Here is a 57,671-nt window from a genome sequence, read left to right as displayed (position 1 = left end):
TTCCATTTTCAATAGCAGTATTAACAATTTCTGGTAAGATTTCCTTTTTTATTCCAAATGTTTTTAATATATCATCATCCCAATCTAAAGTGTGAATATTCATTAGTTGGGTTCTTGAAGCATTAGAAACATCAGAAACATGTTTGCCTGATAATTTAAAAGCTAACCACGATTCAATTGTCCCAACTTTTAAATTTCCATTATCATATGCTTCTTTTACTTCATCAACATTTTCAATAAGCCATAAAATTTTGGAACCTGAAAAATAGGGATCTTTGACAAGACCTGTTTTTCTTCTAACATCTGTCCAAAAACTAACAGGAAATCTATTTAAAATGTTTGCCGTTCTTCTACATTGCCAAACAATAGCATTATATAAAGGTTTCCCCGTATTTTTATCCCAAGCAACAATAGTTTCTCTTTGATTGGTAATACCTATGCCTATAATATCAGTCCATGAAACATTATTTTTTTCTACAACCTCTATCATTGTTTCTTCAGTTTTTTTATACAACTCTTCAGCGTCTTGTTCAACCCAACCTGGCTGAGGATAATACATATTAATTTCTTTTTGTACAAAATCAATTAACTTAAAACTTTCATCAAATAATAATGTTCTAGTACTACTTGTCCCTTCATCAATTGCTAAATAATATTTCATTTTAATCCCCCCTGAGTCTTTATATATGTAAAAGTGATTAAATATATTATAACATAAAAGAAAAACAATTAATATATTTATATTTGACTTTTTTTATCGTATTTGATATAATACTACTAATTTAGTAGGAATTAATAATTAATATTGTGATATATTTCATTAGGAGGGAGAGAATATGTTTGATAGAGGAATTGGAGGAACTCCAATTATTACATTATCAAAAATAATAGAACCTGGAAGAATATTTTTAAAGTTAGAGAAAAATAATATAACTGGAAGTGTAAAAGATAGGGCAGCATATTTTATGATTAGAAAAGCAGAAATAGAAGGTAAATTAGGAGAAAACAATATTATTGTAGAACCTACAAGTGGAAATACGGGTATAGCATTAGCTGCTATAGGAAAGTATAAGGGTTATAGGGTTATATTAACAATGCCAGAAAGTATGAGTGTTGAGAGAAGAAAAATATTAGAAAAATATGGTGCTGAATTAATATTAACTCCAGCAGATAAAGGGATGAAAGGCTCCATTGAAAAAGCATTAGAAATATTAAATGAAAAAAATGCATATATGCCAAATCAATTCGAAAACCCAGCTAATGTATTAGCTCATGAATTAACAACAGGGCCAGAAATATTAAAACAAATGGATTATAATTTAGATATATTTGTGGCTGGCGTTGGAACAGGTGGAACAATTACTGGTGTAGGTAAAGTTCTAAAAAGGTTTTTCAATAAAAATGTAAGAATTATTGCAGTTGAACCAGAAAATTCTGCAGTTATTTCGGGAAATGCTCCAGGAAAACATAGAATACAAGGTATAGGAGCAGGGTTTATACCTAAAAATTTAGATGTTTCTATTTTAGATGAAGTAGTAACAGTAAAAGATGAAGAAGCATTAGAAATGGTTAATATATTAGCACAAAAAGAAGGCTTATTTGTAGGAATATCTTCAGCAGCTAATGTTGTTGCAGCAAAGAAACTAGCAGAAAAATATCCAGATAAGAAAATAGTTACAGTAGCTCCTGATTTTGGAGATAAATATTTGAGTATATTATAATCCCCATCTTAGAGATGGGGATTATAATATATAACTGTAAATATGTATGATATGATAAAAAATGAAAAAGAATATATATGAAATAAATTAATTTTTGAAATGTTTCCTGATAGCCTAAGCCCAATAATGTTGGCTAAAGATCCTAAAACAAAACCTGTGCCTCCTAAATTTACTCCTATACTGATAATATTCCAATTATCTGAAAAGCTTGAAATAAATATTGTCGCAGGTACATTACTTATTAATTGAGATAAAATAACGCTGGTAGAGAGTAGTGAAAAATCATTTTCTAGATTAATATGAGAAATTATATCTTTTACAATATTAATTTCAGAAATCATTCCAAAGTTAATAAAAAATAGAATAAAAGTAAAAATTAAATTCCAGTCAGCTTTTCTAATAACCTTATAATCAAAAAATATATAGTATAAGGAAAATAATATTAAAGCATATAAAGAAAAATTATTTTTAGTTGCAAATATAAATAAAATTAAGAATAAAAGAGATATATAAAAATTTCTATGTTCATAGTTTTCTTTTTCAAAATATATATCTATCTTTTCGTTTTTAATTAAAATAACTATAAAAACATATATTAATATAAATTGAAAAATAAATAATGGTAATAAATTTAAAATAAATGAACTAAATGTAATATTATATTTTTGCCAAATAAAAACATTTTGAGGATTTCCTATTGGTGTTAACTCAGATCCTACATTAACTGATATAATTTCTAAAAAAATAGTTTTTAAATAATCACCTTTTAAAACTTTTTTTAATTTTGTGGTGAAAGGTATTATAATAAACAGAGTTATATCATTTGTTAAAAACATCGAAAAAAATATCGAAATAAATATTAAAAACATTACTAAATTTCTTTTGTAATTTAATTTATTTACTAATATTTCAGATAGGACAAAAAAATAATTGCTTTCTTCCATAGCTTTTGTAATCATAATAAGACCACTTAAAAAAATAATAGTATTCCATTCAATATGTGAAATAATATTTTGAGGTTTTATGAATATATATAAACCAATAAATAACAAAATTAAAAAGAATAATATTTTTTCATTTTTTATAAATTCTTTTATAATAAAACCTCCTGTATTAATATTATATTCAGTATTTTATATAGTAAATGAAAAAAATATATTAATTAAATATGTCTAAATAATATAAAAGCAGCTACAAATTGTAGCTGCAATTTAAAATTAAATATGTATTGCCCAACCTTCAATACCTCTAAAGGCTTCCATAATACCTTCAGACAATGTGGGGTGTGCATGTATCATTTTTGCAATATCTTCTGGTAATAATTCAGTATTTTTTGCAAGTAATACTTCATGAATTAATTCAGTTGCTTCAGCACCTATAATATGTGCTCCAAGAATTTCATTTGTAAGTTTATCGGTTAATATTTTTACAAAGCCGTCAGATTTTTCTATTGCAACTGATTTTCCAACTCCCCTATATGGGAAAGAGAATTTATTATATTCTATTTTTAATTCTTTTAATTTCTCTTCTGTTAAACCGAAACTAGCAATTTGTGGTTCGGAATAAATAGCAGAAGGAATTTTATTTAAATCTATAAATTTTTCTGTTTCTAATCCTGCGATGTGTTCAACAACAATTTCTCCTTCTTTAGAAGCTACATGGGCTAATTGAGGAGTTTTAACAATATCTCCTATAGCATATATATTGTCAATATTTGTTGCATAATAATCTCCAACTTTTACAAATCCATTTTCTAATTCTATTCCAATCTTATCTAATCCAATATTTTCAGTATTTGGACTTCTTCCTACAGCTACTAATACTTTTTCTACTTTAATAATATCTTTTTCGTTTAATTCTAATTTAATTGAATTTTCTGTTTTTTCAAGTATTTTTGATTTAGTAGATTTATAAATTTTTATATTTCTCTTTTTATATACTTTTTCAAGAAATTCTGTAATTTCCAAATCTTCTGTTGGTAATATTCTATCCATAATTTCTATAATATGAACTTCTACACCAAAAGTATTCATAATATAACCGAATTCTATGCCTATAACTCCACTACCAATAATAGCTATTGACTTGGGTAACTTTTCCATCATTAATGCACCATTAGAACTTAATATTTGATTCTCATCAATGTCAAATCCAGGTATAGATTTTGGTTTAGAACCCGTTGCTAAAATTATATTTTTTGCAGTATATATCTTATCATTAACTTTAATTTCATTTTTACTTACCAATTCACCAAAACCTTCAATTAAATCAATTTTATTTTTCTTTAATAAGAATTGAACTCCTTTAGATAATTTATCAGCTGCTTTTCTAGATTTTTCAAATACTTTTTTGTAATCAAATTCACTTTTATCAACTTTTATGCCCATATTTTCTAATTCTTTTATACTAGAGAAAATTTCTGCCTGATGAATTAATGCTTTTGAAGGAATACAGCCTATATTCAAACAAACTCCACCTACTTTTTCTTTTTCGATAATAGCTGTTTTTAAACCAAGTTGAGATGCTCTAATTGCAGCAACATAACCGCCTGGACCTGAACCTAAAACAATTAAATCATAATTCATATATATCACCTCAAAGTATTGCTAAGATAGGATTTTCAAATGTATCTTTTAAGTCTTTCATAAATGCGGCAGCTAATGCACCATCAATAACCCTATGATCAGAGGATAATGTCATTTTTATTATAGGTTTAATTACTATTTCCCCATTTTCTACAACAGGAGTTTCTTTTATCATACCTACAGCTAAGATAGCTGATCCTGGAGGATTAATGATAGCGGTGAATTCATCTATTCCAAATGATCCTAAATTGCTTATAGTAAATGTAGCATTGGTGTATTCTTCAGGATCTAGTTTATTATTTTTTGCTTTGTCAATTAATATTTTTAATTCATCATCTATTTGTAAAATACCTTTTTTATCTGCATTTCTTACAATAGGTGTTATCAAACCATCTTCTTGTGCAACTGCTAATGCAATATCTACTCTACCAAATTCAATTATAGAATCATTGTTTAATGTAGCGTTAATTCTTCTATGCTTTTTCAAGGTATTAGCAACAATTTTTATAATAAACGCATTTAATGATAGGTTGTATTTCTTTTTTAACATTTTTCTGTTTTCTAATAAATTACTCATATCAACACTGACAGTTAAATAGAAATGAGGTGCTGTATATTTTGATTGAGATAATCTTTCACCAATAATTCTTCTCTTATCAGATAATGGAATAACAACATCTTCATCACTTGTTTCAACTTGTATAGGGGTATAATCTTTTTTAATATCTTTCACAGATTGTACAGGTTCGTAATTTTCTACATCTCTTTTTATTATTCTGCCACCAGGTCCTGTACCTTTTATTTTAGAAATATCTATATTTTTCATTAATGCAATTTTTCTAGCTAATGGTGAAATTTTTATTCTATCTAAATTTCCATTTTCTAATGTTTTAGAGGCAGTAGCATCTTTTAAAGAATTATCATTAATTTCTTCTTTTACAACAACGCTTTCATTAGTGGGTTCTTCTTTAATAGTATCTTCTAATAAATCGGAAATATCTTCGCCAGGTTCTCCGAAGATAGCAATTGGTTCTCCAACAGCAGCTTTTCCGCCTTCAGGAACTAATATTTTTAAAATTGTTCCTTCATCTGTAGCTTCATAATCCATTGTAGTTTTATCAGTTTCTACTTCACAAAGAACGTCTCCTTCCGTGAAAGAATCATTTTCCTTTTTATTCCATTTAATGATAGTACCTTTCTCCATTGTAGGAGATAATGCTATCATATATAATTTTTCAGCCATATTATCGTCCTCCTAAATATACATAACTTTTTTAACAGCTTTTATAATCTTGTCAACAGATGGTTGTGCAGCTAATTCTAACTTATGATTATAAGGCATAGGTACATCCTCTGAAGTAACTAATTCAACAGGTGCATCTAAATAATCAAATGCTTTGTATGAAATTAACCATCCCACATGTGATGCAACACTAACAAATGGCCATGATTCATCTACAATTACACATCTATTTGTTTTCTTTACAGAATTAAGTATTGTTTCTTCGTCTAAAGGTCTAATACTTCTTAAATCGACCACTTCTACATTAATACCTTCTTTTTCTAGAATTTCAGCACTTTCCATTACATATCTTAATGGTTTTGAATAACTAATAATAGTAATATCAGAACCTTCTTTTTTTACATCTGCTTTTCCTATGTCAATAATATATTCTTCTTCAGGGACTTCTCCTTCCCAAGAATACATTAATTCACTTTCTAAAAATATAACAGGATTATCATCTCTAATAGCAGCCTTTAATAAACCTTTTGCATCATATGGTGTTCCTGGGGCAACAACTTTTAATCCAGGTACATGTGCAAAAAATGTTTGTGTTGCTTGAGAGTGTTGAGAACTTAAAAATTCAGCAGGCCCATTAGGTCCTCTAAATACTATAGGAACCTTAAATTGCCCTCCAGACATATATCTCATTTTTGCAGCGTTATTTACAATTTGGTCAAATGCTTGTAGAGCAAAATTAAAAGTCATAAACTCAACTATTGGCCTCAATCCTGCCATAGCTGCACCAATACCAACACCTGCAAAACCATTTTCTGTAATAGGCGTATCAATAACTCTTTTTTCGCCATATTTATCGTATAGCCCTTGACTAACCTTATATGCACCATTATATTGTGCTACTTCTTCACCCATTAATATTACATTTTTATCTCTAGCCATCTCTTCATCCATAGCTTGTCTTAAAGCTTCTCTCATAGTTATAATTGACATATTCTCACTCCCTCTTAAACGTAAAGATCTGTATATAATTCATTAAGATCTGGTTCTGGACTTTCTTCTGCAAATTTAGCAGCATCCTTAGCGATTTTCTTACATCGTTTATCCATTTCTATATAATCATCTTCTGTAATAACGTTATGCTCTATTAGTAATTCTTTAAAGCTTACAATAGGATCTTTTTGTTTGTATAATTCTAATTCTTCTTTTGTTCTATATTTTCCGGGATCACTCATTGAATGCCCTTTAAATCTATATGTTTTTGCTTCAAGCAAATATGGAGTTCCACTCTTTGCCACTTCAATGGCTTCTTTTGTAGCATCATACACTTCTAAAACATCCATACCATTTACTTGTTTGCCTTTCATTGCATATGATTCAGCCATAATAGAAAAATCATCAATTGCAGATACTCTTCTAAAATCAGTACCCATACCATAATGATTATTCTCACATATATATACAACAGGTAAATTCCATATTTTTGCTAAATTTAAACTTTCGTGAAATGAACCTTGGTGAATTGCTCCATCACCAAAATAACATAATACAACACCATCTTCTTCATTATATTTTATTTTTAAACCTATTCCTGTTGCTACAGGTATTTGAGCTCCAACTATACCATTTCCACCAAAGAAATGTTTTTCATAATCAAAAAAGTGCATAGATCCTCCTTTTCCTTTTGAACATCCAGTTATTTTTCCATATAGTTCGGCCATTAATGAATTAGGATCTAATCCAGCGGCTAAAGCATGTCCGTGATCTCTATATGCTGCAGCAACATAATCTTTTGTCATATCTAAATTAGAAATAGAGCCTACTGCAACCGCTTCTTCACCAATATATAAGTGTAAAAAACCACCTATTTTTTTCAATCCATATGCTTGTGCAGCCTTTTCTTCAAATCTTCTTATTAATATCATTTTATATAATAATTCTTTAAGTAGATTAGAATCATAATTTTTAATATTTATCATACTTATTCCTCCCTAAAATTTATTCTTTCTTTAATACCTTTCATGGTATCGTAATATACTACTTCTTCTATAATTGTTTCTAATACAACAAATTCAGAATCATCTTCAAGTTTCCATATCGCGACTAAGTTAGAAGATAAATTTTCTAACACTTCTGATTTAAATAATGCGTCATCAATAATATTCACTTTTCCATATATATTTATTACTTCTGTAAGAGCTTTGTTTTGAATTAACCATTGAATTTTGTCATTAGTTTTTAAATCATTAACCTTAGGAAAATCTTCTAATGTTACAGCATAAGTGCATTCTTTGTTATATGGCATTAAGCATGGTGACATCCATCTCATTTCTGGATATCCTTCCTTGTTAATCCAAGCCAAAACACCTGTTTTAGTTTCAGATAAAAGATCCCCTAGTTTTTTCATAATATCATTTTTATTCATACTAAGCGCCTCCTAAACGTTTAAAGTTAATTTATTAAAATCAAATTTTATTTTATTTTCAAGTTTTTTCTCATCAATTGAAACAATATAACCATTTTCTATTTGATAATTATTATCACCAATTTGAATGGAAAATTTTGGTGTCCTACCATATATCCATTCCCAAGATTTATGTTTTTCAATTAAATCATTATCTTTAAAATAGCAAGTGTTTAATTTTTGAGTTTTTAATTTTAGTCTTTTAGAAAAGATATTAAATATATAATTAATAATAATTTCTTCATTAATGAAATTATTAATTTCTTTTATATTAATAATTTCTGATGGTTTTGAAATAGTTGCATGAGTATTGAATGCAGGATTTATTTTTAATATTTCTTTTATTTTATTAATATTAGAATCAATTAGCAATGTTCCGTGATGTAAAAAGTTATTTTTTTTAATGCAAAATGCACTTCCGGAAAATTTATAATCCTTATGCATTAAATCGTTTTTATAATTTCTATAGCTTTCTATTCCTAAATTATTTAAGGCTTTTAATACAATATCAAAAATATCATCGCTATTTAAATAATTTTTTGGAGCAATAACAGAATAGTTTAAATTACCCAAATCATGGTATACTGCACCACCTCCAGAAATTCTTCTTGCTACATTAAAAATATATTCAGAATCGAAATTAATTTCTCTCCAAGGATTCTGATGTTTTCCAATAACTACAGCATCTTTAGCTTTCCAAAAAAATAAATATATATCCCTTATATCTTTATTTAAAAGATATTCTTCTATTGCTAGATTTATATATATATTTGTGTTTTTGCTTATAATTAAGTTTAATTTCATAATTATTCCTTCTTTGTAATTGTTTTAATTCTATTCATTTAAATTCTACCATTTTTATCGGAATTAAAGATTGCTTATTTGTTACATATTAAAAATAATATTGTTAATTAAATAATCTAAATATAACTATTATTTATCTTGATATTAAAAAAAATAAACATATGATATAATTACATAAGAATTATGGAAAATATATTGGAGGAATATTATGAAACCAATATTATGTTCAGGTGAAATACTAATAGATTTTATATCTAATGAAAAAGGGAAAAATTTAAAGAATACAGAGCTTTTTAGTAAAAAAGCTGGAGGATCGCCATTAAATGTAGCAGTCACAATTAGTAGATTGGGATTAAATGTTTCATTTTTGGGGAGTTTGGGTAAGGATCAATTTTCTGACTATTTATATGAAATATTAAAAAAAGAAAATATTAACACTGATAATATAATTATACAACAAAATTGTAAAACTTCAATAGCATATGTTGCAAGAGATAAATTTGGTAATCCAGATTTTTTATTTTTTAGGGATAATCCAGCTGATGTTAATGTGAAATATGAAGAATATAATATAAATCCAGAAGATTATTCACTATTACATATAGGTTCTATATCTCTAATATATGAACCAGCAAGAAGTTCATATATGAAATTTATGGAATATTTTTTAGAAAAAAATATTCCTGTATCTTATGACCCGAATGTAAGACCATCTATAATACATAATAAGGAAAAATTTATACAAGATTTTTTATATATTTCATCAAAAGTTGATATTGTAAAAATGAGTGATAAGGATTTGGAATATATTTTTTCAAATACTAACATAGAAAAAATAATAGAAAAAATACCATTAAAAAAAGGTGCTATGTTACTTATAACATTAGGAGAAAAGGGTTGTATTGCAAAATATAATGATATAGAAATGATTATTCCTGGATATAATGTTTCGCCTGTAGATGCAACAGGTTGTGGAGATGCATTTACAGGAGCAATTATTTATAATTATATAAAAGGTGAAAGAGATATATTTAAATTAGGAAAATTTGCTAATGCTGTTGCAGCAAAGGTAATAACAAAATTAGGTGGTGTTGATTCTATTCCTTATTATGATGAAGTAGTTGAGTTTATAAGGGATAAAAATTCTTATTTATAATTTTTATTAATTTTATTTCAATAGTTTAAATTCGTATTATTTTTATTATCGTGCATATACTTTGGCCATGAAGTATCTGCTAATATAATACTTATTGCATATAATTTATTAGTAAAACCACCGCCTATATACAAAACCCCATTTTTTATAGCTCCACTTGAATAAAATAATTTATCTCCTGCATAGTAATCTCATAGTTTTTATCCGTTTTCGTTAATGGCATAAATATAATTATCAATACTACTAAAGTATATAACTTCATCATTTCTAATAACATGTGTAGAAAAAATCCAAATATTTTCTCCATTTTTTATAGAATACAAATATCCTAAATCTCTTACGAATATACTTTCTTTGCCTAACAATAATTTTATAATATGCCCTTAAATTTAATAATTTTCCGATAAAAATATAGTCTAAATTAGCTAATTCGCTATATTCTCCAGTTTTCTTATCATTTTCTACGATTCTCAATAGTTTTAATGTCTTCTCTTTGATTATTAATTCTATATTAGTTTATCAACTACAATAATGTTTTCTTTCCGGAAAGGTAAGATTACGCTATTTTGTTATATGCAGGATTGTTTTCAAAACTATATATTCCTATTTTCACAGTATTTGGAAATGAAATAGAAGATAAAAAATCATAAGAAAAATTATTAAATTGCAACCTCTAAATTTAATGTATATATAAAAAAGTTAACCTTATATAATTATATCACCTTAAAAACATATTTTTATATATTTATATTTGTCTTTAATTAAAATTTGTTAATATATAAAGAGTAATTTTATTTTTTATATTATTTTTGATATAATATAGTATCTAATAAAAAGTAAATAAAATATTATCTTATTATAGGGAACATTGGTGAAAGTCCAAGGCTGCCCAGCAACCGTAACCAGGGACGAAATTCACTTAATGCCACTGGGAAACTGGGAAGGCGTGAAAAGTAGGGTGATCTGGAAGCCGGGATACCTATATAAGATATATTTATTCCACGAAAGCTAAGGGCTTTTTGTGGAAAATTTGTTTTAGATTTAAGGAGGTAAAATATGAAAATTTTTAGTTCATGGAGTGGAGGTAAGGATTCTACTTTAGCATTATATTATGGGATAAAAAAATATAAGAAAATTGATTATATTTTTACAATGTTATCAGAAGATTGTATTCATTCTAGAGCACATGGGTTAAATATAAATATTTTGAAAAGACAATCTAAGAGTTTAAATATAAAATTAATAACTAAATGTAGTACATGGGGTGATTATGAAAAAAATTTTTTAGATTTTTTAGAAGAATATGTGAGAGAGGGTATAGGGATTTTTGGAGATATAGATCTTCAGGAGCATTTAGATTGGGTGAATAATGTATGTAGTAAAAAAAATGTTGTTGCATATGAACCATTATGGCAAAGAGAGAGAGAAGATATAGTTTTGGAATTTTTAAATTTAGGATTTAAAGCAAAAATTATTGCTATAAAAAAAGGTATAGGTATAGAAAATTATTTAGGTAAAGATTTATCTTTTGATCTTGTTGAAGAATTTAAAAAAATAGGAATAGATGCTTGTGGTGAAAATGGTGAATTTCATACATTTGTATATGATGGACCTATATTTAATGAAGAAATAAAATTTAGTATTAAATCTACTGTAGAAAAAAATAATACACTAGTTTTAGAATTAATATAAAAATTATAACGGAAGATACTGAGGAGTGGTATTTTGAAAATAATGATTCAAGGTACTTCATCGGATTGTGGAAAAACTACTTTTGTTACTGCATTATGTAGAATATTTAAAGAAGATGGAATAAATGTATCTCCATTTAAAGCTCAAAATATTTCTTTAAATTCATATGTTGATATTAATGGAAATGAATTTGCGTGGTCTCAATATATTCAAGCTATAGCTTCAAAAACAGAACCTAATGTATATATGAATCCTATTCTTTTGAAGCCGCAAGGTAATGGTATGGTTCAATTAATAGTTTTGGGGAAAATATATAAGACAATACATTTTAGCGAATATGAAAATTATAAAAAAGAAATGAAAAAGGTGATAATAGATTCATTTAATTATTTAAGTAATAAATTTGATGCGATTATTATAGAAGGAGCTGGAAGTCCGGCTGAAATAAATATAAAAGATAAAGATATCTCCAATATGTGGGTAGCAAAAAATGTTAATTCAAATGTTTTATTGGTTAGTGATATAGATAGAGGAGGAGCTTTTGCTTCATTGTATGGAACATATTATTTAATGGAAGATGAAAAGGATTACATCAAAGGGTTTATTATAAATAAATTTAGGGGTGAAAAGAAGCTTTTAAATTCTGGTTTATTAAAATTAGAAAAATTAACAGGTATTCCAACTTTAGGAGTTATACCTTGGATAGATATAAAATATGGAGACGAAGATGGAGCTTCGTTGAAAAATAAAAAAATAAAGAAATCAAAAATAAATATTTACGTAATAAAAATTCCCAGCATTTCTAATTTTACGGATTTTGCACCTTTTAATTATGATGAAAATGTGAATTTAGAGTATATTGAGGATATTAATAAAATTGATGAAGCAGATATGATAATAATTCCTGGTAGTAAAAATACTATAAGAGATTTAAGATGGATGAAAGAAAAAGGTTTCTTTGAAAGAATAAAATGTTTTAAAGGTATAGTTTTTGGAATATGTGGAGGATTTCAAATTATGGGAAAGGAGATAATTGATGTATATGGCTTAGAGATTGGTGAATATCAAAAGGAAAAAGGTTTTGGATTTTTTAATTTTACAACTAGAATGTTAGATAAAAAAATAACAAAACAATTTAGAGGTAAATATAAAGGAATTGAAATATATGGTTACGAAATTCATATTGGCGAAAGTAATATAAATACTCCCGTTTTAAATATTGATAATAAATATATAGGAACATATATACATGGAATTTTTAATTCAGGTGAATTTAGAAAATATATATTAAATTTAATATTAAAAAATAAAAATATGAATATAATAAATGATATTAAAGACTATGAAGAATTTCAAGAAAAAGAAATTATCAAATTATCAAATATAGTAAGGGAGAATATTGAATTAAAAAAAATATATAAAATAGCAGGAGGGAATTAAAAATAATAATTTTTTCTATATTGTTAGATTTAATATTTGAAGAACCGCCAGAGAAAATACATCCTGTTGCATTTATGGGGATTATAGGAAAGAGATTATATAAAAAATATAGCAATAATCTAAAGTATTTTATTGTTGGTATGATGTCGTTAATATTAGAAATTGCCTTTTGGGGCATATTAATATACTTTATTCAAAAGGTAAATATAATAATTATAAAAAATATAATTTTAATTTATATTTTGAAAACTACTTTTTCTATAAAAAGTTTATATAGACATGTTGAAAGATGTAAAACTAATGACTTGAATGAACTAAAAAGAAATGTTTCATATATAGTGAGTAGAAATACAAATGATTTAGATAAAAATCATTTGTATTCAGCAGCTATTGAAAGTTTATCAGAAAATATAAATGATAGTATAACAGCACCTCTTTTTTATTATTTGCTATTTGGTATATACGGTTCAATTATATATAGAGTAGTAAATACTTATGATGCGTTATTTGGGTATAGAAATGCAAAATATGAATGGTATGGAAAATTTTGTGCGAGATTAGATGATGTTTTAAATTATATACCAGCTAGAATAACTGCATTAATAATATCTTTTTTTAATTTGAAAGGTGCATTTAATTATATAAAAAAGTATGGTAGGATAAAAGTTAATTCAACATATCCAATGAGTGCTTTTGCTGGTGTATTGGGGTTAGGATTTGAAAAAGAAGGTGTATATAAATTTTCAGGAAAGCTTCCAGAAATAGAAGATTTGAATAGAGCATTAAAATTATATAAAAAAGTAGTCTTTTTAATATTAACGTTTGTAATTTTAGGAGAGATAATATGAATCATGGAGGGATAAAAGATAAAAATATTATTGACTTTTCAATATCTGTATCGCCCCTAATTCCAAATTGGATAGATAAAGTTTTTGAGGATAGTAAAGATAATTTAAATAAATATACATATGTAGAATGGATAGAAGAAGATTTTAAAAAAATTTTTGGAAAAAATTCTGTAATATTATCTGGAGCAACAGAATCTTTTCATATAATAGGTCATGTAATAATGAAAGATTCAATTGTTATAATACCTACACCAAATTATACAGAATATGAAAGGATAGCTAAATTTAATAATAATGAAATTGTCAAAGTAGATTCGCTAAAATTTGGTGGATATACAGAAGAATTTTATGACTATTTATTAAAATATATTATAAAAATTAGGGAAAAAACTAATAAAAAAATAATTTTTATTACAGGTAATCCTAATAATCCAACAGGTCAATTTGTCAGGTTAGCTGAATTTACTAAAAAATTATTAGAGTATGATATTTTAATAATATATGATGAAGCATTTATAGATTTTTCTGAAGATAATCCAGAAATAATAGATGAGACAATACAAATAAGAACATTTACAAAATCCTTCGGAATTCCCGGTATTAGAGTTGGATATGTAATTTCGAGTAAATATACAGAAGAATTTTTAAAATATAGACAACCTTGGAATATAGGGGTATTGGGATATTCCTTTTTAGAAAACCTTTTAAAAAATGATTTTTTAAATGATTTAAAAAAAATGAGGATTTATATAAAAAAAGAAATAAATAAGTTTAAAGAATATATGAGTTATTGTACACAAACTAATTATTTTACTATAAAAACAGATCCAAAAAAATTTTTAGAAAAAAGCAAAAAATATGGAATATATGTTAGAGATACTTCGGATATGGGATTAAATAATCACGTGAGAATTGGAATAAAAAACAATAAAGATAATGAATTTTTATTAAATTTTTTAAGAAAGGAGTTAAAAAAATGAGTTTGATATTATTATATACTGGAAATGGAAAGGGTAAAACCACTGCATCATTAGGATTAGTTGTTAGAGCTGTTGGTCATGGAAAAAGTGTATCAATTATTCAGTTTTTAAAGGGAAATCCGAAATATGGGGAAATAAAGGGTTTATCTTATTTACCAGGAGTTGAAATTATTCAATCTGGTAGTCCTAATCATGTAAAGAAAAATAAAATTACTAATGATGATATTAAATTAGCTAAAAAAGGTCTAGAATTAGCTTTAGAAAAAATAAGTAGCGGTAAATATGATTTAGTAATTTTAGATGAAATAAATGTAGCAATTTACTATGATGTATTAAAGTTACAAGATGTATTAAATATATTAGAAAAAAAGCATGAAAAAACAACGATAATATTAACAGGTAGATATGCCCCAAAAGAGTTTTATGAAATTGCTGATATGGTAAGTGAAGTTAAAGAGATAAAACATCATTTTCAAAAAGGAATAATAGCACAGGAAGGGATAGAATATTAAAAAACTAGCGATTGAATTCAATCGCTAGTTTTAATTAATATCAGTTGATATTATTAACTTGCAGTTTTACTTTGAATTTTTTCTGATTCTTCAAAAATCTTTCTTATTTCATCTATTCTTCTCTTTAAAAGTAAATTTCCGCTTGTCAATTCTTTTTCAACTTTTTTAATAGATTGGCTAATTGTTGAATGATTTTTCCCTACAAATTCAGAAATATCTTTTACTTTCATTTTACCATAATTTTTAAGCATAAAAGATAATATCTGTCGAGCTTCTGATATTTCCTTTTTTCTAGTAGGGCTAAATAATTGTTCTCTTGTTAAATTATATTCTTTAATAACTGCTTCTAAAATCAAGTTTTTCTTTAAAACTCTTAAGGTTTCTTTGGTTTGAGGAATATTTTTCTTATGAGATTTTAAAGAACTATATAATTTTTTGACGGTATCAATATTAACTTTTTCTCCTGTAACCTTACTATGGAAAAAAAGATTTAATATTAATCCTCTAAGTCTTCTAAGATTGTTGTCAATATTTTCAACTAAATAACTCACCACATCATCTGATAAGTATAATGAACTCATTTCAGCCATTTTTTTAGCAATTTTTAATTTGGTTTGTTTATCAGGTTCATCAACATTAACAACTAATCCCATTTCAAATCTACTAATTAATCTTGGATGAAAAGTAGCTAATTCTTCAGGAGTTCTATCAGAACATATAATAATTTGTTTTCCAAGATTAAATAAAGTATTAAATGTATGGAATAATTCTCCTTGAGCCATATCTTTTCCAATCAAAAATTGAACATCATCAATTAATAATATATCTATCTTTTTTCTATATCGCTCTCTAAAATCATCCATTTTTTCTTCACGCAATGATTTCATAAGGTCATTCATAAATTCTTCAGCTGTTACATACATAACCTTTAAATCTGGCGAAGACTCCATTAAATGATTTCCAATTGCATGAAGTAAATGTGTTTTTCCTAAAGCAACATCTCCATATATGAATAAAGGATTGTATTTTCCTGGGTTATTTGCCACCTCTAAAGCAGAATAATATGCGACTCTATTCGCCTCTCCAATAACAAAACTATTAAACGTATATTCAGGATTAAAATCCGATAACTTAAGAGGTCTTTCCTTAATCAATGGTCCCGCTTTTTTCTTTGTAGATTGATCAGCGGGTATAAAAGTAAATTCTGCAGTAACTTTCCTTGAAAGAATATCTGATAAAGTATTAGAAACCAATGAGCCGTATTTTCTAGCAATAAAATCTTTTACAAAGAGATTTCCAATTCCTATAACTACAGTTTTTTCCTGAATATCTAAAACTTGGGCAGAGGTAAACCATTGTTCCCAGGTGTTATGATTTATTTTTGACTTCAGTTGTTCTAATAATTCTTCGTTTGTCACACCAATTACCCCCTGACCAAAAAATAAAAAGAATGTTTAGCATTATATAGAATATCAGATTTAACATTTTTAATCAAGAAAAAATTTTATGAACTTTGTTGAGATTTAAAACTTAGTGAAAATAGTAATTATCTAATTTGAATGCAGTTAAATAAAAGTTTTTAGCATAATCCTATTTTTAACAATTTTAATATTATTTTACTTTCATTAAGAAAGATGTCTATTGAATAAGCATTATTTCTCATTTGTGTAAATATATTAAAAAAATAAAAATTAACAAAATTAAAGAAAATTTTTAACAAATAAATTAATAATTTCTTCTAAAAATTGAGAATCTTCTACTGTAAATGGCTCTAATTTATGACTGTCTATATCTAGCTCTCCGAAGACATTTCCGTTATTATCTATAATCGGGACAACAATTTCTGATTTAGTTTTATCACTACATGAGAGATAGTTTGATGCTTTACTTACATCCTGAACAACAAAAGTATTTTTAGTTGCTGCAGCTTGTCCACAAATACCACTACCAAAAGGAATTTTTACATGTTCAGTAGGTTCTCCTAAATATGGTCCTAGATTTAACATATTTTTATCATTTTCATCGGTTAAATAAAAACCTACCCAATTGTAATAATCTACATTGTTATACAATATTTCTACAATTTTTTTCATAACTTTATTAATATCATTATTATCATATATATATTTTTCTATTTGTGATAATAATTTGGCGAATAAAGCTTTCTTCTCATTTACAGGATTATTATTAATAAAATCTAATATAGCATTATCTACAGTTTCTTTAATATCTTTTTTTGTTAAAAAGTGGTAAAAAGAGTCCACTAGTATAACTGTTCCATAATATGTTTCTATATAATAATGTGAATTTAACCCAAGTAATCCCATTATATACACTACATAATCTCCTCTTTCTAATTTGTATGTTTGTGCGTTACGAGATAAATTCATAACAATTTCTTTTTTAATTTCTAAAAAGTTATTTTCCCAATCTTGTTTAAACATATCAAAATCTTTTCTTGAAATTTCATTTAATCTATTTTTAATTTTTTCCTCATTTAAATTTTCTTTCTTTTCATATTCACTTAATATTTTTGGCCTGTTTTGTTTATACTCTTGCCAACCTTCAAACCAAAAAATTTTATCTTTATTTAAAATTTTTAAAAATTCTGGAGTTAAATCTTGTAAAATGCTTCTCATAATATCCCTCCTCTAAAATAATTTATAATCTATTTTACCATTTATATCTTACAATTTTTTTTAAATTGATTTGATAAATAATGTTAAAAATAGTATAATAGAATTGTTTAAAAAATAACAAATTGTGGGGGGGTAAAATGTCTTTAGCAAAAAAAATACATGACAAAGCATTAGAAAACATTACAGATGATATATTTATTGAGGATTTTGTTATAGGTATTGGAGAAACTGCTGTTAAACTAAGTGATGGAAGAACAGGATTTGTAGCTACTAATAAAGAAGATACTTTAGGTAAATGCGAAGAATTCTATAAATGTATGGGGTTAGATGGGAAACCGGAAAGTAAAGCGGAAGTAGGAATGAAAGTAAAAGATTTATTAGAAGTTGGATTATATTCTGGTGATCCATTATTAAGATCAGTAACTTATGCAGCAGTGAATGCAATATTTAACAAAAATCCAGAAAGATTTATAGATGGTGATACTTTAGAATTAATGGATTTTAATAAAAAGGATATAGTAGGTATTGTTGGAGAAATTACTCCTTTTGTAGAAAAGTTAAGACATAAAGTGTGGGATGTATTGATTTTTGACAGACAAAGGAGACACGATCAAATATTACCAGATTGGGCAATTATAGAAATGTTACCAAAATGTACAGCAGTGATAATTACTGGTACATCATTGGTAAATGGAACAATTGACTACATTTTAAATTATGTAAATACTGATAGAGTAGCTATTTCAGGTCCATCTACAATAATGGTTGAAGATGTATATCCTGTAAAAATATTATCCGGTTCATATATTGAAGATTCTGAAAAACTTTTTGATTTAATAAAAAAAGGTGCAGGAACCAGAACATTATTTAAATCTGGCGCTGCACGCAAGGTTAATTTAGTATTTTAATTAACATATTTTTCTAATTCATATAATTTATAAATAGTGTCGATATGTTCAAATTTATTGAATGTTCTTTTAATTAATATTGATTTAATTCCAAAACTATTTCCACCTATAACATCAACAAAATAATTATCGCCTACAAAAATAACTTCTTCTTTTTTTAGGCGCATTTTATTTAAAGTATATTCAAATATTTTTGGATCTGGTTTATATAATTTAGTAGAGAATGAGGTAATTAATATATCATATGGAAATGGTTTTTTTTCTAAAGAAGGTATTACAAAATCGTCATCAGCATTTGATAAAATGGCTATTTTTAGTCCTTTTTCTTTTAAAATATTTAAATAATTAACATCATCATATGGGTTTAATTCTATAAACGTTTTATACATTTCATCAATATACCAATTTGTTGAATGTTCTAATCCTAAAAACTCTTTTAACTCATTAAACATTAAATTATAATATTCTCTTTCTGGTTTAAATGGTTTTAAATGGTAATCCTTAAAATATTTATTATACGTATTTCTTATTTTTAATTCCAATAATTTTGCAGGATATTTAGTTTCTTTTGAAATAAGTTTTGCTATAGGTAAAAATAAATGGTTTGCATTAATTAAAGTGCCATATAGATCAAATATTACACCTTTTATCATTCTCTCACTCCTTTTACATTTTAGTATCTATTATACCATAATCAATTATCTAAAATTTTACTAAATTATTATATTAATAGAATTAAAAGTATGCTATAATAAAAAAGAAATTTTACTTGGGGAGGGAGTAACAATGGTAGATAGACAAGAGTTTTTAAGTAATTTAATAACAAAGACCGGTTCAAAAATAGTTATGTTGGTAATGGATGGTATTGGAGATACAGTTGTAAATGGGAAAACACCATTACAAGCAGCGAAAACACCTAACTTAGATAAAATAGCAACTGAATCTGATTTAGGACAAACAATACCGGTATTACCTGGAATAACTCCTGGATCTGGGCCAGGACATTTGGGGATATTTGGATATGATCCAATAAAATACCAAATCGGAAGAGGGATTTTAGAAGCTTTAGGAATAGATGTTGAAGTAGGAGAAAAAGATGTTGTAGCGAGAGGAAATTTTGCAACAATTGATGGCGATATTGTTGTTGATAGAAGAGCGGGAAGACCAAAAACTGAAGAATCATCAAGAGTTGTAGATAAATTAAAAGAAAATATTAAAGAAATTGATGGTGTAAAAGTTCAATTTTATGCAGGAAAAGAACATAGATTTGTTGTTAAATTAACAGGTGAAGGTTTAGATGATAGAATTGAAGATGCTGATCCACAAAAAGAAGGATTGCCAATTAAATGGGCACATGCTACACATCCGGAAGCAGAAAAAACAGCAGAAATATTCACAAAATTAATGAAACAAATTAAAGAGGTTTTAAAGGATGAACCAAAAATAAACTTCGCATTAATTAGAGGATTTTCAAAATATCCAAATATTCCTCAATTCCCTGAAGTATATAAAATGAGAGCAGCTGCTATAGCAGTATATCCTATGTACAAAGGTTTGGCAAGATTAGTTGGTATGGATATTTTAGATGTTGATGGTGAAACTCCTGCTGATGAATTTGAAACATTAAAGAAACATTGGGATGAATATGATTTCTTCTATGTTCATATTAAAAAAACAGATTCATATGGTGAAGATGGGAATTTTGATGCAAAAGTTCATGTGATTGAAATGGTAGATGAAGCTTTACCTAAATTACTAGAATTAAATCCTGATGTATTAGTAGTTACAGGAGATCATTCTACACCTGTTGCCATGAGCGGTCATAGTTGGCATCCAGTTCCATTTATGATTAAATCTCCATATACAAGAGCTGGGTTATCAAAAGCATTTGATGAATTTGAAGCTGCAAGAGGTTCAATGGGAACTATTCACGCTGTTGATTTAATGGGGTTATTATTAGGAAATGCAAAAAAATTAGATAAATTTGGAGCATAATGCCGTTTTTTGTAAATTTATTTTTTAGCTCAATATTATTAATATTGATAATAAAAGGAATAAATATAACTACAGCCATGATTCTTATGGCTGTAGTCTTTTTTAGTTTTAATTATTCATTTAAAACCCGTTTTTTTATGATTATTATATTATTATTAGTATTTTTAAGAACAATTTCAATTATCAGTATTCCAGAAAATATAGAAGTAGGAATTTTAGGAAAAATAATAGATAAAAATGATAATTTTTATGTTGTCAAAACAGATAAAGTTTATATAAATGAACAATGGGAAAAATTAAATGAGAAAATATATTTTTCATATAATAAATTTTCTACAGATAAATACGAAATTGGCAATAAGATTTATATTGTTGGAATTAAAAACAATGATAATTTCAATATAGAATATATGGCTAATTCAGCAAAAGAATCTATTTACTCATTTAGGGGAGTTATAAAAGATAGATTATATAATAATTTTCCATATGAAAATAAAAATATAATATTTTCTGTAGTTTTTGGAGGACTTAGAGGTAAAGATGCTGAAATATTTAAAAATTCTGGATTACTACATTTATTTGCGGTATCTGGATTTCATGTATATTTAATTTATTCTATATTATATATTTTATATTCTAAAACATTAATTCCAATAAATTTTAGAAGAGTATTAACAATTATTTTTTTGTTAATATATCTATCAGCTACTGGATTTTCTGATTCTGCAGTTAGAGCATCTTTTGTTTTGATATTAATAGAGTTTAATAAAATTTTTGGATTAAATATAGACTCGAAAAATATATTAGGACTTGTAGGTGTAATAAATTTATTGTATAATCCAATTGTTGTTTTTTCAGTAGGATTTTTAATGAGTTATTCTGCTGCACTTTCAATATTGATTTTAATCGAAAAAACAAAAAATTCTTTTTTAATAGCTATTTCTGCTTTTTTAGCCATTCTTCCATGGAGTATAATATTTTTCAATGGATTTTCTGTCTTAGGGGTTTTCCTAAGTATTGCATTTGTTCCAATTATTTACTCATTAATATTTTTTTCATTCATTTATACAATTATACCTTTGCCTGAAATTATAAATATAATTGTAAATAATTATATAGAGATTATAAAGTATATTTTAAAATATATAAATCATTATATAATGTATATAAATTTAGATGGGGATTTAGTTTTTGTATTTTATGTAATATCAGTTATTGTATTATTTTTATTTCATATAATATTTAAATTGAAATATAAGGAGGAATATTAATGTCAGGAAAATTCATTTTAATTGTTGGACCAATGTACTCAGGTAAAACATCTGAATTAATTTCTTTTGTAGAAATTTACACATTAGGTAGGAAAAAGATAAAAGTATTCAAACCAATAATTGATGATAGATATGCATCTAATTATATAGTTTCGCATACAGGAACAAAAATTGAAGCAATTCCTATTAATGAATCTAAAGAAATGTATAATTTTTTAGATTATGATGAAAAAGCAGTTTTTGTAGATGAAGTGCAATTTTTTGACAAAGAATTAAAAAATGTAATTTTGGACTTAATTAAAAAAGGAATAAATGTGTATTGTTCAGGACTTGATTTAACATATAAAAATAATCCTTTTGAAACTACAATATTATTATCTGCATATGCTGATGAAATTATTAAAAAGAAGGCTGTTTGCCATGAATGTGGTGAATATAGCGGTACAATTTCTTATAAAATTGTAGGAAATGGTTCGGAAATTGATGTTGGTGGATTTGATAAATATATAGCAGTATGTAGAGATTGTTATGAAGAATTAAATAATGAAAAGAAAAAATCATAATAAATATAATAAAATATTATACATAAAATATTATATAAAAATTTTTATATTTTTCACTTGACTAAATACAAAAGTTATGATAAAATAAATTGGAAATATGGAGAGGTGGCCGAGCGGTCTAAGGCGCACGCCTGGAGAGCGTGTGACGGGCAAAACCCGTCCGTGGGTTCAAATCCCACCCTCTCCGCCATAAGAGCAGGATATCCTGCTCTTTTTTTATTATTATACAAATATAAAGTGATAAATTAAAAAATATAACTAATAACTTTGTAATGTATTTGTAAATTTTAATTAATATTTGTTTGATAAACTACATCAAAAGTTAATAATTATTGAACAAACGGAGGCGCAACCGAGATGAGTAATCTACCTATCGCTAGGGTAGGCTTGGGGTAGGTGAAAGGCGAGGTTGCCGAAGGATGTAAGATTTACCCATCTTACATACCTGGTTGTATAGGGAATACCTATGCGACTGTCGCATGAAAACATGCGGAGAGCCGTTTGGAATAATGTCTTATGTATATTATTTCAATTGGCTTTCTAGTGAAAGCCAATTTTATTTTTTTAGGAGGGATAAAATGAAAATAGGTATTGTAGGAGCTACTGGAGAAGTAGGAAGAACAATGATAAGAGTTTTAGAAGAAAAAAATCTAGAAATAAATGAATTAAAACTTTTTGCAAGCAAAAAATCTGAAGGAAAAAAAATGAAATTTAAAGATAAATATTATTTTGTTGAAGAATTAACTGAAGAAAAAATGGAAGAAAAATATGATTATATATTGTTTTCTGCTGGAAGTGAAATATCAAAGAAATATGCTCAAATAGCAAATGAAAGTGGAAATGTTGTAATTGATAATTCATCGGCATTTAGAATGGAAAAAAATATTCCTTTAGTAGTTCCAGAAATTAATGGAAAAATTTTAAAAGGATATAAAGGAATTATTGCTAATCCTAATTGTTCAACCATTCAAATGGTATTGGCTTTAAGAGATATTGAAAAAAAATTAGGAATATCAGAAATATTTGTAAGTACTTATCAAGCTGTATCTGGAGCTGGTAACAAAGGAATAAAAGAGTTATTAGATCAACAAAATGGAATAAATAATATATATCATTTTCCAGAAATAATTAATAATAATGTTATACCTGTAATTGGCCAAGTTTTAAAAAATGGGTTTACAGAAGAAGAAATGAAAATGGTAAATGAAACTAGGAAGATATTTAATGATTATAAAATAAAAGTTTATCCAACAGCTGTAAGGGTACCTGTGTTATATGGTCATTCAGAAAGTATAATTTTTAGAACAAAAAAAGAAGCAGATATTAAAAAAATAAGAGAATTATTATCATCTGTAGAGAATGTTGTATATACAGATAATTTGATAACACCTCTTAATGTTGCTGATACAGATATAACATATGTTTCAAGACTTAGGCAAATGGATGAAAAGACTTTTTTGATATGGGTTGTGGCTGATAATGTTAGGGTAGGAGCTGCAACTAATGCTGTAAGAATATTGCTAAAACATTATGAATTAAGGTGATAAGATGAAAAAATTTCCTTTTGAAAAAGAGATTATTAGATTATTAGATAATACACCATTTTATATATATGATGAAAAAGGAATATTAAAATCATTAAAAAAATTACAAAGTGCATTTTTTTGGTGTGATTTTAAAGAGTATTTTGCTGTGAAAGCAACGCCTACTCCATATATTTTAAAAATTTTAGGAAAAAATAATTGTGGAATGGATTGTAGTTCATTAGTTGAATTATATTTATCTGAAATGGTAAATATTATTGGAGAAAATATTTTATTTACTTCAAATAATACACCTTTAAAAGAGTATAAAAAAGCATATGATTTAGGTGCGATAATAAATTTTGATGATATTGGACATATAAATAAATTTGTCAAAAAAATTGGTATTCCAAAAATCGCGTCTATTAGATATATTCCTAAAGAATCATATGGTACTGATATAATAGGAGATCCATTAAATTCTAAATTTGGAATGCCATTTGATAACATAATTGAAGGCTATAAAAAAATGAAAGAGTTAGGTGTAAAAAGGTTTGGATTTCATTCAATGCTTGTATCGAATACATTAGAAGAAGATTTGATAGAAAAAAATACAGAAATTATTTTTAGAACTGTAAAAAGAATATCAGATATATTGAACATAGAATTTGAATTTATTGATATAGGAGGAGGTTTTGGTATTCCATATAAACCGGAAGATAAAGAATTAGATATAGATAAATTGGGAAATGAAATAAGAGAATTATATGAAAAATATTTTATAGAATTTAAACCGAAAATTTTTACAGAAAATGGAAGATATATTACAGGATCACATGGATACTTAATTACTAAAGTTTTGCATATTAAAGAAAGTTATAAGACATATGTAGGAGTAGATGCTAGTATGGCTAATTTAATGAGACCAGGAATGTACAAAGCATATCATCATATAACCGTTTTAGGAAAAGAGGGAAAAAATAAAAAATATGATGTTGTGGGATCATTATGTGAAAATAATGATAAGTTTGCAATAGATAGAGAATTGCCTGAATTAGAAGAAGGGGATATATTGATTATTCATGATGTTGGGGCACATGGACATTCTATGGGATTTAATTATAACGGTAAATTAAGATCTGCAGAATATATATATGATGGAAAAGATATTAAAATGATAAGAAGAGCACAAACATTAGATGATTATTTTTCAACAATACAAGGAGGGGATATTTATGTTTAAAGGGGTTGGTACTGCGATAATTACTCCATTTAAAGAAGATTATAATGTTGACTACGATGCATTAGAGAAGTTTGTAGATTTTCAATTAAAATTTGTAGATGCGTTAATAGTATTGGGAACTACTGGAGAAGCTCCTACTATTAATGAAAAAGATAGAGAAAAAATAGTTTCTACTGTTGTAGAAATAACAAATAATAAAGTACCAGTAATTGTGGGGACTGGTTCTAATAATCCAGAACATGTTTTACAAAATAACAAATTAGCAGAAAAATCTGGTGCAAATGGATTACTTATAGTTAGTCCCTACTATAATAAATCTACACAAAAAGGTTTAGTGGAATATTTTTCATATATAGCTCAAAGAACAGATCTTCCTATAATATTATATAATGTACCTTCTAGAACTGGAGGTAATATATTACCAGATACATCTATTGAAATTTATGAAAAAAATGAAAATGTTGTTGGTATAAAAGAAGCTAGTGGAAACATTTCTCAAATTGCAGAATTAATAGCCAAAAAACCAAAAAATATGAAAATTTATTCAGGAAACGATGATCAAGCTTTGCCATTAATGGCATTAGGCGGTGATGGTGTTATATCAGTTTTTTCAAATGTTTTACCAAAACAAATGAGAGATTTAACCCATGCCATTTTAAATAATGATTATACAAAAGCTCAAGAAATTAATAATAAATATAATACTTTAATGAGAAATCTGTTTATAGAAGTTAATCCTATTCCTATAAAATATGCAGTATCAAAATTAGGTTATTGTAAAAACATTTTAAGATTACCTTTAGTTCCAATAAGTGAGTTAGGGAAAAAGATTATTGATAATTTATTTGAGGAGTTGATGATAATATGAAATATGGAATTATTGGACGAAATGGAAAAATGGGAAATGAAATATATAATCTATTTAATGAAAAAGGTCATTTATTAGTTTTTTCATATGACAGTACTGGTGAGAATTTATTAGAAACTCCTGATATATTAGTAGACTTTTCATTACCAGAAGTATTTGATAAGACAATTGAATATGTTGAAAAATTCAAATGCCCATTAATAATAGGAACTACGGGGTTAAGTGAAAAAAATATAAAAAAATTACATGAATTGGCTCAAAATGTGCCAATTGTACAAAGTTACAATTTTTCTATAGGAATTCAAGTCCTTTTGAAGCTTGTAAAAATTGCAAATGAATTATTAGATGATGTTGATATAGAAATTTCTGAAACTCATCATAGTTTTAAAATGGATAAACCATCTGGTACAGCAAAAATGATAAAGGATGTAATTGGAAAAGATGTAAATATTTCTTCATTGAGATTAGGAAATATTCCAGGAGATCACACTGTTTATTTTGGTAATTTGGGAGAAATAATAAGTATATCTCATAGAGCATTATCAAGAAGAACATTTGCAGAAGGAGTATTAAAATCAGCAAAATTTGCCTTAAAAGCTGTTGCAGGATATTATACTTTTCAAGATGTGTTTGAAATAATAATAAATGAGGTGAAATAATATGGATTCATATGAAATAATTGAATATATTGCAAAATCAAAAAAAACAACTCCTGTAAAGGTATATGTAAAGGGAGAATTAAAATGTTTACCTTTTGAAGAATATTATGGAGATGAATTTTCAGGAATAATATTTTGTGAATTAGAAGAATTTGAAAAGTACTTAAATGAAAACAAAGAAAAAATATATAAATATAGAATAGAAATTGATAGAAAAAATTCAGCAATACCTTTATTAGACTTAAAAAAAATAAATGCAAGAATAGAACCTGGAGCAATAATTAGAAATTTGGTTGAAATTGGGGATAATGCTGTTATTATGATGGGTGCTGTAATAAATATTGGAGCAAAAATAGGAAAGAAAACAATGATAGATATGAATGTTGTAGTTGGTGGTAGAGCACAAATAGGCGACAATTGCCATATTGGAGCAGGGTCTGTTATAGCTGGGGTTATAGAACCGCCAAGTGCAGATCCGGTAATTATTGAAGATAATGTTTTAATTGGTGCAAACGCTGTGGTTTTAGAAGGAATTAGAATAGGAAGAAATTCTGTTGTAGCAGCAGGATCTATTGTTACAAAAAATGTTGAACCAAATACAGTAGTAGCTGGAATACCAGCGAAAGTTATAAAAAAAGTAGATGAAAAAACAAAAGATAAAACAAAACTTTTAGATGAATTAAGAAATTTGTAGGTGATAAAATGAATATTGTTGTTCAAAAATACGGAGGATCATCTGTATCAGATACTAATAAAATAAAATTTGTTGCGAACAAGGTTAAAAATAAGGTTTATGAAGGTTATAAGGTAGTGGTAATTGTTTCTGCAATGGGGGAAACTACAGATAATTTAATTAAATTAGCTAATGAAATATCTAATAAACCACATCCGAGAGAATTAGATATGCTTCTTACTACTGGAGAACAAATTTCTGTGGCATTATTATCAATGGCATTAATAGATTTAAATGTAAAAACTAAATCTTTAAATGCTTTTCAAGCTGGTATTTTTACAACATCAGATTTTACAAAAGCTAGAATACAAAAATTCAAAGTATCTAGAATTATTAATTTATTAAAAGAAAATGATGTTTTAGTAATAACAGGATTTCAAGGTATAACGGAAGAGGGAGATTATACTACTTTAGGTAGAGGTGGCTCAGATACTTCAGCAGTTGCTATAGCAGCTGCTTTGAATTCTGAATGTGAAATATATAGTGATTTTCCTGGAATATATACTTTTGATCCTAGAAAATACCCAGATGCTAAAAAATTAAAGTTTGTCACATATGATGAAATGCTTGAAATGTCAAGTTTAGGGGCAAGGGTTTTACATAGTAGAGCAATAGAGGTCGCAAAAAAATATAATTTAAAGGTTTATTGTGCATCTACTTTTACTGAAGAGGAGGGAACTTATGTGGTCGCAGATAATATTGAAAATCCTGTTGTAACAGGAATGAGTGTTATGGAAAATCAAACTCAAGTAACAATAACAAATATTCCTTTTAATCATGATATAATTTATAATATATTTGATAAGATAGCTCAAAAAGGTTTTAATGTAGATATGATCTCTATAATAAATATTAATGAAAAATTGAATGTTTCATTTACTATAATTGAAGAAGAGATGGAAAACTTTGATAATTATTTAAAAGAAGCTCTTAACGATTTACAAGTAACTTATGAACATGGATATGCTAAGATATCTGTTGTTGGAATTGGTATGAGAACAGAAAAAGGAGTAGCTTCTAGATTTTTTAAGGCTTTAGAAGATATTCCAATTAGAATGGTAACTACATCAGAAATAAAAATTTCTTGTTTATTAGAAAAGAAATATTTAGATATAGCTACAAGAGCTATAATAAAGGAGTTTGAATTATGATTTTAAAAATGTATGACTATTACAATATTAAGATAGATTATGCAAAAGGAATTTATATTTATTCAAAAAATGGTGAAAAATATATTGATACATTTTCAGGTATAGGAGTATTAGCGTTAGGACATTCTAATGAAGAATTAATACTTGCTTTAAAAAATAAAATAGATAAATATATGCATTTATCTAATTATTTTTTAGATGAAGATGCACAATGGGTAGCGAATAAATTAGTTGAATTAACTGGTGAAAGAGGAACAGTATTTTTTACTAATTCAGGAACAGAGTCTACAGAAGCTGCTTTAAAAGCAGTAAAAAAGTTATCAACAAAAAAGAAAAATAAAATCATATTTTTTAAAAATGGTTTTCACGGAAGAACATTAGGCGCATTATCTATTAATGGGTTTGAAAAATTGAAAGCACCATTTAGACCATTAATACCATATTGTAATGAGCTTGATTTCAATGATGTAAAAGGATTTAAAGATTATATGGAATTTCACGGTGATGAAGTTTTAGCAGTGTTTTTAGAAACAATTCTAGGTTCTGGTGGAATAATTCCAATAACTCAGGAATTTGCTGATGTTTTAAATTATTATAAAAAAGAAAAAAAATATATATTAGTTTGTGATGAAATTCAAGCAGGATTAGGTAGAACGGGAAAATTCTTTTCATATGAAAATTTTAATTTAAAACCCGATATGATAACAATAGGTAAAGCAATAGGTGGTGGACTGCCATTAGGTGCGACTATATTTTTAAATGAAACTGCAAATATTTTAAAATCTGGTGATCATGGTTCTACATTTGCTCCTAATCCAATTGCTTTATCTGGTGCAAGATTTTTATTAGAAAAAATTCCTCATATGTTAGACAATATTAGAAAAAAAAGTAATTATTTTTTCAACAAATTAAATAATATCAATTCATATAAAATTTCTGACATAAGAGGAATTGGATTAATGATTGGGATTGAATTAGCTGATTCTTATTTTGATTTAAGAAAAAAAGCATTTGAAAAAAAATTATTATTAAATGTAATTTCCAACAATTCTATTATTAGATTATTACCAGCTTTGAATATTCAATATAGTGAAATAGATGATATAATATCTATCTTGGAGGAGTTATTATGAAATCACCAATTGAATTAAGACATATTTTACATCAAAATCCTGAAATAGGATTTAATGAATTTGAAACTACTAAAATTTTAGAAGAACAAATAATTAAATTATCTAAATATTATAATGTGAATATAGAAATATTAAAACCATTAGATACTGGATTAACTATAAAATATGATCCTATTAATATAGAAGAGTATGTATTATTTAGAGCAGATATAGATGCATTACCTATTCAAGAAAAAAATGATATAGATTATAAATCGAAAAATTATAATATGCATGCATGTGGTCATGATGTTCATATGTCAATATTATATGGGTTTATGAAATACGTATTTGAAAATAAAATTCGAAAAAATATATTATTTTTATTTCAACCAGCTGAAGAAGGTGGTGGAGGAGCAAAAAAAATATTAGATACAGGTATTTTTGAACAGTTTAATATTACAAGAGCACATGCATTGCATGTTACTGATGAATATGATAAAGGTATAATTGCTACTTCAAAAGGAGTTTTATTTGCATCAGCAATAGAAATAGATATAGAGTTTTTTGGAAAAAATGCGCATATAGCATTTCCGCAAGATGGAAAAAATGCATTAAATGCTATGAGAATATTTTTAGATTCTATAGATAAAATACCACAAAATCCAGTAAAACCATTGATATTTGGTATAGGAAAAACAATTTCGGGTGAAGTAAGAAATGTTATACCTTCATATGCGAAAATAGAAGGCAGTATTAGATCTTTAAATTTAGAATATTCTATGGAATATATTGAGATTTTAAAAAATATTCTTGAATCTATTAAGAAAATGACAGGTGTTGATTACAAAATAACTTTAGGATCAATGTATAAGGAAGTAATTAATGATGAAAAAACATATAATTATTTTATTGAAAAATTAAAAAACGATTATATTATAATAGATTGTGGTTATAAAATGACTGGAGAGGATTTTGGATTTATAGCAGAAAAATATCCATCAGTTATGTTTTGGTTAGGTACAAAAGTTGATAAAAAAGTTGGGCTACATTCTCCAAATTTTTTACCAGATGATGATGTTATTGATATAGGAATAAATATTTTTAGTAAAATATTATAAAAAGGGCGGTTGCCCTTTTTTATTTTAATCATTAAAGATTTTATAATAATCATATTTTTCTCTATATAGAAATAATATCTCACCTATATATTTATAAAAAATTTTAAAATAAATAAAAATAATATGCATGAGAATTCCCATGCATATTAATAAAATCTAAAAACAATAGGATTAATATTTCTATATTTGAATCTGCATTCTCATTATTAGATATCTTATTATAACTATTTTCTGTTGATAAATATAAGAGGCTAATATTAATAAATTATCTAACTTAATAACAGTAATGAATTTTGGATTTTTAATATATAAACTATTGTCATCAAATGTTTCATCATAATATATAAAAGTTTTTTTAATTAATAATATCTTTTAATTTTATAAACACCACTACATATCTGTTTACTTACTTTTTAAATACATTGTTAAATTCATTATATCTGCTGGAGTAATACCTGGAATTCTCATGGCTTGGCCCACAGATTTTGGTTTTACTTTGCTTAATTTCTCAACAGCTTCATAAGCTAAATTAGGTATATTAGAATAATCTATATTTTCAGGAATTCTTTCTTTTTCAAGATTTTTCATTCTTTCAACGTCATCTTTCATCCTTTTTATATATCCACCATATTTTATTGCTATTTCAACTTGTTCTAACAATTCGCTATCTTTAATTGGGTCAGGGTCAAATTCAATTAAATCACTATATAAAATTTGTGGTCTTTTTAATATTTCATATAAACTCATCCCGCTTTTTATAGGAGAACTTCCTTTTTCTACAATTATATCATTTATTTGATTATTGGGCTTCACTTTAATATTTTTTAATCTTTCAATTTGATCGTCAATATTTTTTTCTAACTTAATAACTTTTTCATAGAATTCTTTAGAAATCAATCCATACTTATAACCATATTTTGCTAATCTTAAATGAGCATTATCATGTCTTAATAATAATCTAAACTCTGCTCTTGAAGTTAATAATCTATAGGGTTCATTTGTACCTTTAATTATCAAATCATCTATCAAAACTCCTATATATGATTCTGATCTTGAAGGAATAAATGGATCTTCGCCTCTAATTTTTAACGCAGCATTTATTCCTGCAATTAGACCTTGTCCTGCAGCTTCTTCATATCCGCTAGTTCCATTTATTTGTCCCGCAAAAAATAATCCTTCAATAATTTTTGATTCTAATGAATGCTGTAATTGATCTGGATATGCAAAGTCATATTCTACAGCATATGCGGGTCTAATTATGATAGCGTTTTCAAGTCCTGGAACACTTCTAACCATTTGAATTTGAGCTTCGTATGGCAAGCTTGTACTTAAACCATTAATATAATATTCTTTTGTTTTTCTACCTTCAGGTTCAACAAATAATTGATGCGATTCTTTATTAAATTTTACAACTTTATCTTCAATTGATGGACAATATCTTGGTCCAACACTTTCTATCAATTTCACATCACCATATAATGGTGAAAACATTAAATATTTTTTAATTATATTATGAGTTTCTTCTGTTGTTCTTGTCAACCAACATGGATAGTCTTTTTCTAAAATTTTAGGTTCAGAAAAATAAGAAAATGTCAAAGGTTCATCAGCTGTATCTTGTCTTTCCATTTTAGAAAAATCAATACTATCTTTCAATATCCTAGCAGGAGTCCCGGTTTTAAACCTTCCTAATTTAATCCCATTTTCAATTAATGATTTACTTAAACCATTAGCAGGGAAATCCCCCATTCTTCCTGATTCAAAAACACTTCTACCTACAAATATTTTTCCACGTAAAAAAGTTCCTGTTGTTAGAACAACTGCTTTTGCTTCATATTTTACCCCTAATTCAGTAACAACACCCATTATTTTTCCTTTATCTGTAATTAATTCTTTAACTAAACCATATCTCAATAATAAATTTGGGGTTGAATGTAAAATTTCTTTCATATTTTGAGAATATTCATATTTATCAATTTGAGCTCTCAAAGCTCTAACTGCTGGACCTTTTTTAGTATTTAACATTCTAATGTTAATCATACTTTTATCTGTAACTTTAGCTTGCAATCCACCTAAAGCGTCTATTTCCCTTGTAACTATACCTTTAGCTGGTCCTCCTACAGCTGGATTGCAAGGGGCCCAACCCACATTATCTAGATTAATTGTCAACAATAATGTTTTCATTCCCATTTTTGCTGATGCATACGCTGCCTCTATTCCGGCATGACCGGCTCCAACTACAATGACATCATATTTCAAGTCATCTTCAAAATTTATCACAAATTTCCCTCCATGTGTTTTTTGTATAATATATTTGTATAATATAATCTATCAATATTATATATATCATTATACTACTTTTATTTTTCTTTTGATATTAAAATTTGTGAATTTTAATATCAAAAACTAATTTAATTTTTATATATTTAATTTTTATATATTTAATTTTATTTCAATTTATTTCTCTGGTAATAAAAATTTTTTTGAAGCTAATATTAAAAGCAAAATTCCACCAAAAAGCATTATAAAATTAATTAACAAAAAAGTATAAAAATTCATCAATTCTATACCTGAAACGTATCTTAATGAGTCAACAATATATTTTATTGGAAAGATATAAGATATTAATTTAAATGTTTTAGGTAAAAATTCTATAGGAAAATAAATTCCTGAAAAAAACATCATCAATGAAAAAAATATTGAGGCAGCATTTTGAGCGGTCTCGCTTTTATTAAAAACAAACAAAAATAATAATCCGAAACCCATCATACCTATTGTAGAGGTAAAGGATAATAATAGGTATAATGGCCAATTAATTACTATTGATAACTTAAAAATTATTATACTAGAAATTATCAAAATTAATAATGATAAAAAACTGATAATAATCCTTGTTAAAGTTATTCCAATAACAAATGTATAAGTTTTAATTGGAACAAGTATAAACCTTTTTAAAACATTTAATCTTTTATATCTACCAAAAACTGTAATAACAGAAAACATTCCATTTGATAATAGAGATATAGCAATTACACCAGTTAAAAGATAATCAACATAACTTGTTTTTACTTTGGTAAGCGATACATTTTTTTCGTTTATATTAATATAATTAAATTTTTCTTTATTTTCTAATTTTTTATTTAAAAGTATTTTTCTAATATTTAATTCTAAACCGTTTAATAATGAAGAGATATTCATGTTAGATTCATCAAAAAAAATTTTAACTATATTGTCTTCAATAATTATTCCAACATTATTATTTCCACTTTTAATATCTTTTGATACATCTTCAATATTATCGATTTCAATAACTTTATATATTTTAGATAAATCCTCTATAATGCTTTTATCTTCGGAAAAAATAGCTACTCTCATTAAATCATCTGTATATTGATCATTAAATACAAAACCAAAAATTATTAAAAAAATTAATGGAAAAAACAAGTTAAAAAATATTTCAGCTTTATTCCTCAAAGCTTTTTTTGTGATATATTTTGATAACCAAATTATTTTATTCATATCCTAACACCTTCTTATAATTCAAAGAAAAAAGAAAAACCGACAACATTAACCAAATTAATGGAACTAAATATATCCATATATTGCTAAATGGAGCGATATTAAAACCAACTAAACGTCTCATTCCTTCGACAAGATATGTAACTGGATTTATATAAACATACCATTTAATAATCCATGGTAAGTTAAATATTGGAAAATATAAACCACCTAAAAACATAGAAATTTGAAATAAAATATTAATTATTACCATAGAAGTAGATAGCTTTTTAGATATTGAAACAAAAATTAACCCTATAGAAAATAATACTAGCAATGCAAATATATAATATATAAAAAAACTCATAGTAAGGAATTTATTTGAAATATTCATCAAAATACCTTCAATAATAACAAATATACTAGAAATTAAAACCATTAATATACTACTAATTATTACTGTAAAAAAATATGATGTTCCCTTAATTGGAATTAATAAAAATCTTTTATTTATTCCTTTTTCTCTAGAAAAAAGGATGTTAAAAGGAATATTAAAAAAAGCTACTGACATTATAGATAAAATCAAAATACCCGGAAATATGTAATCCTTATATGAAAATTCTTCTCTTAATGAAGTTACAGATAATTTTTCTATTTTAATATCATCATTAACTTTTTTTATTCTTTTTATCATTTCAATATTAACGTAATCCATAAATATTTTAATTATATCTTTTGAAATATTTGAACTACTTATTCCTTCAACATAATACAAATCTACACTGGGATTAATATCTTTTATTAAAGTTAATGTTTTTGGGATAAACAATACTGCATCTAATTTTTTTGATTTCAATTTTTCTATAGCTTCGTTTAAGCTTTTTATCTCCATTTTATTCATTGGCATATTATCAAAAGTCTTAGATAATATACTCTTTGATAATATATTAATATTTTTTTCATAAACAATACCAACATTAAATTTTTTTATATTTAATTCATTAGGATTTCCAAAAATTGACACTAATATAATAAATAGTATTAATGGAAACAAAAAAGACCAAAAAAAAGTATCAAATTCTCTTATATCACTTTTAAACTGATAATATGAAAGTTTAAGTATTTTCATACCATCATTCCCTTAACGAATGTCCAGTTAAACTTAAGAAGACATCTTCTAAATTAGGTTTTCTAATAGTTATATTATCAATAGGAATATTATTTTTTTTAGAAAAATCAATTATATTAAATAATGTTTTTTCTAAATCATCTGAACTTATCTCAACTCTATTATCAATAATAATCCCATCAAAAATTTTTTTGAAAATATCTGGATTTTCGGTTTGAAAAATTATTATAGATTTTCTTTTTAAAGATTTTATTAATTCCTCAACAGTTCCTTTTGCTATAATTTTTCCCCTATCTATTATATGAATGGAATCTGATAAATATTCAGCTTCTTCCATATAATGAGTAGTTAAAATAATAGTTTTACCTAATTTTTTTAATTCAATTATTAAATCCCATATGATATGCCTAGCCTGAGGATCTAATCCAGTTGTTGGTTCATCTAAGAAAACTATTTCCGGGTCATTTACTAAAGCAACAGCAATTGCAAGTCTTTGTTTTTGACCGCCAGATAATTCTTTTACTTTTGAATTCTTTTTTTCAATTAACGACATTTTTGATACTAATTTATCTACATCATATGATTTTTTATATAATCCACTAAACATTTTTAATGTTTCATACACAGTTAAATTGTCCATAAAAGCACTATTTTGTAATTGAACACCTATTCTTTCTTTGATATAGAAATCTTCTGGAGAATTAAATTTCCCAAAATATATTATTTCTCCTTCATCTTTTTTTCTTAAACCTTCTATTATCTCTAAAGTTGTTGTTTTTCCCGCACCATTTGGTCCAAGAAGTGAAAAAATTTCACCTTTTTTTACAGAAAAAGTTATATCATCAACTGCTTTAATGTTGCCATAGTATTTTCTTAAGTTTTTGACTTCAATAATACTATTCATCATTTTCACTTCTTTTTATTAATATATTAATACCAATTGCTATAAATAATAATCCAATAATATAATTCCAAATATTTATTCCTATAATTTCTTCTACAAAAAATATAATAGATAACCCACTTAGAAATACTATTGGAAATATATTTTCTTTTATTCTTTTTGTTACTATAGACATTTGAGCTATACCAATAGCTGGAGCTAAAATAAATCCGGGCCATAAAAATCTCATTGAATCATATCCTAAAAATACTGATAAATAAAAAATTATACCTAAAGTTATTAATATACCGCCTGGAACTAATACGCCAGGATTATTTTTGTATTTAAAATAATTATATTCAAACTTAAAACCAATAATTAATAATATAACTGGCCAAAAATAATTCCAATTAATTTCTAAAAAATTAGAAAAAATCAGATATATTCCCAATAATATTAAAACTATTCCTCCTATAATCCCCTTTTTCATATAATCACTCCTCAGTCTCAAGTTTTATATTCAATACTCCTGCTTCAATATTCCCTCTTAAATTCCCGTCTATATCTTCTATTAAATTTTTTGATATATTTATACTCTTAATTCCTCCATCATAATTCAAACTATATGTAGTTTTTTTAGGTACAATTAATTTAATTTTTGAAACTCCTCCATCCATGTCTAAATACATGTTTTTATCAAAACTTTTTATTTTTCCATTTATGTTAATTACTCCTGAATCAATAGATAATATTTTTATAACATTTTTAATATTATTTAATTCAATATTTACCACACCACATTCTAGATAAAAGTTATATAAATATTTTTCTGGAATTTTTATAAACATTTTATAATCAGTTCCAAAAATTTTTTCATTTTTGAAAAATATACTATTTCCTTTTTTATCAATATTTAAAATCATAGGTCCATAATAATATCCTGATATTTTATCAGACTCGCTATCAGTAGATATTTCAATATTTAATGTAGATAAATCAAAGTATAAGTCTAAATTATTTGAATCAGGTAAAATTTCAAATTCCATTTTTTCATAATCTTTATACTCTTTAAAGATAAATACATTATTATTATAATCCCAAAAAATTAATGATAAAAGGAAACCAAATAATAGAAATATATTTATAATTTTTAACCATTTAATCTCCTTGGATAAAATAGAAATTCCTATAATTATTAAAAGAAAAGGCCAGAATTTTGAAAAATTAATCCCCATTCTTAATATCAAATCTAGATTGAATCCTTGAAAAACAAATAAAACTCCAATAATAATGAAAAATAATCCAATTATATACCTCATATTATCTCCCCTTTATTATTAAATAAATACCTAGAATTAAAAATAATATACCAAAAATTATACTAAAAGAAAATATATTTGGAAAAAAATTATTTAATAACAAAACACCTCCAAATAATATAAAAGATATTCCTACAAAAAAATTTTTTTCATGATTTACTTCAGTTTTAACATCTTTCGCATAATCTTCAGGTTCTTCTGGAATTATTATCCATGCTATAATGTAAATTATTAAACCAACTCCATCTATTAGCATCAAAGCCAAGCATATTAATCTAACTAAAGTTGAACTAATATCAAAATATTCAGCTAAGCCACCACAAACTCCTCCTAACATTTTATCACTTTTAGATCTGTATAATTCTTTTCTCACAATATACCTCCTCGCTATTTATATCTTCTATTTAATGTTATACTATTTAATATTATACTATTTTTTCTTTGTTTTTATATCTTATTAAAGATAAGTTGTCATTTTTTAAGAGTAAAATGACATTGTTATGATATAATAATTTTATAATTGATTTTTATATAATCTATTTTTTATATAATCATATTATTTAACAGGAGGGATTCTATGAAATTGAATTTTTTAGCATTACAGTTCAACCCATTAAACACAATAGAAGATAATTTGGAATTTATTGAAGGTATAATGGATTTTGTGTATCACAAAAAATTATCATTCTTTTTTATTAATGGAAATCCTTTTAAAAATGGTTCTTTAAATGAAGAAGAATTAGAACAAGTTGAAGACTTTTTATCAGCGATAACAGACTACAACAATTGTACAATTGTTACTGCTCAAACATATCAAAAAAAATATCAATTATTTATTCAAAAACCTTATGAAGCTTTAGAAATAACAAATTCATTTGAATTTGATTTGAATGATGGGAAAAAAGTCTTAATCAATTCAGAAATTCAAAACGAAAAAAATATTTTAAATATTGTTTTAAACCCAAATTTTGAAATTGTTGATAGTTCTTCTTTAAAAGGGAATTATTTATATTTAACTCAACCATTATTAGGGGAAACAAAAATTAATATAGGAGAAAATACATGGATAGGTGGAAATACAGAAGGATATTTATTCTTCTCTTGGTAATATTTATATTTTTTAAAATTGTTATTATAAATGAAAATAGCGTGACTATAATTAATCTTTCTATATATCCTTATAGCGTACTATCGGATAATTTATTTTTTGAAGGATATAAAATATTTGAGATATATAATTTAAATGAGAGTTTTTTGCTTAAAGGTTTTGGTATACCTTTTATATTAAACAAATCAAATTTAAAATACAAAAAATCAGATGCGATAATTATTTATAAAGATGATTTTAGAAAAATAAGTTTTGATAATCACAATATTTATTCTCAACATAAAAGTATTGAAAATCTAAATAAAATAATATTTTTTTTCAACAAATACAATATAAAATTACCAAAAGATATTTACATATATAACTTAAATTATTCTCAGGCATTTTATTTATTACCAAATAATTTTTTTCTAAAAAATGAAGATATAGCAAATGGAATAATTGTGCATGAATTATCTCATTACATGTTCGGCTATATTATTAAACGAAAAAATGAAAAAGATATATGGCCAGAAATATTATGTGAGGCTTTAAGGTTAAAGTATTTATTTGAGTATGATTTAGACTTATATTATAAAGTTATTGAAAGAAAAAAAATAGAAAATAATATTTACTCAAAAATATTAGATTATCCATTACTTTTAAATAACTTTGAGGAATTTTTAAGAAAAGTATTTGAATACAATAATTTATCTGATCATGAATTTAACAAAATATATAATTCTTTAGAGAGGGGTGCTTATAATTGATACTTGATCTAGTATTAATTGCAGCAGGTATGTTTTTATTAATTAAAGGTGCAGATTATTTAATTGAAGGGTCTGTTGGATTTTCCAGAAAAATAGGGGTATCAGAACTTTTTACTGGATTAACTTTAGTAGCTTTTGGAACAAGTGCTCCTGAATTGTTTGTAAGTATTAGCGCAGCTTTAAATGGCTCTTCAGGGATTGCATTAGGAAATGTTGTTGGAAGTAATATTACAAATATATCTTTGATTTTAGGTTTGTCATTAATAGTTAAAAAAACAACTATACCAAGAAGTACATTATTATACGAAACTCCTTTTGTTATATTAATATCTTCAACTTTACTTTTTATGCTTTTAGATGGAAATAATTCTCTAACCAAATATGATGGGTTAATATTATTAACTTATTTAATAATATTTATAGCATATATGTATAATATGGCAAAAAATGATAAGCATATACAAGAACAGTTATTTGAAGAATTAAACGAAACTAAAGTTTCTGATATGTCTTGGAATAAAATATTATTTTTAGTTTTATTGGGAATTGTTATGTTAGCTATTGGAGGAGAGATAACTGTTAGAGGGGCATCTCATTTTGCCAAAATATTAGGATTAACTGAAACATTAATAGGAGTAACTATTATAGCAGTAGGTACATCTTTACCTGAATTAGTTACAAGTATAATTGCAGCTAAAAAAGGAACAAATGATATTTTAATTGGTAATTTAATAGGTTCAAATGCTTTTAATATTTTAGTTGTTTTAGGTATTACTGCAAGTATACATCCGATTGTACCAGATAGAAACATCACTTTTGATGCTATTTATATGGTTGGAGTAGTATTATTAACTGAAATATTTTTAATAAGAAAAAGAGAAGCAGGATTCTGGAAAGGGATAATTTTATTCCTAACTTATGTTATATATGTAATCATTAATATAAGGTTAGGTTAGGAGGGATTTTATGAAAGTATTTTTTCTTGGCCATGCAGTAGTATATATTGAAGGAAGTAAAAAAATACTTATTGATCCTTTTTTATCAGGTAATCCACAATCAACAAAATCTATTGATGATTTTAAAGATTTAGATTATATATTGGTAACACACGGACACAATGATCATTTGGGAGATACTATAGAATTAGCTAAAAAAACAAATGCTATAGTAATTTCTAATTTTGAAATAATAAATTATTTAGCTTCTAAAGGATTAGAGAAGTTACATCCAATGCATATTGGAGGTAGAAAAAAATTTGATTTTGGATCAATAAAAATGACCTCTGCCTTGCATGGTTCCGGTATTATGGAAGGTAATAATATTATATACGGGGGCAATCCTGGAGGATTTATCATTGAAATAGATAATAAGAAAATATATCACTCAGGTGATACGGGATTAACGAAAGATATGGAATTACTGCAATTAGAAAATATTGATTTAGCCTTCTTACCAATTGGAGGAAATTTTGTTATGGACATATATGATGCTGTTATTTCTGCAAAAATGATTAATCCAAAAATTGTAGTACCTTTCCATTATAATACTTGGGATATTATTAATGCAGATGCATATGCATTTAAAACAAAAATAGAAAGCTTAAAAATAAAATGCAATATTTTAAATCCTGGAGATTATATTGAATTTTAAAAATATCATTCTTGTTAACTATTTTTCTTTAATATTTAAAGTCGATTTGTTAAAATCCCCTGAAGAAAAATTGAAGGGGGTATAATATGAAAGCATATTACTTTGCAAATAAAACTTGTAGAACTTGTAAAGGGTTATGGCCAAAAGTAGAAAAATTAATGAAAGAAAATAACGTTGAATTAGAGTATATTGATATTGAAGAAAAACCTGAAATCTCTGGACAAATGCTTGTTTTTTCTGTACCTACTTTAGTTTTCGTTGATGGAGAGAATAGGGAATTAACAAGATTTTATAGAAATTTTGGAATGATGGAAGTACAAGCATTTATAGACAGATATATATCAATTATGAACTCATAGGCTCTTATGAGCCTATTTTTTTTTTGAAAAATATTAGAAACAATTAGTCAAAGAAAAAATGATATATTTGAAATGATTATTTATTTAATATTTGAATGAAAACTTTGAATTTTTTTGAAAGAAGGAATATTATGGAAATTTTTTTAATGTTTATAGGGTTACTAGTAGTGATTTCTATTGTTTTTAGATTTATTGGAGCAATTTTTATACTATTATTTAGATATCCTATTTTATTATTATTTGCAATATTAGGAATTTATTTTTTATTTAGAAATGTTCGGGTTTATACATATAATTCTAGAAAATACTATAATGATAGATATAATGAAAAAAGATATTATAATCACCAAGAAAATTATAATAATTTAAGGCGACAATATGATTATTATAGAAATTTATTTGAACTTCCTGAAAACTATACTAAAGAAGAATTGAAAAAAAAGTTTAGAGAATTAACAAGAAAATATCATCCCGACAAATGTCACGACAATAGGGAAAAGTGTGAAGAACAGTTTAAAAAGATTAATGAAGCATATGAATTTCTTTTAAAATATGCTAAATAAAATTTTTGGAGGTGATTGCCATTAGTATTTGGGGAAAGATGTTTCAACCTTTTAATCCTATAGAAGAAGTTGTTAAACATGCACTTATAGTAGAAGAAGCATCAGATTATTTGCCAGAACTGTTTAAAAAATATTTAAATGGCGAAGATATAAAAGATATTGTTGATAAGGTTGATAAACTCGAAGATGATGCAGATGATATAAAAAGGAATTTCAGACAGTATTTGAAAAAGGGTCACTTGTACAGATTTGAAAGAGCTGATTTGTTGGATTTTATAGATATGCAAGACAAAATAATCGATCTTATTGAAGATGTAGCTAAAAAAATGACATTTAATAGAATAGATTTTGATGAAGAACATAAAAAAATGATTTATTCAGTAGTTGATGAAATAGAAAATATGTTAGATCATTTTAAAAAAACTGTTAAATACATAAATATAATTTTAGAATCAGATTTTGCAAAAAATACTATAAAAAATCAGGAAGATGACATAGCCGAAATGAAATGGTTTGAGAAAGATGTTGATAATAAATTATTTGAATTTGGTAAGTGGTTATATTCTCAAAAAGATATCCTTCATCCTATAGATTTTATTTTTATTAGAGAATTAGTTTTATTGCTTTCACGTATTGCTGATGTAACTCAAAATGTTTGCGATAGAATACATATTCTTATAAATGAGTGAGGAGGTATATTGTGAGTGCAATTTTGATTTTTGCATTATTAATAGGATTCAGTATGGCATTAGCAATTGGAGCTAATGATGTGGCTAACTCAATGGCTACAGCAGTGGGAGCAAAAGCTATTACTCCAAAACAAGCAGTTATTATAGCAGGAGTGTTAGAGTTTGTAGGTGCTACTTTCTTTGGGAAACAAGTTACAGAAACAATTAGAAAAGGTATATTACATCTTGATGTTTTAGCCGATCCGAAAATAGTTATTTGGGGTTCTTTAGCAGCTTTAATTGGAGCTACAATATGGCTTGCGATTGCTACTTATAAATCTTGGCCGGTATCTACAACACATTCTATTGTTGGTGGTATGGTTGGATATGGTATTGCTGCTGGAGGTTTTGCGGTTGTAAATTGGTCAAAAATAATAACAATTACGTTAAGCTGGGTTATATCTCCTCTTGTTGGACTTGTTGTTTCTTATCTTATGTTTAAATCCATTTCTGCTACCATTCTTCATAGTAAAGATATAAAAAGAAATTCCAAAATATGGATTCCATTCTTTTTAGGATTAGCTGCATTTATTATTGCGCTTTCATTTATTACAAAAACTCTTCATATTCCAATTACTATTAAAGCTATTATATATGCTGTATTATTTGGTATATTGCTATCTATAATTATTATGATATATATAATTTTAAAACTTAAAAATGTTTCTGATGATCCATATATATATGTAGAAGAAATATTTAGAAAATCACAGGTTGTAACTTCTTGTTACGTTGCATTAGCTCATGGAGCTAATGACGTTGCTAATGCAATTGGGCCAGTAGCAGCTGTTTATGCAGCTGTTGTAACAGGAACAGTTGGAGCGAAGGCTGAAATTCCTAGATATATTTTAGCTTTAGGTGGTTTAGGTATTGCAATCGGTGTAGCTGTTTGGGGTAGCAGAGTAATGAAAACTGTTGGTACTGAAATTACAGAATTAAATAATTCTAGAGGATTTGCAATTGATTTCTCTACTGCAACTACGGTATTAATGGCATCAAATTTAGGTATGCCAATTTCAACAACTCATACAGTAGTAGGATCAGTTATTGGTAATGGTTTGGCTAGAGGTACTGGTTCTATAAATTTGGGAGTTATTAAAGATATTTTCATATCATGGTTCTTAACAGTTCCAGCTGCTGCAATTGTTTCATATGTTTTATTTAAATTTATTTTGCTTTTTATATAAAAAATTAATATTAATTAAAATTAAATATGATAAAATAGTCCTATCATCGATAGGACTATTTTATTAAGGAGGTAATAAAATGAAAAATGCTATTTATGCTCAATCTGGAGGAGTTACCAGTGTTATAAATGCATCAGCGTATGGAGTAATTAAAGCAGCTTTAAATTCAAAAGAAATTGATAATATTTACGTTGCAATAAATGGGATTAATGGAATTTTTGATGAAAAATTAGCAAATATGAAAAATGAAGATCCTAATCAAATTGAATTATTAAAATTCACTCCTTCAAGCGCTTTTGGCTCTTGTAGAAGAAAAATAAAAACAGAAGAAGAATTTAAGAAAATTTTTGAGGTATTTGATAAATATAGTATTCGTTATTTTTTCTATAATGGTGGAAATGACTCAATGGATACAGCAAATAAAATTCATAATTATGCTAAAAAAATTGGATATGATTTAAATGTAATTGGTGTTCCAAAAACCGTTGATAATGATTTACCTGAAACAGATCACACACCTGGTTTTGGTTCTATAGCTAAATATTTATCTGTTTCTATTTTAGAAGGAACTTTAGATGTAAAAAGTATGGCGGCTGATTCTACAAAAGTTTTTATATTAGAAACAATGGGAAGGCATGCTGGTTGGGTTGCAGCATCAACAGCTTTGGCAAAAAGGCATGAAAGCGATGGACCACATATAATTTTAATTCCTGAAAGACCGTTTAAAAAAGAATTATTTTTTGAAAAAATAATTAAAACAATTGATAAATATGGATATTGTTCTATTGCTGCATCTGAAGGAATCAAATATGAAGATGGATCATTTGTTTCGGCTAGGGGTTATCAAGATAATTTTGGAAATGTTCAATTAGGTGGAATAGGTTCTACATTAGCAAATTTAATTAAAACAGAATTAAATATAAAAACACATTACGCTGTACCAGATTATTTACAAAGAAGTGGTAGGCATATCTCTAGTCAGGTTGATGTGAATGAAGCTATAGAAGTAGGTACAATGGCTGTAAAATATGCTTTAGATGAATATAGTGGATATATGGTAGCTATAGAAAGAATTAATAATTCACCATATATTAGTACAACAAAACTTGTACCACTTGAAAATGTTGCAAATAAAACGAAATTAATTCCTGACGAATTTATATCAGCCGACGGTATGTTCGTAAATAATAAGTTTATTGAATATGCATTACCTTTAATTGAAGGAGAATATTACCCTCCATATTTGAATGGCATTCCTGTTTATGCAAGATTAAAAATAGAAACGAAGTAGAGGTGATTAAATGAACCGATTTAAATTAAATTCTAAATATAAACCTCAAGGTGATCAACCAGAAGCTATAGAAAAACTTGTTGAAGGATTAAATAAAAACTATAGATTTCAAACATTATTAGGGGTTACTGGTTCTGGAAAAACATTTACTATGGCAAATGTAATAGAAAAAGTGAATAGACCTACTTTAATATTATCTCCAAATAAGATATTGGCAGTTCAATTGTATAGAGAATTTAAAGAGTTTTTTCCTGAAAATAAGGTAGAGTTTTTTATTAGTTATTATGATTATTATCAACCTGAAGCTTATTTACCTGGTAGAGATATGTATATTGAAAAAGATGCAAGTATAAATGAGGTATTACAAAAAATGAGATTATCTACATTAAAGTCTGTTTTAACAAGAAGAGATGTTATTGTTGTAGCTAGTGTCTCTACAATATATGCCTCAGGTAATCCAGATGATTTTGCTAATATAAATTTAAAACTTGAAGTTGATAATGAATATAATAGAAATTTTATATTAGAATCATTAACGAAAATGCTATATAATCGATCTGAAGACAAGTTTAGTGGAGGAAACTTTAGATTTAAAGGGGATGTATTAGAAATTTATCCTCCATATGAAGATTTTGGTATTAGAGTTGAATTTTTTGATGATGAAGTTGAAAAAATTTATTCGTTTGATGTTTTAAATAGAACAAAAATAGATTTTTTTGATAAAATTACAATTTATCCTGCAAGTGAATTTGTTACAACAGAGGAAAAAATTCATAATGCCATTGAATCTATTAGAAAAGAATTAGAAATTAGAGTTGAAGAATTTGAAAAAATGGGTAAATTATTAGAAGCACAAAGAATAAAGCAAAGAACTTTAATGGATATGGAATTACTAGAAACTTTAGGACATTGTAAGGGTATAGAAAATTATACTAGACATTTTGATAATAGAAAACCCGGAGATCCGCCATGGACATTATTAGATTATTTTGATGAGGATTTTATTACGTTTATTGATGAATCTCATATAGCTTTACCACAATTAAGAGCTATGTGGGCTGGAGATCATTCACGAAAGAAAAATCTAATTGAATACGGTTTTAGGCTTCCATCAGCATTTGATAACCGTCCTTTGAAATTTGAAGAATTTTTAGAAAGAATTAGACAAACTATTTTTGTTTCTGCAACTCCTGGGCCATTTGAATTTGAACATTCAGAACAAATTGTAGAACAAATTATTAGACCAACAGGATTAATTGATCCAGAGGTTGTTGTTAGACCAACAATAGGACAAGTAGATGATTTTATTTCTGAACTACAAAAGGTAATAAAACGAAATGAAAGGGCTATTGCAGTTGTACTAACAAAAAAAGATGCAGAAATGCTAGCTGACCATTTAAACTTATTAGGAATTAAAGCAACTTATTTACACTCTGAGTTGGATGCAATGGAAAGATCCGAAGTTGTAAGAAAATTGCGAAGTGGTGACGTAGATGTAGTTATTGGTGTTAATTTATTAAGGGAAGGTCTTGACTTACCTGAGGTATCCTTAGTTGTTATAATGGATTCTGATAGAGAAGGTTTTTTAAGATCCGAAACAACCTTAATACAAACAATAGGTCGTGCTGCTAGGAATGTAAATGGTAAAGTTATATTATATGCAGATAAAATAACAGATGCTATGCAAAATGCTATTTTTGAAACTAATAGAAGAAGAAAAATACAAATGGATTATAATGAAAATCATGGAATAACTCCAAAAACAATCGTAAAAGAATTACCTAAAAATATTTTTGAACAGTTTATGGAAAAAGTAGAAAAACCGGAATTTATTTTTGAAGTAGCTGAAAATACTTCTCCAGACGAATATATACAATTACTAGAAATGGAAATGTTTAAAGCTGCTTCTGAACTAAGATATGAAGATGCAGCAAAATATAGAGATGAAATAAAAAAAGTGAAGAAAAAATATCGATTAAAATAGTCCGCATTTAAGCGGACTATTTTGATTTCTGTATTTCTTTCAATTTTTCTGTATTTACTTTCCAAACTCCAAAAATTATTAGTATCATACCTATTATATGATACAAATATATACTTTCATTTCTAAATATAGACCCTGCTAATACAGAAATAACAGTAGTTAAATTAGAAAAAATAGATGTTTGAATAGGAGATGCTTTGCTAATCATATAATTTAATAAAAAGAATGTAATTACTGATGAAAATATTCCTAAGTAAATAGCTGAAGTTAGCACTGTTTTATTTAATAATAATGAGTAATTTGGAATAAACAAATTAAAAAAGATAGATCCACATAACATCATTGAATATGTTATTTCAAATGGTGTGAATTCTTCTTTCAATAATCTAGCGGCTATATTATAAAATGTGGCAGATAATACGGCACCAAATACTAATAAATCACCTACTATATTTCCTTTAAAAGAATTAAATCCTAATATTAATATTGCCCCAAAAAAGCTAATAAAAACATATAAGTAATGTTTTTTTGAAGGTTTTTCTTTTAAAAAATATGGAGCAATTAATGAAATCATTATTGGGATAGAAGCTATAATTATTCCAGCTTCAGAAGATGGTATTAAAGAGATTCCTGTAGTTTCAAAAATAAAGTATAATATAGGTTGAAATATAATTACTTTCCATAGTTTTAAATAATTTTTTCTTTGAAATTTAAACACTCCAAAAAAAAGTAATAAAGTCATTATTAAAAAAGCTATAGTAAATCTAAATGCTAAAAAATCAAAAGGAGAAACATAGTCTAATGCATTTTTTGTAAAAAGAAAGGATGTCCCAAAAATAAAGGACATCAATAATCCTGATAATATTACTTTTTTCATAAAATCACCTATATCTTCTATATAAACTTACTACTTTACCAACTATTTCCCATTTCAAATCTTCAGTTAAAACAATTGGATCATATTTTTGGTTTAAACTGTATAACATTGCTGGTCCATCCATAAATTTTCTATATAGTTTAACTAAAGCGTCTGCACCATCATTAATAATTGCAACAACTCTATCTCCAGATTCAACAAAAGAATTTGTATCTACAATAACATAGTCACCTTCTTTAATTTCTGGTTCCATACTATCACCAACAACCTCTACTGCAAATTCCCCTTTTGATCCTAATGGAATATATATTTCATCAATTGGATAATCAATAGGTTCAGCAACTCCTGCAACTCCTGCAGCAACTTTTTCATATACTGGAATTTTTTTCATATTAACACCTGTTTGATCTCCAAAACTTTTATCAATTCCCAAAATGTAATCTGCAGGGACATCGAAAAATTTTGAAAGTTCAATTACTACATCTGCTGAAGGTAAATTATATCCAGCTTCAATTCTATATATACTATTTCCAGCAATCCCAATAATTGCTCCCAACTTTTCCCTAGATAAATTTTTTCTTTTTCTTAACATTTCAATTCTTTTACCAATTATATTTTCATCTCTTGCCATAATATCACCTCTCTTTCTATACATATATATTATACACTATTTTCTACTATAGTGTAGTTTTGTTACTTAAATTTTACCTTTTATTAATTGATTTTATATCGATTTTGTAGTAATCTATAATTACATACAAAATAGTAGAAATAAAATGATATAAAAATACATAAAGGGGGTAATAATATGATTAAAACAAATGAGTTAGTAAAATGGTACGAAGAAAAAAAACATTATTTTAAAACATTTTTTATGAACCCAGAAAATAATAAATTCATTTTAGAATTAATTGGTTTGGATAATAAAATTACTGAAAAAGAAATTATTAGATTTAATTCTATTGAAGAGTTGGAAAAATTTATTAAAGACGTATTTGATAATGAAGTAAAACAAATGTTCAAAAACAAACAACCTCTTTCAGCATAATGTACAAAAATGGAGCTAAAAAGCTCCATTTTTGTATAAATTATAATGAAAAAACTTTTTCAAATAGTTCTAAATTATTTTCTAATAACTTTCCAGATAATAAGTCATTAATTGCTAATAAATAATGTTCTTTTTCTACATTAGGAATTAACTTGTTTTTTGACATAGTTGCTAATACTGCCATGTTTTGCATTCTAGCATCAGTTAAATCTTCCAAAAATACTCTGATCAAATTAACATTTCTTCTTTTAGCCTCTTCTTCTATTGTTGTATTTTCTATTTCTTTTGACTTTCTCAGTCTCACATCTAAAGGTTGCCATACAGCATCATAATATATTACTGTAGCCCCATTTTTAGCATAATCGTTCATTCCTCTTAAAGCTTCATGTCTTTCTAAGGCTACAACTAAATCCGCTTGTCCTTTCATTATTAAAGGAGAATTTATATTTTCACCAATTCTAATATTTGAAGATACAGTTCCACCTCTTTGAGCCAAACCATGAGTATCGACACCTCTTACATTTACCCCTGCTTTATCAGCAGCTCTGATAATAACCTCACTTAAAAGTCCAATTCCTTGACCACCAACTCCTATTAAATATATATTGAATGATTTCATTGTTTATCATCCCCTTTTGATACGATTTTAAAACTTAGAGCATTTGTAGGGCATGTTTGAATACATGAACCATCTCCTATACACAAATCTTCTTGTACCCACACATTTCCTTCTTCAGTTATTTGGTATGCAGGACATCCAAAATCACTTATACAAACATATTGATGATCACATTTATCAGTAACTTCTACTTTATTATTTCTAAAAGTTCCTTTCCTTCTTTGTTCTCTGGTTAATTTTAACATACATGGATGCTTTGCAATAATAACTTTCAAACCTTCTTCTTTCTGTGCTTCAATTACATATTCTCTCAATTTTGCTTGTTGATATGTATCTACCTCCCTAATAAAGTTAACACCTAAGCCCTCTAATAGCTTCTTTATAGGTATTGCTTCGGTAGGACCATTAATATTTTTTCCTATTGAAGGTAAATCTTGATGTCCAGTCATAGCTGTTGTTCCATTTTCCATAATAATTAAAGTCAAATTATGGTTATTAAAAATAGCATTTATAATACCAGGAATACCTGCATGGAATAATGTTGAATCTCCTAAGAAGGCTACTACATTTCTAGTTTTATTAAATAGTGATAATCCAGCTGCAGTAGAGGTAGAATGCCCCATAGAAAGTAAAACTTGTCCCATGTTATATGGCTCTAAATATCCTAATGTGTGGCATCCTATATCAGCAACAGTTATATCTGTATCTTTTAAAGCATATTTTATTGCATGGAAAGCTGATCGATGACCACAACCAGGACATAATTGTGGTGGCCTTGGATTTAATTCTATTTCTGCTTTTTCTAATTCTAAATCTGGCAAAATATCAGACCATGTCTTTTTTAATATTTTATATACTTTATCAGGTTTATATTCGCCAATCCAATCATCTATATCTACTTTACCTATAATTTTTGTATTAAGTTTATTATCATATGCAATTGTTTTAATATCTTTTTCCAAAATATCATCTAATTCTTCAATAATTTTTACTTCATCATGATTTTTCAAAAATTCAATTATTTTTTCTTCTGGCAATGGATTTACTATCCCAATCTTTAATATATCTACTTTTTCATTCGCATATTCTAATACATCTAACAACGAAAGATAAGGTAGACCTGCAACTATAATTCCTCTTTTTTTGTTACCATTGCAAATAAATTCATTAAAATTAGAATTATTTGATATTTCTTTAAATCTTTCTAATCTTTCTAAAGCCATCTTTTTCATATTCAATGCCCTAGCAGCAATTGGAATATGGGGTGCATTTATGTGATCAAATTTAGGAGTAAAATCGTATTCCTCTATTTCCAATTTATCAAAGGTTATTTTTTCTTTAGCATGACAAACATGGGTAGTTAGCCTTAAAATAACAGGCATATGCATGTCTTTTGCAAGTTTTGCAGCCTCTTTAAACATTTTATACACTTCTTTGGGTGAATTAGGTTCAAACATAGGAATATATGAAAGCTTTGAAAAATGTCTATTATCTTGTTCGTTTTGTGAAGAATTAGCACCTGGATCATCACCTAAAACAATAACCATACCACCTTGTAAATCAAATAATCCCAACTGAACAAAAGAATCTGCAGCCACATTTATACCTACACTTTTAAAAAACACTGTAGATAAATGCCCATTCATCGCTGCACCAAAAGCTACTTCTGTAGCTACTTTTTCATTGACAGAAAATTCAAAATACATTGGATTTTTATCTTGAGGAATACTTTTAATTCCTTCAGCTATTTCTGGAGTTGGTGATCCTGGATAAGAAGTAACTACTTTTACTCCAGATTCTAACATTGCTCTAACTAACGCATGATTGCCCATTAATATTTCAGTAATTGGCTCTTTTGAAATTAAAATTTCACCTAAAGTTTTCACTTTACCACTCCTTTATTAATACAATGGTGTAAAATTCATATTTGTCCAATATTCATCAGATAATATTTTGTAATAATCATACAATGTATCTCTATGATGTTCTTCCCATTTTGCTAATTTCAAGAATAATTCTTTAGCCTCTTTATTATCAACACTTTCTGCAGCTTTTAAATAGAATTTCATGAAATCATCTTCTATCATATATCCCATTTTCAAAACTGTTAAATCTAAAGTCATATTACTTACAGTTCCACCTGTAATTTCTTCTAATTCCCTTTTTTCAAATATATTTTCCTCTGATTCTTCAAACTCAACAATTAAAGATTCGTCATTTTCATATCTTTCTATCAATCTTTTAATGTACTCCACATGACCTTGTTCCATGTTTGCTAAAGAGTGGAAAATCTGTTTTAATTCTTGATTAGACAAACTTTCCATTTTCATTTTATAAAATTCTCTACCTTCAATTTCTTTTGCTAACGCATAATTAAGAATTCCAATAATTCCTTTTTTCATATAATTCCCCCCTTGAACTTTTTATTTAAATTTTTTTTAATGCTACAAAACAATTTTATCATATTTTTATATTATATCAAAATTAAAATAATAACAAAATTAAACAATAAATAAGATTTTATTTTATTAATAATCTAAAATATGATTTGAATAAAAAATATTTATGATTTTAATGGAATTTTATGTCATAATATTTAGTCATAAAATAAACTATTTTTTTCTAAAATATGATATAATTTAAACAATAATTATTTAAATATGGAGGTAAAAATATGATTAATGTTGCTCTAATTGCGCATGATAAAAAGAAATTAGATTTAGTAATGTTTGTTAAAGAATGGAAACATGTTTTTATGGAATGTAATTTGTACGCTACAAGTTCAACAGGAGCTTTGATAGAAGAAAAAGTAGGTCTAAAAGTTACGAAATTTGCTTCAGGCCCATATGGTGGAGATTTACAAATAGGAGCTCTTATTACTTCTGGAAATATGGATTTTGTTATTTTTTTAAGGGATCCACTTACGGCTCAACCACATGAACCAGATGTTTCAGCTTTAATGAGAGTTTGTGATGTGCATAATATTCCTCTTGCAACAAATTTAGCAACAGCTGAAGGATTAGTATTAGAAATTGAAAAAAAAATTAAATGATTGAAGGTGAAGAAAATAAGAGATCTTGATAATAATGAAAAATATACGTTAGGTGAAGAAGTTGCTAACTCTATCACTCATGGTATTGGTGCAATATTAAGCTTTGTTGGTTTAATAATATTGATAATATTTTCTGTTTTAAAAGGAAATTCCTTACAAACTTTTAGTGTGACTATATATGGAATTAGTTTATTTCTTTTGTATTTAGCATCAACATTATATCATAGTATTCAAAATAAAAAAATTAAGCACATACTCGAAATAATAGATCACTCTGCTATATACTTATTAATTGCTGGTACATATACTCCTTTTACTCTTGTAACCTTAAATGGAAAAATTGGTTGGACTATTTTTATTACTGTATGGGTACTTGCAATTATAGGTATTTCTCTAAAACCTTTTTTTGTTAAAAGATTTAGAATATTATCAACACTTTTATATATTGCAATGGGATGGATAATAATATTTGCTATTAAGCCTTTAGTATCATTATTACCTTTTGGTGGGATTTTATGGTTAATTATAGGAGGATTATTGTATACTATAGGAGCAATATTTTATGTATGGAGAAAATTACCATACGGCCACATGATATGGCATTTGTTTGTTTTAGGTGGTAGCATTTCACATTTTATAGCAGTATTTTTTTATGTTCTTAATTAATAAAGAAAAAAACATCTATTTTGTTTTGGATGTTTTTTTCTTTAAAATACTTTATATATATTCTAAAATTACATATAATTATATCAATGTTTTTTCTGATATAATTTAAATAGTTTCGGGTGATATTATGAGAATTTTAATTATTATAATTTATTTATTAATCTTTAGTTTAACTTTTTCATATAAGTTTTTTGTTACTCCATCATATGAATTATACGAATTTATAAAAGAAAAAAGTCTTATATCAGATGATATAAAATTTGTTTCTTTAAGTATTAATAAACCTTTTATTGATGTATTAGACAATAATAAAACTCATGGTTTTGTTGAATATGAAATGATGAATTTTAAAAGTGATTTTATACTACCTGATAAAAATTTTGAAGGATACTTACATGAAAAATTTATTATTTTTAATAATAAAAGTGTTTTATTTGGTACAGGAAATTTTACAACAGGTAGTATTTTTGAAGATATAAATATTTTTATATACTCAGAAGATATAAATATTGTTAATTTGTTTTTAAAAGAATTTCAAAACTTTGAGGCTGGATACTTTGGTAATAAAAAAAGAATTATAAGTAAAAATGTAAAATCAGATGATTTAGGAAAAATTAAATTTATTACTGGTCCATCAAAAAATATATATTATGAAATGGAAAATTTTATAAACACTACAAAAAAATATTTATATGTTTTTACCTTTTCTTTTACCGATGGAAGAATATTGTATGATTTGGAAAAATTGTCATCTAAAAATATTGAAGTGAAAATTATAGCAGATAAATGGAATTTTAACAATTTTTCGAATATAAAGTTTTTAAAAGGGATAGAATATAAAATATTAAAACTTAATGGAAATATGCATTTAAAAATTTTATTAAATGAAAAAGGAATATTAATTGGTAGTTATAATTTAACTTATAGGGCTAGAGAAAAAAATGATGAATATATTTTTATTTCAACAAATAATTTATTAAATAGAAAATTATATGATTTATTTAATTTATTATGGAATGAAAACTATATGGAGTGATATTATGACAAGAATATTTATGTTGATTTTCACTTTAATTGTTACACTATCATTTAGTGTTACTCTGAGAGTTGGTATATATGAATATCCACCAATTATTATTAATGAAAAAAATGAAATTAAAGGAGTATTACCAGAAATACTAAATTTTATAGCTAAAAAAGAAGATATTCATTTAGAATATAAATATACAACTTTTGAAAAATGTTTTGAATTATTAAAAAATGAAGATATCGATATAATGTTAGGTGTTGGTTATACTAAAGAAAGAGATGAAAAATTTGAATATAACAAAATACCGTTTATAAATTCAAGAGGCGGAGTTTTTGTATTAGAAGATTCAAAAATATTTTCATTTTTAGATATAAATAATAAAAAGGTGGGGGTACTTAAAAAAGATATATATTATGAAGGTCCAAATGGTTTAAAAAATATAGCTAAAACTATGGGATTAAATATTGAATTTGTTGAATATGATAATTATTCTGATATCTTCAAAGCGATATTAACAAAAGAAATTTCGGCAGGTGTTTTTGATTATTATATTGGAAATTACTTTTATGAAAAAAAAGGGATCAAAGAAACTCCCCTAGAATTCTATATTATAGATTTGTACATTATTTATCATAATAAGAATTTGAAAAATATAATAGAAAAAATCGATAAAAATTTGAGAGAATTAAAAAATAATGAAAATTCTGTTTACTATTTAATTACCAAAAAATATTTAAAAGAAAATTCAAACGATTGGATATATGCGTTTTTAATTATATCTACTATAGTTTTTCTATTTTTAATTATTATTGTAATCATTATGAAAAAAATAATAAATCAAAAAACAAAAGAGCTGCAATTAAAAAATATTGAATTAAAAAGATTAGCTTCATTAGATTCTTTAACAAAAGTATATAATAGAAGGATGGGGTTTGAACTATTAAATCATTTAATTTTTTTATCACAAAGAAAAAATAAACCTCTTATTATAGGTTTTATTGATATAGATAATTTAAAATATATAAATGATAATTTTGGACATTCTATTGGGGATAAGATAATTATTACTGTTTCTAAAATAATTAAAAAAAATATTAGAAAATCAGATATTTTAGCCCGTTATGGTGGTGATGAATTTTTTGTTGGTTTATATGATTGTAATATAGAAAGCGCAAAAAGAATAGAAAAAAATATTAAATTTGAATTGGCAAATATAAGTAAAAGCGAAAATCTTCCAATTAATGTTAGCATTGGTTTTATTGAATACAATGAAAATGAAACTATTGATTCATTAATATCTAAGGCAGATAAAATAATGTATCAAAACAAAAGAAAAAATAAACATTAATCATGGACACATTATAATATTCCTCCACCACAAGCAATCTGAACATGATGGTTCATTTCCCCAACAATCTCTCTCAGTAGTTTCAATAAATTGACATCCGTCTTTCAAATCACAATCTGTACATGATGGGTATAAAGAATTCTTCACTTTATATCTAAACCATGTATAATCCTTTGAAGTCCATATTTCAGATAAAGACTCCTTATTTACATTTCCAAATGAATAGTATTTTATTTCTTTCTTCTGTCCATATACATATTCCCCCCCATCATGCAAAAATCTATAGCATGGAACAATTTCCCCATCCCATCTAATTACTGTCGCATTTTTTTCTATGAAATTACAATTTCTCTCAGTTTTTAATTTAAAATTTGGAATTACTGCACTAACTTTTGCAGTAACTGCATTTGATATTAATTTTCTTATTTTTATATCTTTTTCTTTATTATCGTCATTATATAGTTCAAGACCAACAAAATTTTCATATACTGGCAAAAGATTAGATATAACTACTTTTCTAACTCCATACGGAAGTAAAGATTTAACTATTTTCCCAAAATCTTCATAATTTTCTTTAGTTAAAACGGTTTCTATGGATATAGCTGGTTTCCCTGTATTTCTTTTATTTTTTAACTCAGATATTTCCTTTAATAATTTTTCTACATATTTAAAACTTGGATGACCAACATCACCTGTCTCTACAGAAATAACTAACTCATCTACTTTTAAATCAATTATATTTTCTATATTCAACAAATATCCATTTGAGGTTATAGTAATCATGTATCCATCATCTTTAACTTTTTTTATCATATCCCAAAAATGCGGATTCATTGAACATTCTCCAATTCCTCCAAAAATAATATGTTCTACTTCTGGAAATTCTTTTAAATCAAACAATATTTTATCAAAGGTTTTTTTTGACATAAATCCTTCTTCATCGGTAAATGTATTTTTAAAACACATCGGACAGTCAAGATTACATCTAGAAGATAATTCGATATATACTTTTTTTAAATCGTTTTTTGGTCTTAATATTAATTCTCCTGATTTCATAATAAAATTATATTCTTTCATTTTATCATCTCCATGAATAAAATTCACATAGTTCATCTTTATATAATCCTTCTTTTCCTAACGGAATTCTCACAATTCCATCTGCCATTCTAAACGGGGATGCTATTCCAGATTCTCCTAAAATAGGATGAGCTAAAACTTCATTGCCTTTTTTTTCTAATTTTACAAATATGAACCTTTCTCTACCTTGTGCAGTTGGAACATTTGTTGTAATTTTAACAAAAAAGTCTGGTTCTGGAATAAAGACATTATGCCCAGAGATTTTCTTTAGTGTAGGAAAT

General features: G+C 26.0%; 60 protein-coding genes, 1 tRNA gene and 2 riboswitches (2 of these 63 cut by a window edge). Of the genes, 35 read left to right on the top strand and 26 right to left on the bottom strand.

The genetic code is table 11. The features are described 5' to 3' along the window. Positions 1-661: the start of a glycerol kinase GlpK gene (gene glpK / locus AS160_RS00700; RefSeq protein ID WP_165144055.1), read on the bottom strand. 812 nt of this gene lie to the left of the window's left edge; 661 of the gene's 1,473 nt are visible here — the first part of the coding sequence; it begins with the start codon at positions 659-661; its stop codon lies beyond the left edge, outside the window. 175 nt (positions 662-836) lie between these two features. Here glpK and cysK point away from each other — a divergent pair, with 175 nt between their 5' ends. Continuing rightward, positions 837-1,721, top strand: a complete 885-nt coding sequence (gene cysK, locus AS160_RS00695; RefSeq protein ID WP_165144054.1) for a cysteine synthase A — start codon at positions 837-839, stop codon at positions 1,719-1,721. 8 nt (positions 1,722-1,729) lie between these two features. On the opposite strand, the gene AS160_RS00690 is transcribed toward cysK, so the two are convergent. The 7 genes from AS160_RS00690 to AS160_RS00660 form a co-directional block, all read right to left on the bottom strand. Next, the gene (locus AS160_RS00690) at positions 1,730-2,806 is read right to left on the bottom strand and encodes an SLC13 family permease (RefSeq protein ID WP_346774409.1); all 1,077 of its coding nucleotides are present in this window, start codon (positions 2,804-2,806) and stop codon (positions 1,730-1,732) included. Between the two features lie 132 nt (positions 2,807-2,938). After that, positions 2,939-4,306: a dihydrolipoyl dehydrogenase gene (gene lpdA, locus AS160_RS00685; RefSeq protein WP_206528013.1), complete on the bottom strand. Its 1,368-nt coding sequence runs from the start codon at positions 4,304-4,306 to the stop codon at positions 2,939-2,941. Between the two features lie 10 nt (positions 4,307-4,316). Continuing rightward, positions 4,317-5,549: a dihydrolipoamide acetyltransferase family protein gene (locus tag AS160_RS00680; RefSeq protein WP_165144052.1), complete on the bottom strand. Its 1,233-nt coding sequence runs from the start codon at positions 5,547-5,549 to the stop codon at positions 4,317-4,319. Positions 5,550-5,561: 12 nt separating this feature from the next. Next, on the bottom strand, positions 5,562-6,539 hold the full coding sequence (locus AS160_RS00675; RefSeq protein WP_165144051.1) for a pyruvate dehydrogenase complex E1 component subunit beta: 978 nt from the start codon (positions 6,537-6,539) through the stop codon (positions 5,562-5,564). A 14-nt stretch (positions 6,540-6,553) separates the two neighbouring features. Beyond that, positions 6,554-7,525, bottom strand: a complete 972-nt coding sequence (pdhA, locus tag AS160_RS00670; RefSeq protein ID WP_165144050.1) for a pyruvate dehydrogenase (acetyl-transferring) E1 component subunit alpha — start codon at positions 7,523-7,525, stop codon at positions 6,554-6,556. A 2-nt stretch (positions 7,526-7,527) separates the two neighbouring features. Next, a complete protein-coding gene (locus AS160_RS00665; protein WP_165144049.1) occupies positions 7,528-7,971 on the bottom strand; it encodes a pyridoxamine 5'-phosphate oxidase family protein in 444 nt (147 codons plus the stop codon). Positions 7,972-7,983: 12 nt separating this feature from the next. Further along, positions 7,984-8,814, bottom strand: coding sequence for a lipoate--protein ligase family protein (locus AS160_RS00660; RefSeq protein ID WP_165144048.1), 831 nt, complete (start codon positions 8,812-8,814; stop codon positions 7,984-7,986). Positions 8,815-9,022: 208 nt separating this feature from the next. Between AS160_RS00660 and AS160_RS00655 the strand changes: the two genes are divergently transcribed. Beyond that, complete coding sequence (locus AS160_RS00655; protein ID WP_165144047.1) at positions 9,023-9,970, top strand: carbohydrate kinase; 948 nt, start codon at positions 9,023-9,025, stop codon at positions 9,968-9,970. Positions 9,971-10,170: 200 nt separating this feature from the next. On the opposite strand, the gene AS160_RS00650 is transcribed toward AS160_RS00655, so the two are convergent. Further along, complete coding sequence (locus AS160_RS00650) at positions 10,171-10,335, bottom strand: PQQ-like beta-propeller repeat protein (RefSeq protein WP_165144046.1); 165 nt, start codon at positions 10,333-10,335, stop codon at positions 10,171-10,173. A gap of 447 nt (positions 10,336-10,782) precedes the next feature. Further along, positions 10,783-10,972, top strand: a riboswitch (cobalamin riboswitch). Positions 10,973-11,026: 54 nt separating this feature from the next. Here AS160_RS00650 and AS160_RS00645 point away from each other — a divergent pair. The 5 genes from AS160_RS00645 to cobO are packed head-to-tail and all read left to right on the top strand — an operon-like array spanning position 11,027 to position 15,442. Further along, positions 11,027-11,662, top strand: a complete 636-nt coding sequence (locus AS160_RS00645) for a diphthine--ammonia ligase (RefSeq protein WP_165144045.1) — start codon at positions 11,027-11,029, stop codon at positions 11,660-11,662. Positions 11,663-11,704: 42 nt separating this feature from the next. After that, positions 11,705-13,102: a cobyric acid synthase gene (locus tag AS160_RS00640; protein ID WP_241244194.1), complete on the top strand. Its 1,398-nt coding sequence runs from the start codon at positions 11,705-11,707 to the stop codon at positions 13,100-13,102. A gap of 2 nt (positions 13,103-13,104) precedes the next feature. Continuing rightward, positions 13,105-13,950, top strand: a complete 846-nt coding sequence (cbiB, locus tag AS160_RS00635; protein ID WP_165144141.1) for an adenosylcobinamide-phosphate synthase CbiB — start codon at positions 13,105-13,107, stop codon at positions 13,948-13,950. Then, entirely contained in the window at positions 13,947-14,930 is a 984-nt protein-coding gene (locus AS160_RS00630) for an aminotransferase class I/II-fold pyridoxal phosphate-dependent enzyme (RefSeq protein ID WP_165144043.1), read from the top strand. Before cbiB ends, AS160_RS00630 begins: the two co-directional genes overlap by 4 nt. Continuing rightward, entirely contained in the window at positions 14,927-15,442 is a 516-nt protein-coding gene (gene cobO / locus AS160_RS00625) for a cob(I)yrinic acid a,c-diamide adenosyltransferase (RefSeq protein ID WP_165144042.1), read from the top strand. Before AS160_RS00630 ends, cobO begins: the two co-directional genes overlap by 4 nt. A gap of 53 nt (positions 15,443-15,495) precedes the next feature. Here cobO and dnaA read toward each other — a convergent pair whose 3' ends face one another. Continuing rightward, the gene (gene dnaA / locus AS160_RS00620; protein WP_165144041.1) at positions 15,496-16,860 is read right to left on the bottom strand and encodes a chromosomal replication initiator protein DnaA; all 1,365 of its coding nucleotides are present in this window, start codon (positions 16,858-16,860) and stop codon (positions 15,496-15,498) included. A gap of 282 nt (positions 16,861-17,142) precedes the next feature. After that, positions 17,143-18,081, bottom strand: a complete 939-nt coding sequence (locus AS160_RS00615; RefSeq protein WP_165144040.1) for a GAF domain-containing protein — start codon at positions 18,079-18,081, stop codon at positions 17,143-17,145. 137 nt (positions 18,082-18,218) lie between these two features. Between AS160_RS00615 and AS160_RS00610 the strand changes: the two genes are divergently transcribed. Then, complete coding sequence (locus AS160_RS00610; RefSeq protein WP_165144039.1) at positions 18,219-18,989, top strand: DUF364 domain-containing protein; 771 nt, start codon at positions 18,219-18,221, stop codon at positions 18,987-18,989. Here the strand turns inward: AS160_RS00610 and AS160_RS00605 are convergent. After that, positions 18,986-19,642: an HAD family hydrolase gene (locus AS160_RS00605; protein ID WP_165144038.1), complete on the bottom strand. Its 657-nt coding sequence runs from the start codon at positions 19,640-19,642 to the stop codon at positions 18,986-18,988. The two genes, AS160_RS00610 and AS160_RS00605, sit on opposite strands and share 4 nt — an antisense overlap. A gap of 133 nt (positions 19,643-19,775) precedes the next feature. Between AS160_RS00605 and AS160_RS00600 the strand changes: the two genes are divergently transcribed. From AS160_RS00600 to AS160_RS00545, 12 genes are all read left to right on the top strand, one after another. Further along, entirely contained in the window at positions 19,776-20,984 is a 1,209-nt protein-coding gene (locus AS160_RS00600) for a 2,3-bisphosphoglycerate-independent phosphoglycerate mutase (protein ID WP_165144037.1), read from the top strand. Positions 20,985-21,070: 86 nt separating this feature from the next. Further along, positions 21,071-22,255, top strand: a complete 1,185-nt coding sequence (locus AS160_RS00595) for a ComEC/Rec2 family competence protein (RefSeq protein ID WP_165144036.1) — start codon at positions 21,071-21,073, stop codon at positions 22,253-22,255. Next, on the top strand, positions 22,255-22,818 hold the full coding sequence (locus tag AS160_RS00590) for a thymidine kinase (protein WP_165144035.1): 564 nt from the start codon (positions 22,255-22,257) through the stop codon (positions 22,816-22,818). The genes AS160_RS00595 and AS160_RS00590 overlap by 1 nt, the downstream gene beginning before the upstream one ends. Positions 22,819-22,917: 99 nt before the next feature. After that, a tRNA-Ser gene (locus tag AS160_RS00585) sits at positions 22,918-23,008 on the top strand. 143 nt (positions 23,009-23,151) lie between these two features. Next, a riboswitch (Lysine riboswitch) is annotated at positions 23,152-23,326 on the top strand. Between the two features lie 70 nt (positions 23,327-23,396). Next, the gene (locus AS160_RS00580; protein WP_165144034.1) at positions 23,397-24,362 is read left to right on the top strand and encodes an aspartate-semialdehyde dehydrogenase; all 966 of its coding nucleotides are present in this window, start codon (positions 23,397-23,399) and stop codon (positions 24,360-24,362) included. A 4-nt stretch (positions 24,363-24,366) separates the two neighbouring features. Continuing rightward, positions 24,367-25,584: a diaminopimelate decarboxylase gene (locus tag AS160_RS00575; protein ID WP_165144033.1), complete on the top strand. Its 1,218-nt coding sequence runs from the start codon at positions 24,367-24,369 to the stop codon at positions 25,582-25,584. Further along, positions 25,577-26,452: a 4-hydroxy-tetrahydrodipicolinate synthase gene (gene dapA, locus AS160_RS00570; protein WP_165144032.1), complete on the top strand. Its 876-nt coding sequence runs from the start codon at positions 25,577-25,579 to the stop codon at positions 26,450-26,452. Before AS160_RS00575 ends, dapA begins: the two co-directional genes overlap by 8 nt. Next, complete coding sequence (locus AS160_RS00565; protein WP_165144031.1) at positions 26,449-27,111, top strand: dihydrodipicolinate reductase C-terminal domain-containing protein; 663 nt, start codon at positions 26,449-26,451, stop codon at positions 27,109-27,111. Before dapA ends, AS160_RS00565 begins: the two co-directional genes overlap by 4 nt. Position 27,112: 1 nt before the next feature. Further along, on the top strand, positions 27,113-27,805 hold the full coding sequence (dapD, locus tag AS160_RS00560; RefSeq protein WP_165144030.1) for a 2,3,4,5-tetrahydropyridine-2,6-dicarboxylate N-acetyltransferase: 693 nt from the start codon (positions 27,113-27,115) through the stop codon (positions 27,803-27,805). Between the two features lie 8 nt (positions 27,806-27,813). Further along, the gene (locus tag AS160_RS00555; RefSeq protein ID WP_165144029.1) at positions 27,814-28,995 is read left to right on the top strand and encodes an aspartate kinase; all 1,182 of its coding nucleotides are present in this window, start codon (positions 27,814-27,816) and stop codon (positions 28,993-28,995) included. Next, positions 28,992-30,128 carry an aminotransferase class III-fold pyridoxal phosphate-dependent enzyme gene (locus AS160_RS00550; protein ID WP_165144028.1) on the top strand — a complete coding sequence of 379 codons (1,137 nt, stop codon included), beginning with the start codon at positions 28,992-28,994 and terminating at the stop codon, positions 30,126-30,128. The genes AS160_RS00555 and AS160_RS00550 overlap by 4 nt, the downstream gene beginning before the upstream one ends. Continuing rightward, on the top strand, positions 30,125-31,228 hold the full coding sequence (locus AS160_RS00545) for an amidohydrolase (protein WP_165144027.1): 1,104 nt from the start codon (positions 30,125-30,127) through the stop codon (positions 31,226-31,228). The genes AS160_RS00550 and AS160_RS00545 overlap by 4 nt, the downstream gene beginning before the upstream one ends. A gap of 402 nt (positions 31,229-31,630) precedes the next feature. Here the strand turns inward: AS160_RS00545 and mnmG are convergent, their stop codons facing one another. The 7 genes from mnmG to AS160_RS00510 form a co-directional block, all read right to left on the bottom strand. Then, on the bottom strand, positions 31,631-33,502 hold the full coding sequence (gene mnmG, locus AS160_RS00540; protein ID WP_165144140.1) for a tRNA uridine-5-carboxymethylaminomethyl(34) synthesis enzyme MnmG: 1,872 nt from the start codon (positions 33,500-33,502) through the stop codon (positions 31,631-31,633). Positions 33,503-33,682: 180 nt separating this feature from the next. Then, entirely contained in the window at positions 33,683-34,744 is a 1,062-nt protein-coding gene (locus tag AS160_RS00535; protein ID WP_165144026.1) for an ABC transporter permease, read from the bottom strand. Next, complete coding sequence (locus AS160_RS00530; protein ID WP_165144025.1) at positions 34,737-35,852, bottom strand: ABC transporter permease; 1,116 nt, start codon at positions 35,850-35,852, stop codon at positions 34,737-34,739. Before AS160_RS00530 ends, AS160_RS00535 begins: the two co-directional genes overlap by 8 nt. 4 nt (positions 35,853-35,856) lie before the next feature. Then, entirely contained in the window at positions 35,857-36,756 is a 900-nt protein-coding gene (locus AS160_RS00525; RefSeq protein ID WP_206528010.1) for an ABC transporter ATP-binding protein, read from the bottom strand. Beyond that, positions 36,749-37,225 (bottom strand): hypothetical protein, encoded by a 477-nt coding sequence (locus AS160_RS00520; protein WP_165144023.1) that lies wholly within the window; start codon positions 37,223-37,225, stop codon positions 36,749-36,751. Before AS160_RS00520 ends, AS160_RS00525 begins: the two co-directional genes overlap by 8 nt. A 4-nt stretch (positions 37,226-37,229) precedes the next feature. Next, complete coding sequence (locus tag AS160_RS00515; RefSeq protein WP_165144022.1) at positions 37,230-38,054, bottom strand: hypothetical protein; 825 nt, start codon at positions 38,052-38,054, stop codon at positions 37,230-37,232. A 1-nt stretch (position 38,055) separates the two neighbouring features. After that, the gene (locus AS160_RS00510) at positions 38,056-38,427 is read right to left on the bottom strand and encodes a PspC domain-containing protein (protein WP_165144021.1); all 372 of its coding nucleotides are present in this window, start codon (positions 38,425-38,427) and stop codon (positions 38,056-38,058) included. Between the two features lie 204 nt (positions 38,428-38,631). Between AS160_RS00510 and AS160_RS00505 the strand changes: the two genes are divergently transcribed. The 10 genes from AS160_RS00505 (at position 38,632) to uvrB (ending at position 47,673) form a co-directional block, all read left to right on the top strand. Then, positions 38,632-39,162, top strand: coding sequence for a hypothetical protein (locus AS160_RS00505; RefSeq protein WP_165144020.1), 531 nt, complete (start codon positions 38,632-38,634; stop codon positions 39,160-39,162). Positions 39,163-39,203: 41 nt separating this feature from the next. Continuing rightward, positions 39,204-39,911: a hypothetical protein gene (locus AS160_RS00500; protein WP_165144019.1), complete on the top strand. Its 708-nt coding sequence runs from the start codon at positions 39,204-39,206 to the stop codon at positions 39,909-39,911. Next, positions 39,908-40,867 carry a calcium/sodium antiporter gene (locus AS160_RS00495; protein ID WP_165144018.1) on the top strand — a complete coding sequence of 320 codons (960 nt, stop codon included), beginning with the start codon at positions 39,908-39,910 and terminating at the stop codon, positions 40,865-40,867. Before AS160_RS00500 ends, AS160_RS00495 begins: the two co-directional genes overlap by 4 nt. 10 nt (positions 40,868-40,877) lie before the next feature. Then, positions 40,878-41,561, top strand: coding sequence for a metal-dependent hydrolase (locus AS160_RS00490; RefSeq protein ID WP_165144017.1), 684 nt, complete (start codon positions 40,878-40,880; stop codon positions 41,559-41,561). 86 nt (positions 41,562-41,647) lie between these two features. After that, on the top strand, positions 41,648-41,920 hold the full coding sequence (locus AS160_RS00485) for a thioredoxin family protein (RefSeq protein ID WP_165144016.1): 273 nt from the start codon (positions 41,648-41,650) through the stop codon (positions 41,918-41,920). A 131-nt stretch (positions 41,921-42,051) separates the two neighbouring features. Further along, the gene (locus tag AS160_RS00480; RefSeq protein WP_206528009.1) at positions 42,052-42,483 is read left to right on the top strand and encodes a DnaJ domain-containing protein; all 432 of its coding nucleotides are present in this window, start codon (positions 42,052-42,054) and stop codon (positions 42,481-42,483) included. 38 nt (positions 42,484-42,521) lie between these two features. Beyond that, on the top strand, positions 42,522-43,172 hold the full coding sequence (locus tag AS160_RS00475; RefSeq protein ID WP_165144015.1) for a DUF47 family protein: 651 nt from the start codon (positions 42,522-42,524) through the stop codon (positions 43,170-43,172). Between the two features lie 53 nt (positions 43,173-43,225). Continuing rightward, a complete protein-coding gene (locus AS160_RS00470) occupies positions 43,226-44,398 on the top strand; it encodes an inorganic phosphate transporter (RefSeq protein WP_165144138.1) in 1,173 nt (390 codons plus the stop codon). Positions 44,399-44,477: 79 nt separating this feature from the next. Next, the gene (locus AS160_RS00465) at positions 44,478-45,689 is read left to right on the top strand and encodes a 6-phosphofructokinase (protein WP_165144014.1); all 1,212 of its coding nucleotides are present in this window, start codon (positions 44,478-44,480) and stop codon (positions 45,687-45,689) included. 10 nt (positions 45,690-45,699) lie between these two features. Further along, positions 45,700-47,673, top strand: a complete 1,974-nt coding sequence (gene uvrB / locus AS160_RS00460; protein ID WP_165144013.1) for an excinuclease ABC subunit UvrB — start codon at positions 45,700-45,702, stop codon at positions 47,671-47,673. A gap of 16 nt (positions 47,674-47,689) precedes the next feature. On the opposite strand, the gene AS160_RS00455 is transcribed toward uvrB, so the two are convergent. Together AS160_RS00455 and AS160_RS00450 are read right to left on the bottom strand one after the other, a co-directional pair. Next, the gene (locus AS160_RS00455) at positions 47,690-48,550 is read right to left on the bottom strand and encodes a DMT family transporter (RefSeq protein ID WP_165144012.1); all 861 of its coding nucleotides are present in this window, start codon (positions 48,548-48,550) and stop codon (positions 47,690-47,692) included. Between the two features lie 4 nt (positions 48,551-48,554). Further along, positions 48,555-49,181 carry an XRE family transcriptional regulator gene (locus AS160_RS00450; RefSeq protein ID WP_165144011.1) on the bottom strand — a complete coding sequence of 209 codons (627 nt, stop codon included), beginning with the start codon at positions 49,179-49,181 and terminating at the stop codon, positions 48,555-48,557. A gap of 177 nt (positions 49,182-49,358) precedes the next feature. Here AS160_RS00450 and AS160_RS00445 point away from each other — a divergent pair, with 177 nt between their 5' ends. After that, entirely contained in the window at positions 49,359-49,598 is a 240-nt protein-coding gene (locus tag AS160_RS00445) for a hypothetical protein (RefSeq protein WP_165144010.1), read from the top strand. Positions 49,599-49,638: 40 nt separating this feature from the next. Here the strand turns inward: AS160_RS00445 and AS160_RS00440 are convergent, their stop codons facing one another. From AS160_RS00440 to AS160_RS00430, 3 genes are read right to left on the bottom strand one after another with little or no spacing between them, the layout of a single operon-like run. Beyond that, positions 49,639-50,217 carry a 2-oxoacid:acceptor oxidoreductase family protein gene (locus AS160_RS00440; RefSeq protein ID WP_165144009.1) on the bottom strand — a complete coding sequence of 193 codons (579 nt, stop codon included), beginning with the start codon at positions 50,215-50,217 and terminating at the stop codon, positions 49,639-49,641. Beyond that, entirely contained in the window at positions 50,214-52,103 is a 1,890-nt protein-coding gene (locus AS160_RS00435; RefSeq protein ID WP_165144008.1) for a thiamine pyrophosphate-dependent enzyme, read from the bottom strand. The genes AS160_RS00440 and AS160_RS00435 overlap by 4 nt, the downstream gene beginning before the upstream one ends. A 15-nt stretch (positions 52,104-52,118) precedes the next feature. Continuing rightward, on the bottom strand, positions 52,119-52,619 hold the full coding sequence (locus tag AS160_RS00430) for a ferritin family protein (RefSeq protein WP_165144007.1): 501 nt from the start codon (positions 52,617-52,619) through the stop codon (positions 52,119-52,121). Positions 52,620-52,891: 272 nt separating this feature from the next. On the opposite strand from AS160_RS00430, the gene AS160_RS00425 reads away from it, so the two are divergent. From AS160_RS00425 to AS160_RS00410, 4 genes are all read left to right on the top strand, one after another. Next, positions 52,892-53,269 carry a methylglyoxal synthase gene (locus AS160_RS00425; RefSeq protein WP_165144006.1) on the top strand — a complete coding sequence of 126 codons (378 nt, stop codon included), beginning with the start codon at positions 52,892-52,894 and terminating at the stop codon, positions 53,267-53,269. Positions 53,270-53,284: 15 nt separating this feature from the next. After that, on the top strand, positions 53,285-53,935 hold the full coding sequence (locus AS160_RS00420) for a hemolysin III family protein (RefSeq protein WP_165144137.1): 651 nt from the start codon (positions 53,285-53,287) through the stop codon (positions 53,933-53,935). Positions 53,936-54,062: 127 nt separating this feature from the next. Beyond that, the gene (locus AS160_RS00415) at positions 54,063-54,971 is read left to right on the top strand and encodes a phospholipase D-like domain-containing protein (RefSeq protein ID WP_165144005.1); all 909 of its coding nucleotides are present in this window, start codon (positions 54,063-54,065) and stop codon (positions 54,969-54,971) included. 4 nt (positions 54,972-54,975) lie between these two features. After that, entirely contained in the window at positions 54,976-56,313 is a 1,338-nt protein-coding gene (locus AS160_RS00410; protein WP_165144004.1) for a GGDEF domain-containing protein, read from the top strand. On the opposite strand, the gene AS160_RS00405 is transcribed toward AS160_RS00410, so the two are convergent. Then, positions 56,314-57,390 (bottom strand): tungsten cofactor oxidoreductase radical SAM maturase, encoded by a 1,077-nt coding sequence (locus AS160_RS00405; protein WP_165144003.1) that lies wholly within the window; start codon positions 57,388-57,390, stop codon positions 56,314-56,316. 4 nt (positions 57,391-57,394) lie between these two features. Beyond that, a protein-coding gene (locus tag AS160_RS00400) for a molybdopterin molybdotransferase MoeA (protein ID WP_165144002.1) crosses the window boundary here: on the bottom strand, positions 57,395-57,671 show its final stretch. 953 nt of this gene lie beyond the right edge of the window; only the last 277 of its 1,230 coding nucleotides appear in the window; its start codon lies beyond the right edge, outside the window; its stop codon occupies positions 57,395-57,397.

Origin of the sequence: Marinitoga sp. 38H-ov (genome assembly GCF_011057715.1) — a bacterium.
Classification (GTDB): Bacteria; Thermotogota; Thermotogae; order Petrotogales; family Petrotogaceae; genus Marinitoga.
This window is presented reverse-complemented; position numbering and strand designations above follow the sequence as displayed.

Bases quoted from the DNA above. Each gene is read 5' to 3' on its own strand.
- cysK (WP_165144054.1), top strand. From the start codon at position 837: ATGTTTGATAGAGGAATTGGAGGAACTCCAATTATTACATTATCAAAA.
- lpdA (WP_206528013.1), bottom strand. From the start codon at position 4,306: ATGAATTATGATTTAATTGTTTTAGGTTCAGGTCCAGGCGGTTATGTT.
- AS160_RS00680 (WP_165144052.1), bottom strand. From the start codon at position 5,549: ATGGCTGAAAAATTATATATGATAGCATTATCTCCTACAATGGAGAAA.
- AS160_RS00675 (WP_165144051.1), bottom strand. From the start codon at position 6,539: ATGTCAATTATAACTATGAGAGAAGCTTTAAGACAAGCTATGGATGAA.
- pdhA (WP_165144050.1), bottom strand. From the start codon at position 7,525: ATGATAAATATTAAAAATTATGATTCTAATCTACTTAAAGAATTATTA.
- AS160_RS00665 (WP_165144049.1), bottom strand. From the start codon at position 7,971: ATGAATAAAAATGATATTATGAAAAAACTAGGGGATCTTTTATCTGAA.
- AS160_RS00660 (WP_165144048.1), bottom strand. From the start codon at position 8,814: ATGAAATTAAACTTAATTATAAGCAAAAACACAAATATATATATAAAT.
- AS160_RS00655 (WP_165144047.1), top strand. From the start codon at position 9,023: ATGAAACCAATATTATGTTCAGGTGAAATACTAATAGATTTTATATCT.
- AS160_RS00645 (WP_165144045.1), top strand. From the start codon at position 11,027: ATGAAAATTTTTAGTTCATGGAGTGGAGGTAAGGATTCTACTTTAGCA.
- AS160_RS00640 (WP_241244194.1), top strand. From the start codon at position 11,705: ATGATTCAAGGTACTTCATCGGATTGTGGAAAAACTACTTTTGTTACT.
- AS160_RS00630 (WP_165144043.1), top strand. From the start codon at position 13,947: ATGAATCATGGAGGGATAAAAGATAAAAATATTATTGACTTTTCAATA.
- cobO (WP_165144042.1), top strand. From the start codon at position 14,927: ATGAGTTTGATATTATTATATACTGGAAATGGAAAGGGTAAAACCACT.
- AS160_RS00615 (WP_165144040.1), bottom strand. From the start codon at position 18,081: ATGAGAAGCATTTTACAAGATTTAACTCCAGAATTTTTAAAAATTTTA.
- AS160_RS00610 (WP_165144039.1), top strand. From the start codon at position 18,219: ATGTCTTTAGCAAAAAAAATACATGACAAAGCATTAGAAAACATTACA.
- AS160_RS00605 (WP_165144038.1), bottom strand. From the start codon at position 19,642: ATGATAAAAGGTGTAATATTTGATCTATATGGCACTTTAATTAATGCA.
- AS160_RS00600 (WP_165144037.1), top strand. From the start codon at position 19,776: ATGGTAGATAGACAAGAGTTTTTAAGTAATTTAATAACAAAGACCGGT.
- AS160_RS00595 (WP_165144036.1), top strand. From the start codon at position 21,071: ATGGCTGTAGTCTTTTTTAGTTTTAATTATTCATTTAAAACCCGTTTT.
- AS160_RS00590 (WP_165144035.1), top strand. From the start codon at position 22,255: ATGTCAGGAAAATTCATTTTAATTGTTGGACCAATGTACTCAGGTAAA.
- AS160_RS00580 (WP_165144034.1), top strand. From the start codon at position 23,397: ATGAAAATAGGTATTGTAGGAGCTACTGGAGAAGTAGGAAGAACAATG.
- AS160_RS00575 (WP_165144033.1), top strand. From the start codon at position 24,367: ATGAAAAAATTTCCTTTTGAAAAAGAGATTATTAGATTATTAGATAAT.
- dapA (WP_165144032.1), top strand. From the start codon at position 25,577: ATGTTTAAAGGGGTTGGTACTGCGATAATTACTCCATTTAAAGAAGAT.
- AS160_RS00565 (WP_165144031.1), top strand. From the start codon at position 26,449: ATGAAATATGGAATTATTGGACGAAATGGAAAAATGGGAAATGAAATA.
- dapD (WP_165144030.1), top strand. From the start codon at position 27,113: ATGGATTCATATGAAATAATTGAATATATTGCAAAATCAAAAAAAACA.
- AS160_RS00555 (WP_165144029.1), top strand. From the start codon at position 27,814: ATGAATATTGTTGTTCAAAAATACGGAGGATCATCTGTATCAGATACT.
- AS160_RS00550 (WP_165144028.1), top strand. From the start codon at position 28,992: ATGATTTTAAAAATGTATGACTATTACAATATTAAGATAGATTATGCA.
- AS160_RS00545 (WP_165144027.1), top strand. From the start codon at position 30,125: ATGAAATCACCAATTGAATTAAGACATATTTTACATCAAAATCCTGAA.
- AS160_RS00535 (WP_165144026.1), bottom strand. From the start codon at position 34,744: ATGAATAAAATAATTTGGTTATCAAAATATATCACAAAAAAAGCTTTG.
- AS160_RS00530 (WP_165144025.1), bottom strand. From the start codon at position 35,852: ATGAAAATACTTAAACTTTCATATTATCAGTTTAAAAGTGATATAAGA.
- AS160_RS00525 (WP_206528010.1), bottom strand. From the start codon at position 36,756: ATGAATAGTATTATTGAAGTCAAAAACTTAAGAAAATACTATGGCAAC.
- AS160_RS00520 (WP_165144023.1), bottom strand. From the start codon at position 37,225: ATGAAAAAGGGGATTATAGGAGGAATAGTTTTAATATTATTGGGAATA.
- AS160_RS00515 (WP_165144022.1), bottom strand. From the start codon at position 38,054: ATGAGGTATATAATTGGATTATTTTTCATTATTATTGGAGTTTTATTT.
- AS160_RS00505 (WP_165144020.1), top strand. From the start codon at position 38,632: ATGAAATTGAATTTTTTAGCATTACAGTTCAACCCATTAAACACAATA.
- AS160_RS00490 (WP_165144017.1), top strand. From the start codon at position 40,878: ATGAAAGTATTTTTTCTTGGCCATGCAGTAGTATATATTGAAGGAAGT.
- AS160_RS00485 (WP_165144016.1), top strand. From the start codon at position 41,648: ATGAAAGCATATTACTTTGCAAATAAAACTTGTAGAACTTGTAAAGGG.
- AS160_RS00480 (WP_206528009.1), top strand. From the start codon at position 42,052: ATGGAAATTTTTTTAATGTTTATAGGGTTACTAGTAGTGATTTCTATT.
- AS160_RS00475 (WP_165144015.1), top strand. From the start codon at position 42,522: ATGTTTCAACCTTTTAATCCTATAGAAGAAGTTGTTAAACATGCACTT.
- AS160_RS00470 (WP_165144138.1), top strand. From the start codon at position 43,226: ATGGCATTAGCAATTGGAGCTAATGATGTGGCTAACTCAATGGCTACA.
- AS160_RS00465 (WP_165144014.1), top strand. From the start codon at position 44,478: ATGAAAAATGCTATTTATGCTCAATCTGGAGGAGTTACCAGTGTTATA.
- uvrB (WP_165144013.1), top strand. From the start codon at position 45,700: ATGAACCGATTTAAATTAAATTCTAAATATAAACCTCAAGGTGATCAA.
- AS160_RS00455 (WP_165144012.1), bottom strand. From the start codon at position 48,550: ATGAAAAAAGTAATATTATCAGGATTATTGATGTCCTTTATTTTTGGG.
- AS160_RS00450 (WP_165144011.1), bottom strand. From the start codon at position 49,181: ATGGCAAGAGATGAAAATATAATTGGTAAAAGAATTGAAATGTTAAGA.
- AS160_RS00445 (WP_165144010.1), top strand. From the start codon at position 49,359: ATGATTAAAACAAATGAGTTAGTAAAATGGTACGAAGAAAAAAAACAT.
- AS160_RS00440 (WP_165144009.1), bottom strand. From the start codon at position 50,217: ATGAAATCATTCAATATATATTTAATAGGAGTTGGTGGTCAAGGAATT.
- AS160_RS00430 (WP_165144007.1), bottom strand. From the start codon at position 52,619: ATGAAAAAAGGAATTATTGGAATTCTTAATTATGCGTTAGCAAAAGAA.
- AS160_RS00425 (WP_165144006.1), top strand. From the start codon at position 52,892: ATGATTAATGTTGCTCTAATTGCGCATGATAAAAAGAAATTAGATTTA.
- AS160_RS00415 (WP_165144005.1), top strand. From the start codon at position 54,063: ATGAGAATTTTAATTATTATAATTTATTTATTAATCTTTAGTTTAACT.
- AS160_RS00410 (WP_165144004.1), top strand. From the start codon at position 54,976: ATGACAAGAATATTTATGTTGATTTTCACTTTAATTGTTACACTATCA.
- AS160_RS00405 (WP_165144003.1), bottom strand. From the start codon at position 57,390: ATGAAAGAATATAATTTTATTATGAAATCAGGAGAATTAATATTAAGA.